General features: G+C 74.5%; 13 protein-coding genes (2 of these 13 only partly in view). 9 read left to right on the top strand and 4 right to left on the bottom strand.

Annotation, left to right across the window (positions count from 1 at the left end):
• The 4 genes from lspA to PV796_RS00490 form a co-directional block, all read left to right on the top strand.
• Window positions 1–292, top strand: the 3' portion of a protein-coding gene (gene lspA / locus PV796_RS00505; protein ID WP_274910705.1) for a signal peptidase II. The gene continues 278 nt to the left of window position 1, outside the view; 292 of the gene's 570 nt are visible here — the last part of the coding sequence; the start codon falls outside the window, past its left edge; it ends in the stop codon at window positions 290–292.
• A gap of 104 nt (window positions 293–396) precedes the next feature.
• The gene (locus tag PV796_RS00500) at window positions 397–1,260 is read left to right on the top strand and encodes a dienelactone hydrolase family protein (RefSeq protein ID WP_274910704.1); all 864 of its coding nucleotides are present in this window, start codon (window positions 397–399) and stop codon (window positions 1,258–1,260) included.
• A 334-nt stretch (window positions 1,261–1,594) separates the two neighbouring features.
• Window positions 1,595–1,903, top strand: a complete 309-nt coding sequence (locus tag PV796_RS00495; protein WP_274910703.1) for a DUF4190 domain-containing protein — start codon at window positions 1,595–1,597, stop codon at window positions 1,901–1,903.
• Between the two features lie 116 nt (window positions 1,904–2,019).
• Window positions 2,020–2,478, top strand: a complete 459-nt coding sequence (locus PV796_RS00490; RefSeq protein ID WP_274910702.1) for a hypothetical protein — start codon at window positions 2,020–2,022, stop codon at window positions 2,476–2,478.
• A 277-nt stretch (window positions 2,479–2,755) separates the two neighbouring features.
• Here PV796_RS00490 and PV796_RS00485 read toward each other — a convergent pair whose 3' ends face one another.
• From PV796_RS00485 to PV796_RS00470, 4 genes are all read right to left on the bottom strand, one after another.
• On the bottom strand, window positions 2,756–3,046 hold the full coding sequence (locus PV796_RS00485; RefSeq protein WP_274910701.1) for a DUF6207 family protein: 291 nt from the start codon (window positions 3,044–3,046) through the stop codon (window positions 2,756–2,758).
• A 150-nt stretch (window positions 3,047–3,196) separates the two neighbouring features.
• Complete coding sequence (locus PV796_RS00480) at window positions 3,197–3,877, bottom strand: 4'-phosphopantetheinyl transferase family protein (protein WP_274910700.1); 681 nt, start codon at window positions 3,875–3,877, stop codon at window positions 3,197–3,199.
• Window positions 3,874–5,691, bottom strand: coding sequence for an ABC transporter ATP-binding protein (locus PV796_RS00475; protein WP_274910698.1), 1,818 nt, complete (start codon window positions 5,689–5,691; stop codon window positions 3,874–3,876). Before PV796_RS00475 ends, PV796_RS00480 begins: the two co-directional genes overlap by 4 nt.
• Window positions 5,669–7,423: an ABC transporter ATP-binding protein gene (locus tag PV796_RS00470; protein WP_274910696.1), complete on the bottom strand. Its 1,755-nt coding sequence runs from the start codon at window positions 7,421–7,423 to the stop codon at window positions 5,669–5,671. The genes PV796_RS00475 and PV796_RS00470 overlap by 23 nt, the downstream gene beginning before the upstream one ends.
• Before the next feature lie 309 nt (window positions 7,424–7,732).
• Between PV796_RS00470 and PV796_RS00465 the strand changes: the two genes are divergently transcribed.
• The 5 genes from PV796_RS00465 to PV796_RS00445 form a co-directional block, all read left to right on the top strand.
• A complete protein-coding gene (locus PV796_RS00465) occupies window positions 7,733–8,767 on the top strand; it encodes a GDP-mannose 4,6-dehydratase (RefSeq protein ID WP_274910695.1) in 1,035 nt (344 codons plus the stop codon).
• A 179-nt stretch (window positions 8,768–8,946) separates the two neighbouring features.
• Window positions 8,947–37,365 carry a type I polyketide synthase gene (locus PV796_RS00460; protein WP_274910694.1) on the top strand — a complete coding sequence of 9,473 codons (28,419 nt, stop codon included), beginning with the start codon at window positions 8,947–8,949 and terminating at the stop codon, window positions 37,363–37,365.
• A 20-nt stretch (window positions 37,366–37,385) separates the two neighbouring features.
• On the top strand, window positions 37,386–50,333 hold the full coding sequence (locus PV796_RS00455; RefSeq protein WP_274910693.1) for a type I polyketide synthase: 12,948 nt from the start codon (window positions 37,386–37,388) through the stop codon (window positions 50,331–50,333).
• Window positions 50,334–50,423: 90 nt separating this feature from the next.
• Window positions 50,424–53,678, top strand: coding sequence for an SDR family NAD(P)-dependent oxidoreductase (locus PV796_RS00450; protein ID WP_274910692.1), 3,255 nt, complete (start codon window positions 50,424–50,426; stop codon window positions 53,676–53,678).
• A gap of 55 nt (window positions 53,679–53,733) precedes the next feature.
• Window positions 53,734–57,671 carry the 5' portion of a type I polyketide synthase gene (locus tag PV796_RS00445; protein WP_274910691.1) on the top strand. Its footprint extends 2,251 nt past the window's final position, so only the first 3,938 of its 6,189 coding nucleotides appear in the window; it begins with the start codon at window positions 53,734–53,736; its stop codon lies off the right edge, out of view.

Raw genomic sequence — 57,671 nt, 5'->3', positions numbered from 1 at the left:
CGCCGTCGTCATCGTCCGGCTGGCGCGCAGGCTCTACAGCGTTCCCTGGGCGATCGCCCTGGGCCTGTTGCTCGGCGGCGCACTGGGCAACCTCACGGACCGGGTCTTCCGCGCCCCGGGCGGCCTGCAAGGCGCGGTCGTGGACTTCCTCTCCGTCCGCGGGTTCAGCGTGATGAACTTCGCCGACTGGGCCATTGTCTGTGGGGGAGTGCTGATCGTGTTCTTCTCCTTCCGGGGTTGGGAGTTGGGCCAGGGACGGGCCGGTGTCGCCGCCAGGACAACCGGTGGGTAATGTCGCGGTGCAGCACACCGGGCCGGAGACGCCGGGCGCCCTCGGGCGGACGGCGCCCGCCGGCCCGCCCCGAGCCGTCATCGATCACAAAACGGTGGTGTTCCATGGCAGATCATGACCTGACCGGCTTCGACCGTGAGACCTTCACCCACGACGGCGTGCGGCGCCGGATCCTTCGACGCGGTACGGGACCCGCGGTGATCGTGATGGCGGAGGTCCCGGGCATCACGCCCAAGGTGCTTCAGTTCGCGCAGCGGGTGGCCGACATCGGCTGCACCGTCGTGCTGCCGGTGCTGTTCGGCACGCCGGGCCGCGACGCCGACCCCCACCACGTCGGTCGGTTGAACGCCGCGCGGTATGCGGGCTCGACGATGCGGAAGGTCTGTGTGCGCAAGGAGTTCACCGCGCTGGCCATCGGGAAGTCCTCTCCCGTGGTGACCTGGTTGCGGGCCCTGGCCGCGCACGAACACGAGCGCTGCGGAGGGCCGGGGGTGGGGGCCGTCGGCATGTGCTTCACCGGCGGGTTCGCGCTGGCCATGGCCGTGGACGACCGGTTGCTGGCCCCGGTGCTGTCCCAGCCGTCGCTGCCACTGCCGATCACCAAGCGCCGGGCCGCCAGCATCGACATCTCGGCCGACGAACTCGCCGTCGTGCGGGGCCGTTGCGAACGGGACGGGCTTCAGGTGATGGGGTTGCGGTTCCGCAGCGACCGGCTGGTGCCGGACGACCGGTTCGCCTTCCTCCGCCGGGAGTTGGGCGACGCGTTCACCGCCGTCGAACTGTCGGACGAGGACGCCAACCCCCAGGCCGCGATGGCGCCGCACTCCGTGCTGACCGAGCACCTGATCGACGAGCCCGGCCAGCCGACGCGCGCGGCGCTGGACGAGGTGCTGGACCTGTTCCGCCGGCGCCTGCTCGTGGGAGACCAGGCAACGGGACAGGCGACGGTCCAGGCAGCGGACGCGTAGGCGGCATCGGCCTCGCACGGCGGGAGCGAACAACGGGGCGGGGCGCGGGTGCGCCCCGCCCCGTTGGGCATCTGCCCCCATCCGTATTCCTCGTGCTAACGGCCCTTACCTGGTGGGTTGTTGGGGCGGGCCGCGCCAAGCCCGGTCACGACAGGGCGCTGACGTGCGGTAACGTCGGCTGCGGCGTGGGGCGCGCCCGATGCCTGATCGGCCGGAGCCGCCTGACTGGCACCATTCGGCCGGGAACGAGCGCCTGACCATGGACTCCGGATCCCGAACCCAGGAATTCCGGACGCCCTGGAAGAGGAAACGCAGGAATGACGGAGAGAAACACATGACCCAGGCACCGCCCCCCAACACCCCGCCGTACGGCCCCGGTTACGCCATGCCGGCTCCGCTGCCCAGCGGCCAGGCAACGGCCTCGATGGTGCTCGGCATCCTCGGGCTGCTGATGATTCCCATCGTGCTGCCGATCACCGCGCTGTGCCTGGGCATATCCGCACGGCGCAAGGCCGACCGCGGTGAGGCCGGCGGTCGCAACATGGCGGTCGCCGGCATCGTGCTGGGCAGCGTCGGCTGTGGCCTCGCCGCGCTCGGCGTCATCGTCGCGGTGGTGCAGTTCGCGAGCTCCGGCAGCCTCTGAGCCGCAGACCGGGCCGAAGCCGGCCCGATGACGGAGGTGGACCCGCGTCGAGCACGGCGCGGGTCCACTTATGTGCGATGAACTGGGGATCACTGGCAAGTACGGTACTGGGGGCCGTGGTTGGTATCGCCTCGACGTTGCTGGCCGATCGGGCCAGGGCGCGGCGCAGCCGGGAGGAGGGCGACCAGGCGGCGCGGCGGCAGGTGTACGGCGACTACCTCGCCGCGTTGGCCCGGACGCGGAACCAACTGCGGATCGCCGCCCGGTCCGCGGACACGCCCACCGAGGAACGGGCGCGCACGGCGCTGGAGGCGTTCCGGGACGGGAACGCCTACGAGTTGCGCTATCAGGTGGCCATCGTGGCGCCGGAGGCGGTTGTCGGCGCCTCCACCGCCGCGTTCCGTGCGCTGCGGGACCTCCGCGACCTGGTAGAGGGCGGTGCGGTGCACACCGAGGAGGGTTACCTGGAGCTGCGGGACCGCTGGGAGGACGCGTTCGCGGAACTCCGCGCCGCGATGCGCAGCGATGTGGAGCGCTGGCGGGAGAGGGGGCGCGGACCGGTGGTTCGCGGGTGACGATCCGATTGCGGTGGGCCGCGGCGCCGGTTCCTCACCGGAAGTGCCCTCGTTGGCCGGGCATGGGGTCATTCGTCTCCGGACCGGAGAGCGCCGGTACACCGCGGCTACGCGGGGCCTATTGGCTGGATCAGCCGCGTATCAGGGCGGACCGCTGTTGTTCGTGGTGCGTGCCGCGGGAGGTGCCGTCGGTGCCGTGCGTGAATCGCGGGGTGATCGCGGTCGCGGCCACGGTGGTGGCCGGCCTGCTCGTGCTGACCGTCGTGGTGGCGATGGCCTACTTGCCGTGAGTGCGGTATTTCCGTCGCGGACCGGGCAGGGGATACACGTCGTCGGCCGCGGTGACCGGCCGCTGACGCAGGTCCAGGTAGGCCCGGACGGAGACGCCCGGGCGGCCCGGCGTGTGCCAAGGGGCGGACGGTCCGCTGGAACGCCACAGGCGCCCCAGCTCGGCGGCGGCAAGGGTGGCGGTGGCTTCGTCGGCGGCGGTGACGTCGATGACGATCATGCCGGGCTCGCTGACATGTTCCTCGTGGATATGCACAGTTCTGTATGACCCATTTCGCATCGCGAGGTGGGAAGAAGTCGGCGAGTTTCATCCGAACGTGGCTTGTTCTGGGTGGGAGTTGACGGGTGAGTGTGGCCCCGTGCTTGACCTTGGCCCGAGGTGGCGGGCGGGATTCTCGGGGGAGCAGGGGCGAGGCGCTTCCCGGGGAGCTCATGTGGTGGGTGCGGTCGGGGACGGGAGGTGGACGGCCGTGGTGAGAAGGGGATGGGTGGAGTGCCAGCGGCCGGTGAGGGTGGTGAGGCGATGGCCGGCCCAATCGGGGCCGGGGACCAGGAGGCGGGCGGCGAACGTGCCGTCGGACGGGTCGATGGTGATCTCGGCCTCGGTGAAGCCGAGTTCGCGGCGACTGAGCAGGTGCCACGCCTTGAAGACGCTCTCCTTGGCGCTGAACAGCAGCCGGTCCCAGTGGACATCGGGGCGGTGGGCCGCGAGGGCCACCAGGTGAGGGCGTTCGGAGGGGAGGCTGACGGCGTCCAGGATGCCGTCGGGGAGGGCCGCGTTCGGCTCCGCGTCGATGCCGACGGCGGCCGAGAGGCAGGTCGGGGAGACCGCCGCGGCGCGGTAGCCCGCGCAGTGCGTCAGGCTCCCGACGCTGCCGGGCGGCCACTGCGGGACGCCGCGCCGGTTGGGGAGGAGGGGCGCATCGGGGTGGCCGAGCCGGCGCAGGGCGCGGCGGGCCAGATGGCGGACGGTGGTGAACTCGCGCTGCCGCGGCGCGACGGCGGTGGCGATGACCTCGCGTTCCGGCGGCAGGAGCCGGTCTCCGGGACGGGGCCGGTCGTCGTAGGCCGCCTCGGTGGTGACCACGGAGGGCAGGATCAGTTCGATCAACGGATGCCTCCGGCCGCCGCGGGGCTGTGGGAGCGGGCCGCGTGGAGGCGGGCGTAGAGGCCCCGGGCGCGCAGCAGTTCATCGTGTGTGCCCCGCTCGACGATGCGGCCGGCGTCCATCACCACGATCAGGTCCGCATCGCGGATGGTGGTCAGGCGGTGCGCGATCACGAAGCTGGTGCGGCCCGCCCGCAGGGAGTTCATGGCGCGTTGGATGAGCACCTCGGTGCGGGTGTCGACCGAACTGGTGGCCTCGTCCAGGACGAGGACGGCCGGTTTGGCGAGGAACGCCCGGGCCACGGTGAGCAGTTGCTTCTCCCCGGCGCTCACGGCGGCGGACTCGTCGTCCAGGACGGTGTCGTAGCCCTGCGGCAGGGTGCGGATGAAGCGGTCGGCGCAGGTCGCCCGGGCCGCGGCCACCACGTCCGCGCGGGACGCGTCGGGCGTGCCGTACGCGATGTTCTCGGCGATCGTGCCGCCGAACAGCCAGGTGTCCTGGAGCACCAGCCCGAAGCGGGACCGCAGGTCGTCGCGGGTCATCGCGGCGGTGTCGGTGCCGTCCAGGAGGATGCGGCCGGAGTCGGGTTCGTAGAAGCGCAGCAGCAGATTGCCCAGGGTGGTCTTGCCGGCGCCGGTGGGGCCGACGATCGCGACCGTGCTGCCCGGCTCCACGGCGAGCGAGAGGTCCTCGATGAGAGGGGTGTCGGGGGCGTAGCGGAAGGAGACGTTCTCGAACACGACCCGGCCCTCGGCGCGGGCGGGGGTGCGCGCGGGGTGCGGGTCGGGGGCCTGCTCGGGGGCGTCGAGGAGGGTGAAGACGCGTTGGGCGGAGGCGACACCGGACTGCAACCGGCCCGCGACGGACGCGATCTCCACGATCGGCTGGCCGAATTGGCGGGCGTAGAGGATGAACGCCTGGACGTCGCCGAGGGTCAGGGAGCCGCTGACGATCTTCCAGGCGCCGACCACGGCGACCAGGACGTACCCGAGGTTCGCCACGAACATCATCACGGGCTCCATGGCGCCGGAGGCGAACTGCGCCTTGGCGGCGGCCCGGTAGACCGCGTCGTTGCGGGCGTCGAAGCGCTCCTCGGCCGCCGCCCGCCGGTCGAACGCCTTGATCAGCGCATGGCCGGTGCACACCTCCTCCACATGGGCGTTGAGGGAGCCGCTGGCCGACCACTGCGCGGCGTAGTGGGGTTGGGCGCGCTTGCTGATCCGGGCCGCGAGCAGTGCGGACACCGGCACGCTCAACAGCATCACCGCGGCCAGCGACGGCGAGAGCACCAGCATCAGCACCAGCATGGTCAGCAGCGAGAAGACCGCGGTGATCAGCTCGGCGAGGGTCTGCTGGAGGGTCTGCTGGAGGTTGTCGATGTCGTTGGTGGTCCGGCCGAGCACCTCACCGGCCGGGTGCCGGTCGAAGTACCGCACCGGCAGCCGGGTCAGCTTCTCCCGGGCGCTGCGCCGCAGTTCGTGGATGGTGCGCCACACCGCGGACGCCACCAGCCGCCCCTGCGCCAGCAGGAACAGCGATCCCACGACGTAGAGCGCCAGCAGCACCACCAGCAGCCGGCCGACCGCGGCGAAGTCGACACCGGGCGCGGGCGCAGAGCCACGGCCGAGCACACCGTCGGCGATCAGATCGGTGATCCGGCCCAGCAGCAGCGGCCCGAACGCGTTGAGCACGATGCCGCCGACGCCCATCAGCACCGCGAGCGCCACGGTGCGACGGTGCGGCCGCAGCAGGCCGACGAGTCGGCGGGCCGGCCGGGGCGCGGCCCGCTCCTCCTCAGGGACGTCCGGCGAGGCCATCGGCGGCTTCCTCCTCGGTGAGCTGCGAGAGGGCGATCTCGCGGTAGGTCGGGCTGCTGCGCAGCAGCGCCCCATGGCTGCCCTGGGCGACGACGCGGCCGCCGTCCAGGACGACGATCCGGTCCGCGTCGCGGGCGGCGGAGACCCGCTGCGCGACGGTGATCACCGTCGCGCCCGCGGTGTGAGGCACCAGCGCCGCCCGCAGCGCGGCCTCGGTCGCCTGGTCGAGCGCCGAGAAGCAGTCGTCGAAGAGATAGACGGCCGGGCGGCGCAGCAACGCCCGGGCGAGGGACAGCCGTTGCCGCTGCCCGCCGGAGACGTTGCCGCCGCCCTGGGTGAGCTCCGCGTCCAGGCCGCCCGGCATCCGCTCGACGAAGTCGGCCGCCTGGGCGACCCGCAGCGCCTCCCACAGCTCCTCGTCGGTGGCGTCCGGCCGCCCGAACCGCAGATTGCTCGCCACGGTGCCGGAGAACAGGTACGGCCGCTGGGGCACGAACCCGATGGCGGCGGCGAGCACGTCCGTGGCCAGCGCCCGGACGTCCGTGCCGCCGACCCGGACGGTGCCGTCGGTCGCGTCGGAGAGCCGCAGCACCAGGTTGAGCAGGGTCGTCTTGCCGCTGCCGGTGCTGCCGAGCACCGCGATCCGCTCGCCCGGCTCGACCGTCAGATCGACATCCCGCAGGACCGCTTCCTCGGCGCCCGGGTAACGGAACCCGGCGCCGCACAGCTCGACGCGGCCGGCGGGTCCGCGCATCGCTTGGGGCGCGGCCGGCGGCGCCACGCTCGTCCCGGTGTCGAGGACCTCCGCGATCCGGCCGGCGCAGACCCGGGCGCGCGGCACCGACAGGAACACGAAGGCGAGCATCACCACGGACATCAGGATCAGCGAGAGGTAACTCAGGAAGGCGCTCAGCGAGCCGATCGGCATCCGGCCCGCGTCGATCCGCCGGGAGCCGGCCCACAGCAGGGCGACGGTGAAACCGTTCATGATCAGCAGGACGACCGGCAACATGGTCGCGATCAGTCGGCCCACCCGCTGCGACAGGTCCAAGAACGCGTCGTTGGTGTGCGCGAAACGCTGCCGCTCGTGGCCGTCGCGGACGAAGGACCGCACCACCCGCACCCCGGTGATCGCCTCCCGCAACAGCCGCCCCAAACGGTCCAACGTCACCTGCATCCGCGCGTACAGGGTCCCCATCCGGGCCAGCAGCAGGCCGAAGCAGACCGCCACCACCAGCACCAGACCCACCAACAGCAGGGCCAGCGGCACGTCTTGACGCAGCGCCAGTACCACGCTGCCCAGACACATCAGGGGCGCGCAGACCACGATGCCGAAGCCGGACTGGGCGAGGTTCTGCACCTGTTGCACGTCGTTCACCGACCGGGTCAGCAACGACGGGGTGCCGAACTGCCCGACCTCGCGGGCGGAGAAGTCCAGTATCCGGCGGAAGACCGCGGACCGCAGATCGCGACCCATCGCCGTCGAGGTCCGGGCGGCCAGCGCCGCCGCCCCGAGCGCCGCCGCGATCTGCACCAGGGCCACCGCCACCATCACCGCGCCCAACTCCGTGATGCGGCCGCGGTCGGCGCGCACCACGCCCTCGTCGATCAGCGCGGCACCCAACGTGGGCAACAGCAACGTGCCCAGAATTTGCACGAGTTGGAGCGCGACGAGGGCGCCGGTGGCCCAGGAATAGGGGCGCAACTGTGCCCGCAGGAGTCTCAACAGCACGCAGGAACACCCCGGTTGACCGCGGCACCAGGGCCGCGCGGTGGACGGAGTCGGCCGGCCTGCCGACGTGGCCATTGCAGCGCAGTCGACACCTGAATTTCACTAGTCCTGGGTGCCCCAACGCATTTTTGACGGCCCGCGCCCGGCCCGGCACTTGGGAATTCCCTAGAAAGCCCGGGATGCGTTGACAGCGTCTTCCGCGGCTTGCGAGCGTGCGGGTGTCCAACGTCCGGACTGCGTATTCGACGCCAGGTGGTGGCCGAGCCCAAGCGTTTGGACGGTCTCTTTCGTGATCGAGAAGGGTCTGCCATGTCCAAGCGAGCGCTGATCACCGGAATCACCGGTCAGGACGGCTCCTACCTGGCCGAGCACCTGCTGTCCCAGGGCTATCAGGTGTGGGGCCTGATCCGCGGCCAGGCCAACCCCCGCAAGTCCCGGGTCAGCCGCCTGGCCAGCGAACTGAACTTCGTCGACGGCGACCTGATGGACCAGGCCAGCCTGGTCTCCGCGGTCGACACCGTGCAGCCCGACGAGGTCTACAACCTCGGCGCCATCTCCTTCGTGCCGATGTCCTGGCAACAGGCGGAACTGGTCACCGAGGTCAACGGCATGGGCGTGCTGCGCATGCTGGAGGCCATCCGCATCGTCAGCGGCTTCAGCACCTCCCGCACCGCCAACCCGCACGGTCAGATCCGCTTCTACCAGGCGTCCTCCTCCGAGATGTTCGGCAAGGCCGCCGAGACCCCGCAGCGCGAGACCACGCTCTTCCACCCGCGCAGCCCCTACGGCGCGGCCAAGGCATACGGCCACTACATCACCCGCAACTACCGCGAGTCCTTCGGCATGTACGCGGTCTCCGGAATGCTGTTCAACCACGAATCGCCGCGCCGCGGGCAGGAGTTCGTCACCCGCAAGATCACCCTCGCGGTCGCCCGCATCAAGCACGGCCTCCAGGACAAGCTGGCGCTCGGCAACCTCGACGCGGTCCGCGACTGGGGCTACGCCGGCGACTACGTCCGCGCCATGCACCTGATGCTCCAACAGGACGCCGGCGACGACTACGTCATCGGCACCGGCCGGATGCACTCGGTGCGCGACGCGGTCCGCATCGCCTTCGAACACATCGGCCTGGACTGGCAGGACCACGTCGTCATCGACTCCGCCCTGGTGCGGCCCGCCGAGGTCGAGGTGCTGTGCGCCGACAGCTCGAAGGCCCAGGACCGCCTCGGCTGGAAGCCGGACGTCGACTTCGCCGGCCTCATGCGGATGATGGTCGATTCCGACCTGGCGCAGGTTTCCCGTGAAAACCAATACGGGGACCTGCTGTTGGCCGCCAACTGGTAGCGGCCCCGCGCTTTCGAACACTAGGGAATTCCCGCCGGAATTCCGACGACACTCGCCACATGGATTCCGCCGGTGAGTGGCGAATCCAGGTGGCGATCCGAACGTACCGCCCGCGCGGCGTGGAGAAGTCGGACGCCATTCACGTGCGGCCGTCGGCTGTCGAGATGGGTTGAGTTGAGATGGACAACGAACAAAAACTCCGGGATTACCTCAAGCTGGCGACGACCGACCTCCGACGCACCCGGCGACGGGTCAGCGAGCTCGAATCGGCGGCCCAGGAGCCGGTGGCCATCGTCGGCATGACCTGTCGCTACCCCGGAGGCGTTCGGAGCCCCGAGGACCTCTGGCGGAGGGTCGAGGCCGGCGAACACGGCGTCAGCCCGTTCCCCACCGACCGCGGCTGGGACCCGGAGGCACTGTCCACCACGTCGACCGCGTCCGGCGGATTCCTGCACGACGCCCCCGACTTCGACGCCGACTTCTTCGGCATCTCGCCGCGCGAGGCGGTCGCCATGGACCCGCAGCAGCGCGTGGTCCTGGAATCCGCCTGGGAGGCGTTCGAACGCGCCGGCATCGACCCGACGTCCGTGAAGGGCAGCCGCACCGGCGTCTTCATCGGCGCCATGGCCCAGGACTACCGCGTCGGCCCCGCCGACGGCGCGGAGGGCTTCCAACTCACCGGCAACACCGGCAGCGTGCTGTCCGGCCGCATCTCCTACACCTTCGGCACGGTCGGCCCCGCCGTCACCGTGGACACCGCCTGCTCCTCCTCCCTCGTCGCCATCCACCTCGCCACCCAGGCACTGCGGTCCGGCGAGTGCACCCTCGCCCTCGCCGGCGGCGTCACCATCATGTCCGGGCCCGGCACCTTCATCGAGATGGGCCGCCAGGGCGGGCTCTCCGCCGACGGCCGCTGCCGCTCCTTCGGCGACACCGCCGACGGCACCGGCTGGGCCGAGGGCGTCGGCATCCTCGTCCTGGAACGCCTCTCCGACGCCGTCCGCAACGGCCACGACATCCTCGCCGTGGTGCGCGGCTCCGCCGTCAACCAGGACGGCGCCTCCAACGGCCTGACCGCCCCCAACGGCCCGTCCCAACAACAGGTCATCCAGCAGGCCCTGGTCAACGCCCGACTGTCGGCCGGCGACATCGACGCCGTCGAGGCGCACGGCACCGGCACGACGCTCGGCGACCCCGTCGAGGCCCAGGCGCTGCTCGCCACCTACGGCCAACACCGCCCGGACGACCGGCCGTTGCTGCTCGGCTCGGTCAAGTCCAACCTCAGCCACACCCAGGCCGCCGCCGGCGTCGCGGGCGTCATCAAGATGGTCATGGCGATGCGGCACGGCGTCCTGCCCCGCACCCTCCTCGCCGAGGAACCCACCCAGCACGTCGACTGGACACAGGGCGCCGTACGGCTGCTCACCGACACCACCGACTGGCCGACCACCGGGGCACCCCGCCGCGCCGCCGTCTCCTCCTTCGGCATCAGCGGCACCAACGCCCACACCATCCTCGAACAGGCCCCGGAACCCCAGCCCGAGGACCTCGACGACGCCCCGGAGGCCGCCCCCGCCGCGGCACCCGGCGTCGTCCCCGTCCTGCTTTCCGGTCGCACCCCGGACGCCCTCCGCGGCCAGGCCGCCGCCCTGCGCGCCGCCCTCACCACCCAGCCCCACCCCACCCCGCTGGACCTCGGCCACTCCCTCGCCACCACCCGCGCCGGCCTCGAACACCGCGCGGTCCTGCTCGCCACCGACCCCTCGGAACTGGCCGACGGCCTCACCGCACTCGCCGACGCCGACGACCCGGCGGCCACCGCCCCCGCCTGGATCACCGGCACCGCACGCCCCGAGACCCGGATCGCCGTCCTCCTCACCGGCCAGGGCGCCCAACGCCTCGGCGCCGGACGCGAACTCGCCGTCCGCTTCCCGGCGTTCGCCGCCGCCCTCGACGCGGCACTGGACGCCTTCGCCCCGCACCTCGACCGCCCCCTGCGCGAGGTGCTGTGGGGCACCGACGCGGCCCTCCTCGACCGCACCGAGTACGCCCAACCAGCCCTCTTCGCCATCGAAGTGGCGCTCTACCGGCTCATCGAGTCCCTCGGCGTCCGCCCCGACCACCTCGCCGGCCACTCCGTCGGCGAGATCGCCGCCGCCCACCTCGCCGGCGTCCTCTCCCTCGCCGACGCCGCCACCCTCGTCGCCGCCCGCGGCCGTCTGATGCAGGCCCTGCCCGAAGGCGGCGCGATGATCGCCGTCCAGGCACCGGAGGCCACCGTCGCCCCGCTGCTCGCCGGCCACGAGGATCGCGTCTCGCTCGCCGCCGTCAACGGCCCCACCGCCGTCGTCCTCTCCGGCGACGAGGCCACCGTCACCGCACTCGCCGAACGGCTCGCCGCCGACGGCCACAAGACCAGCCGGCTGCGCGTCTCGCACGCCTTCCACTCCCCGCTGATGGCACCGATGCTCGACGCCTTCCGCGCCGTCGTCGCCGGCCTCACCCTCCACCCCCCGCTGCTGCCGGTCGTCTCGAACCTCACCGGCAAGCCCGCCACCGTCGCCCAACTCACCTCCCCCGACTACTGGGTCGACCACGTCCGGCACGCCGTCCGCTTCGCCGACGCCCTCGACTGGCTCACCCAGCACGGCACCACCGCCTTCCTCGAACTCGGCCCCGACGCCGTGCTGACCGCCATGGCCCGCACCTGCCTGGACGCCACCGACGCGGACGCCGTCGCCCTGCCCACGCTGCGCGCCGACCGGCCGGAGGAACACACCCTCGCCACCGCCCTCGCCGGCCTGCACGTCCACGGCGCCCCAGTCGACTGGTCCGCCTACTTCGCCGGCACCGGCGCCCGCCGCACCGACCTGCCCACCTACGCCTTCCAACGCCGCCGCTACTGGCCCAAGTCCCCCCAGGGCAGCGCCGCCGACCTGCGCTCCGCCGGCCTCGGCGCCGCCCACCACCCGCTGCTCTCCGCCGCCGTCTCCCTCGCCGACGCGGGCGGCGCCCTCCTCACCGGCCGCCTCTCCCGGCACACCCACCCCTGGCTCGCCGACCACACCGTCCGCGGCACCACCCTGCTGCCCGGCACCGCCTTCCTCGAACTCGCCGTCCGCGCCGGCGACGAGGTGGGCTGCGACCGCGTCGAGGAGCTCACCCTCGCCGCGCCCCTGCTCCTGCCCGAACAGGGCGGCGTCCAGGTCCAGTTGTGGATCGGCAGCCCCGACGCCGCCGGCCGCCGCACCCTCACCCTGCACGCCCGCCCCGACACCGGCGACGACACCCCCTGGACCGCCCACGCCACCGGCGTCCTCGCCACCACCGACCCGACCCCCGCCACCGAGCCGCACACCGCCCTCGACGCGACCGCCTGGCCCCCGGCCGGCGCCGAACCGCTGCCCCTGGACGGCCACTACGACCGGCTCGCCGACGCCGGCTTCGCCTACGGCCCCCTCTTCCAGGGCCTACGCGCCGCCTGGCGGCACGCCGACGCGGTCTACGCCGAGGTCGCCCTGCCGGAGGCCGGCCGGTCCGACGCCGAGGCGTTCGGCATCCACCCCGCCCTGCTCGACGCCGTGTTGCACGCCGCGCCCCTGACCGCCCTCGGCGAACGCGGCCGCGGCGGCCTCCCGTTCTCCTGGGAAGGCGTCACCCTCCACGCCACCGGCGCCACCACCCTCCGCGTCCGCCTGACCCCGGTCGCCGACGACACCCTCGCCCTCACCGTCGCCGACGGCACCGGCGAACCCGTGCTCACCGTCGACTCGCTCGTGCTGCGCTCGATGGACTCCCACCGGCTCGACACCGCGGCCGCGTTCGCCCGCGACGCCCTCTTCCGCCTCGACTGGATCCCCGTGGACCCGGCCGCCGCCGACGCCGGCACCGTGGCGCTCGTCGGTACCGACGCGTTCGGGCTCGCGACCCACCCCGGCCTCGCTGCCACCACCCACCCGGACCTCGCCGCCCTCGCCGCCGCGGACGGCCCGGCCCCGAGCACCGTTCTGCTGCCGCTCGCCGTCTCCGACGAACTCGTGTCCGACGAGTCCGTACCCAAGGAGCGCGGGTCCGATGACTCGACCGATGTCCCGGCGGCGGTGCACGAGCTGACCCGGCGGGCCCTGGCACTGGTGCGGGCCCGGTTGGAGCAACCGGCCTTCGCGGACGCCAGGTTCGTGTTCGTGACCCGAGGCGCGACGACCGGCGAGGACGTGGCCGCGGCCGCGGTGTGGGGTCTGGTGCGCTCGGCGCAGTCGGAGAACCCCGGCTGCTTCGCCCTGCTCGACCTCGACCCCGAGACCGACCCCGCCGCCCTCCCGCCGACCGCCCTCACCTCCGACGAGCCGCAGCTCGCCGTGCGCGGCGACGCACTGCGGGCGGCCCGCCTGGTCCGCCGGCCCTCGGAGGGCGACCGCGAGGCCGGTGTGACGTTCAGCGGCGCGGGCTCGGTTCTGATCACTGGTGGTACGGGCGGTCTGGGTGCGGTGGTGGCGCGGCATGTGGTGGCTGAGCACGGGGTGCGGGATGTGCTGTTGGTCAGTCGTCGTGGTGAACGGGCCGAGGGTGCGCTTGAGTTGGTGGCCGAGTTGGCGGAGGTGGGTGCGCGGGCGGAGGTGGTCGCGTGTGATGTGACCGACCGGGCCGCCGTCGCGGAGCTGGTCGCGGCGCATGCGGTGTCGTCGGTGATCCATGCGGCGGGTGTGCTGGACGACGGGATGGTCGGCGCGCTGACCCCGGAGCGGCTGGCCGCGGTGCTGCGGCCGAAGGTGGATGCCGTCTGGTATCTGCACGAGGCCACCCGGGATCTCGCCCTGGACGTGTTCATCGTCTTCTCGTCCGTCGCGGGCGTCTTCGGCAGCCCCGGTCAGGCCAACTACGCGGCCGGCAACGCCTTCCTGGACGGGCTCATGGTCCGGCGGCGGGCCGAGGGCCTGCCCGCGCTGTCGCTGGCCTGGGGCCCGTGGGAGCAGACCGGCGGCATGACCGGCACCCTGACGGATGCCGAGACCGACCGGCTCACCCGCTCCGGCGTCCCGCCGCTCTCCGTACAGCAGGGCCTCGCCCTCTTCGACGCGGCCCTGACCGGCGCCGACGCCACCTGCGTGCCCGTCCGCCTGGACCTGCCCGCCCTCCGCGCGCAGGGCGAAATCCCGCCGCTGCTGCGGTCGTTGATCCGGGTCCGCGCGCGTCGCGCCGCCGTCGCCGGCTCCGCCACCGCCGGCAACCTCGCCCAGCGCCTCGGCCGACTCGACCGGGCCGGCCGCGACGAACTGCTCCTGGACCTCGTGCGCGGCCAGGTCGCGCTGGTCCTCGGCCATGCGACCGGCGGCGACGTCGACGCCGGCCGCGCCTTCCGCGACCTCGGCTTCGACTCGCTGACCGCCGTCGAACTGCGCAACCGCCTGAACACCGTCACCGGCCTGCGGCTGCCCGCCACCCTGGTCTTCGACTACCCGACCGTCCGCCACCTCGCCGCCTACGTCCTGGACGAACTGCTGGGCACGGAAGCCGAGATGACGACGGTGGCGCGGGTCGCCACGGCGGTCGCGGACGATCCGATCGTGATCGTCGGCATGGCCTGCCGCTACCCCGGCGGCGTCACCTCGCCCGAGGACCTGTGGCGCCTGCTCACCGAGGGCAGCGACGCCGTCTCCGGATTCCCCACCAACCGCGGTTGGGACGTCGAGTCGCTCTACCACCCGGACCCCGACCACCCCGGCACGTCCTACACCCGTTCCGGTGGGTTTCTGCATGAGGCGGGGGAGTTCGATCCGGGTTTCTTCGGGATGAGTCCGCGGGAGGCGTTGGCGACGGATTCGCAGCAGCGTCTGTTGTTGGAGTCGTCGTGGGAGGCGGTTGAGCGGGCTGGTATTGATCCGGTGTCGTTGCGCGGTAGTCAGACGGGTGTGTTTGCCGGTGTGATGTACAGCGATTACAGCGCGATGTTGGCGAGTCCGGAGTTCGAGGGTTTTCAGGGCAGTGGGAGTTCGCCGAGTCTGGCGTCGGGTCGGGTGGCCTACACGCTGGGCTTGGAGGGTCCGGCGGTGACGGTGGATACGGCGTGTTCGTCGTCGTTGGTGGCGATGCACTGGGCGATGCAGGCGTTGCGCAGTGGTGAGTGCTCGTTGGCGTTGGCCGGTGGTGTGACGGTGATGTCGACGCCGGCGGTGTTCGTGGACTTCGCCCGGCAGCGGGGACTGTCGCCCGATGGGCGGTGCAAGGCGTTCGCGGACGCGGCTGACGGGGTCGGCTGGGCCGAGGGCGTGGGCATGCTGGTGCTGGAGCGCCAGTCCGACGCGGTCCGTAACGGTCATCAGATCCTGGCTGTGGTGTGTGGTTCGGCGGTTAATCAGGACGGTGCGTCCAACGGTCTGACGGCTCCCAACGGTCCGTCCCAACAGCGCGTGATTCGCCAGGCGTTGGCGAGTGGTGGCTTGTCTGTGGGTGAGGTGGATGTGGTCGAGGCGCATGGGACGGGCACGACGCTGGGCGACCCGATCGAGGCCCAGGCCGTGATCGCCACCTACGGTCGTGACCGCGATCCTGAGAACCCGCTGCTGCTGGGCTCGATCAAGTCCAACATCGGGCACACGCAGGCGGCGGCTGGTGTCGCCGGCGTGATCAAGATGGTGTTGGCGATGCGGCACGGTGTGGTGCCGCGGACCCTGCATGTCGACGCGCCGTCCTCGCACGTGGAGTGGTCCGAGGGCGCGTTGGAGCTGCTGACCGAGCAGACCGCCTGGCCGGAGACGGGGAGGGCCCGGCGCGCCGGTGTCTCCTCGTTCGGCATCAGCGGCACCAACGTCCATGTCATCGTCGAGCAGGCGCCGCAGGCGACGGCGCCCGCGACGACGGCGCCGCAACGCACGCCCGGCGCCGTACCGTTGCTGCTCTCCGGGCGCAGCCGGGACGCCCTGCGGGGCCAGGCCGCGCGCCTGCTGGCGCACCTCCAGGGGCAGCCGGAGACGGCGCTCGTCGACCTGGCCCTCTCCCTCGCGACCACCCGGTCCCGTTTCGAGCAGCGGGCCGCCGTCGTGGCGCAGGACCGTGCGCAGTTGCTCGCCTCGTTGGGCGCGCTCGCCACCGGCCGGCCCGATCCGGCCGTCGTCGAGGGTGAGGCCGCCGGGCGCGGCCGGACCGCGGTGCTGTTCACCGGACAGGGCAGCCAGCGCGCCGCCATGGGCCGTGAACTCCACGACGCCCAGCCGGAGTTCGCGGCGGCGTTCGACGCGGTGTGCGCCGTGCTCGACCCGCTGCTCGACCGGCCGCTGCGCGAGGTGGTGTTCGCCGCCGCGGGCAGCGACGAGGCCGCGCTGTTGGACCAGACCGGTTGGACGCAGCCGGCCCTGTTCGCGATCGAGGTCGCACTGTACCGGTTGGTGGAACGCTGGGGCGTCCGCGTTGACTTCGTGGCCGGGCACTCCATCGGCGAGATCGCCGCGGCGCACGTCGCCGGGGTGTTGACGCTTCAGGACGCCTGCCGTTTGGTGGCGGCGCGCGCGTCGTTGATGCAGGCGCTGCCGACCGGCGGCGCGATGGTCGCCGTCCAGGCCACCGAGGACGAGGTCCGCCCGCACCTCACCGACGCGGTGGCGATCGCCGCCGTCAACGGGCCCGCTTCGGTGGTCGTCTCCGGCGACCGGGACGCGGTCGAGGAGATCGCCGCGGACTTCACCGCGCGCGGGCGGAAGACCAAGCGGCTGCGGGTGAGCCATGCCTTCCACTCGCCGCACATGGACGGCATGGTGGACGGCTTCCGAGCCGTCGCCGAGGGGCTGACGTACCGGGCCCCGCGGATTCCGCTGGTGTCCGACCTCACCGGTGAACGGGCCGACGAGACGCTGCTGTGCACCGCGGAATACTGGGTGCGGCACGTCCGCGAGCCGGTGCGGTTCGCCGACTGCGTGCGGACCCTGCGGGACGCCGGGGTCACCACCTTCCTGGAGCTGGGCCCCGACGGGCTGCTCACCGCGATGGCCCAGGACACCCTCGGCGACGACACGGACGCCGAGTTGGTGCCGTTCCTGCGCGCCGACCGCTCCGAGGAGTCGGCCGCGGCCACCGCTGCGGCCCGCCTCCAGGTGCACGGCGTGGACGTGGACTGGGCCGCGTACTTCGCCGGGACCGGCGCCCGCCGTACCGACCTGCCGACCTACGCTTTCCAACACGCCCACTACTGGCCGCAGTTGCCGGCCCCGACCGCGGCCGGCCCCGTCGACCCCGCCGACCAGGAGCTCTGGGCCGCCGTGGAGCGCGGCGACGCCCGCGAACTGGCCGACATCCTCGGGCTGGGCGAGGGCGACCTCACCCCGCTGGACTCCCTGCTGCCCGCGCTCACTTCGTGGCGCCGCGGCAACCAGGAGAAGCACCTGCTCGACACCCTCCGCTACCGGGTGGAGTGGACCCGGCTGAGCAAGCCGACCGCCCCCGTCCTCGACGGCACCTGGCTGCTGGTCGCCTCCGATGCCACCGCCGCCGACGAGACCGCCCTGCTGGACGGCCTGGCCGACGCGCTCGGCACGCACGGCGCGCGGGTCAAGCGCCTGGTCCTGGACGCGGCCTGCACGGACCGCGCGGTACTGGCCGAACGGCTGGCCCAGGCCGAAGGGGTGGACGCGGGCACCCACCTGCTGTCCGTGCTACCGCTCGACGAACGGGCCGCCGACGGCCACCCGTCGCTCACCCGGGGACTGGCACTGACCCTGGCACTGGTCCAGACCCTCGTCGACACCGGCGCACAGGGCCGACTGTGGACCGCGACCCGCGGCGCCGTCTCCACCGGCCCCGCCGACCCCGTGACCCGCCCGCTCCAGGCCGCCGCCTGGGGACTCGGCCGGGGAGTGGCCCTGGAACACCCGCGGTTGTGGGGCGGCTTGGTGGACCTGCCGGACGCCTTCGACCAACGGGCCGGACAGCGCCTCGCCGGGATCCTCGCCGTCAAGGACGCCCCCGACGGCGAGGACCAGGTGGCGCTGCGGGCGACCGGAGTGGCCGGCCGCCGACTGGTCCGTCACACCGTCGAGACGCTTCCCGCGGCCGCGGAGTTCACCGCCTCCGGCACCGTCCTGATCACCGGCGGCACCGGCGGCCTGGGCGCCGAGGTCGCCCGATGGCTGGCCCGCGCCGGCGTCCAGCACCTCGTCCTGACCAGCCGCCGCGGGCCGCAGGCGCCCGGCGCCGCCGAACTCCGCGCCGAACTCGCGGAGTTCGGGCCGACGGTCACCGTCGTCGGCTGCGACGCCGCCGACCGCGACGCGCTCGCCGCGGTCCTCGCCGGCCTGCCCGAGGACCTGCCGCTGACCGGCGTGGTGCACACCGCCGGCGTCGGCCACTACGGGCCCGTCGACGCCCTGACCACCGCCGACCTCGCCGACCTCACCGCCGCGAAGCTCGCCGGCGCCGCCCACCTCGACGCCCTGCTCGGCGACCACGCACTGGACTTCTTCGTCCTCTTCGGCTCCATCGCCGGCGTCTGGGGCAGCGGCAACCAGAGCGCCTACGGCGCCGCCAATGCCTACCTCGACGCCCTCGCCCTGCGCCGCCGCGCCCGCGGCCTGGCCGCCACCTCCGTCGCCTGGGGCCCGTGGGCCGAGGCCGGCATGGCCGCCGACGACACCGTCTCGGCGACCCTGCGCCGCCAGGGCCTCGGCCTCCTCGATGCGGCCCCCGCCCTGGCCGAGCTGCGCCGGGCCGTGCTGCAGCAGGACGTCACGGTCACCGTCGCCGACGTGGAATGGCAGCGCTACGCACCGCTGTTCACCTCCGCCCGGCCCAGCGCCCTGCTCTCCGACCTGCCCGAGGTGCGGGCGCTCGGCGCCGACGCACCCACCGGCCCGGAGACCGCCGACGCCTCCGAACTCGTCACCCGCGTCCGCGCCCTCGACGAACCCGCCCAACTCCGCCTGCTCACCGACCTGGTCCGCACCGAGTCCGCCACGGTCCTCGGGCACGCCTCCGCCGACGCCGTCGCCGAGGGCCGCGCCTTCCGCGACCTCGGCTTCGACTCGCTGACCGCCGTCGAGCTCCGCAAGCGCCTGGCCGCCGCGACCGGCCTGGCCCTGCCCAGCACCATGGTGTTCGACTACCCGACGCCCCTCGAACTCGCCCAGTACCTGCGCGCGGAGACCCTCGGCGCGGTCCTGGACGTCGCCGGCCCCGTCGCCACCGGCACCGCCGACGACGAGCCGATCGCCATCATCGGCATGGCCTGCCGCTTCCCCGGCGGCGTCAGCTCCCCCGAACACCTGTGGGACCTGGTCGCCTCCGGCACCGACGCGATCAGCGGCTTCCCCGCCAACCGCGGCTGGCGCACCGAGCACCTCTACGACCCCGACCCCGACCGGCCCGGCACCACCTACTCCACCCAGGGCGGCTTCCTCCACGACGCCGACGCCTTCGACCCCACCTTCTTCGGCATCTCGCCCCGCGAGGCCCTGGTCATGGACCCGCAGCAACGCCTGCTGCTGGAGACCACCTGGGAGTCCTTCGAGCGCGCCGGCATCCGCCCGGAGTCCGTCCGCGCCAGCCTGACGGGCACGTTCGTCGGCTCCAGCTACCAGGAGTACGGCCTCGGCGCGGGCGACGGAGCCGAGGGCCACATGGTCACCGGCAGCAGCCCCAGCGTGCTGTCCGGCCGCCTGGCGTACGTCTTCGGCCTCGAAGGCCCGGCGGTCACCGTCGACACCGCCTGCTCCTCCTCCCTCGTCGCCCTGCACCTGGCCTGCCAGTCCCTGCGCAACGGCGAGTCCACGCTCGCCATCGCCGGCGGCGCCACGGTCATGACCACACCCAACCCGTTCATCGCCTTCAGCCGGCAGCGCGCCCTCGCCAAGGACGGCCGCTGCAAGGCGTTCTCCGACGACGCCGACGGCATGACCCTCGCCGAAGGCGTCGGCGTCGTCCTCGTCGAACGGCTCTCCGACGCCCGCCGCAACGGGCACCCGGTCCTCGCCGTCATCCGCGGCTCCGCCATCAACCAGGACGGCGCCTCCAACGGCCTGACCGCCCCCAACGGCCCCTCCCAGCAACGCGTCATCCGCCAGGCACTCGCCAACGCCCGCCTGGCCCCCGGCGACATCGACGCCCTGGAGGCCCACGGCACCGGCACCCCGCTCGGCGACCCCATCGAGGCCCAAGCACTCCAGGCCACCTACGGCCGCGGCCGCGACCCCGAACACGCCCTGCTGCTCGGCTCGGTCAAGTCCAACATCGGCCACACCCAGTCGGCCGCCGGCATCGCGAGCGTCATCAAGATGGTGATGGCGCTGCGCCACGGTCGGCTGCCGGGGACGTTGCATGCCGATGAGCCGTCCTCGCATGTGGACTGGTCGGCGGGGACGGTGCGGTTGCTCGCCGAGGCTCGGGAGTGGCCGGTGACCGGTCGTCCGCGGCGGGCCGCGGTCTCGTCGTTCGGCATCAGCGGTACCAACGCCCATGCCCTGCTGGAGCAGGCACCGGAACCCATCGACGCCGCGGCCGTCGCCGCACCGGTGTCGCCCGTCGGCGGCGCCATCCCGTGGGTGGTCACCGCCCGCACCGCCGCCGCCCTGCGCGGCCAGGCCGACCGCCTCCTCTCCCACACCGAGACGGCCCAACCGGCCGCCCGCCCGCTCGACATCGGCCACTCCCTGGTCGCCGCACGCGCCCGCTTCCCCCACCGGGCCGTGATCGTCCCGGCCGCGCACACCGACCCGTTGACGGCCCTGCGCGCCGTCGCCACCGACGGGCCCTCGCCCGTGGTCGCCCGCGGCGTGGCGGACGTCGAGGGTCGTACGGTGTTCGTCTTCCCCGGTCAGGGTTCGCAGTGGGTGGGGATGGGGGCGCGGTTGTTGGATGAGGCGCCGGTGTTCGCGGAGCGGATCGCCGAGTGTGCGGCGGCGTTGGCGGAGTTCACTGACTGGTCGCTGCTCGATGTGTTGCGGGGGGTTGAGGGTGCGCCGTCGTTGGAGCGGGTGGATGTGGTGCAGCCGGCTTCGTTTGCGGTGATGGTGTCGTTGGCGGCGTTGTGGCGGGCGCATGGTGTGGTGCCGGATGCGGTGGTGGGGCACTCGCAGGGGGAGATTGCTGCGGCTGTGGTGTCGGGTGGGTTGTCGTTGCGGGATGGTGCTCGTGTTGTTGCGTTGCGGAGTCAGGCGATCGGTCGGTCGTTGGCGGGGCGGGGCGGGATGATGTCCGTCGCGCTGCCGGTGGCGGAGTTGGAGCCGCGCCTGGAGCCGTTCCAGGGGCGGGTGTCGGTAGCCGCGGTCAACGGGCCGCGCTCCGCCGTGGTCGCCGGCGAACCCGAGGCGCTGGACGAGTTGCAGGCCAGGCTGACCGCCGAGGAGGTCCGCGCCCGGCGGATCGCGGTGGACTACGCCTCGCACTCGCACCAGGTCGAGGACCTGCGCGACGAACTGCTGGAAACCCTGGCGGAGTTGACGCCGCGGCCGGCTGAGGTGCCGTTCTTCTCCACGGTCAGTGGTGACTGGCTGGACACGACCGGGATGGACGCCGATTACTGGTTCCGGAATCTGCGGGGGCGGGTGCGGTTCGCGGATGCGGTGGGGGAGTTGTTGGCGGGGGAGTACCGGGCGTTCGTGGAGGTGAGTTCGCATCCGGTGTTGTCGATGGCGGTGCAGGAGGCCATGGACGAGGTCGGGGTGGCGGCGGTCGCTGTGGGGACGTTGCGGCGTGAGCAGGGTGGGTTGGACCGCTTCCTGCTGTCGGTGGGTGAGGCGTTCGTCCGGGGCGTGGAGGTCGACTGGTCGCAGGTGTTCGAGGGGACCGGTGCGTCCCTGGTGGACCTGCCCACCTACGCCTTCCAGCGTGAACACCTCTGGGCCGTGCCGCCCGCCCCGGAGGCCGGCGCCGGCACCGACCCGGAGGACGCCCAATTCTGGGCCGCCGTCGAGCAGTCGGACCTCTCCGCGCTGACCGCCGCGCTCGGCACCGACGAGGACTCCGTCGCCGCCGTGCTCCCGGCGCTGTCCTCCTGGCGCCGGGCCCGCCGCGACCGGTCCACGGTGGACTCCTGGCGCTACCGCGTCGTCTGGCAGCCGCTCGGCGGCACCCTGCCGCGCCCGTCGCTGACCGGCACCTGGCTGCTGGTCACCGCCGACGGCGTCGATGACGCCGAGGTCGTCGGGGCGTTGACGGAGCACGGGGCCGAGGTGCGGCGCCTGGTCCTGGACGAGGCGTGCACCGACCGGGCCGTGCTCGCCGCGCGACTCGCCGGCGCGGAGGAGGCGACGGGGATCGTCTCCGTCCTCGCCGAAGCCGAGCGGACCGGCGCGGTGCCGGGCACCTCGCTGACGCTCGGCGTCGCCCTGACCATCGCGCTGCTCCAGGCGCTCGGCGACACCGGAATCGACGCCCCCGTATGGGCGTTGACCCGCGGCGCGGTCTCCACCGGGCGCGCCGACCGGCTCACCGCGCCCGTCCAGGCCCAGGTGGCCGGCGTCGGCTGGACCGCCGCGCTGGAACACCCGCAGCGCTGGGGCGGCACCGTCGACCTGCCCGCCGCCCTCGACGCCCGGGCCGCCCAGCGGCTCGCCGCCGTCCTGTCCGGCGCCCTCGGCAGCGACGACCAACTGGCCATCCGGGCCTCCGGCGTCTTCACCCGCCGCATCGTCCGGGCCGAGGCCACCACCGGGCGGCCCGCCGGCCGGTGGGCGCCGCGCGGGACGACGCTGATCACCGGCGGCTCCGGCACCCTCGCCCCGCACCTCGCGCGGTGGCTGGCCGCGCAGGGCGCCGAGCACCTGGTACTCGTCAGCCGGCGCGGCACGGACGCCCCCGGCGCACCCGAACTCCTCGCCGAACTGGCCGAGTCGGGCACCGAAGCGACCGTCGCCGCCTGCGACATCACCGACCGCGCCGCCGTCGCCGCCCTCCTGGACGGCCTCAAGGCCGACGGCCGCACCGTCCGCACCGTCGTCCACACCGCCGCCACCATCGAGCTGCACACCCTGGACGCCACCACCCCGGCCGATTTCGACCGGGTGCTGCACGCCAAGGTCACCGGCGCCCAGATCCTCGACGAACTGCTCGACGACGCCGAGTTGGACGCCTTCGTCCTGTACTCCTCCACCGCCGGCATGTGGGGCAGCGGCGCACACGCCGCCTACGTCGCCGGCAACGCCTACCTCGCCGCCCTCGCCGAACACCGCCGGTCCCGCGGACTGCCCGCCCTGTCGCTGTCCTGGGGCATCTGGGCCGACGACCTCAAACTCGGCCGGGTCGACCCGCAGTTGATCCGGCGCAGCGGCCTGGAGTTCATGGACCCGCAGCTCGCGCTCGGCGGACTCCAGCGGGCGCTGGACGACGACGACAGCGTCATCGCCGTGGCCGACGTGGACTGGGAGACCTACCACCCCGTCTACACCTCCGGCCGCCCCACCCCGCTCTTCGACGAGGTGCCGGAGGTCCGGGCGCTCACCGCGGCCGCCGAACAGGGCTCCGGGGCCGCCGCCGAGGGCGAGTTCGCCGCCGCGCTGCGCGCCCTGCCCGAAACCGAGCGGCAGCGCACCCTGCTGGAGACCGTCCGCACCGAGGCCGCGGCCGTCCTCGGACTGTCCTCCCCGGAGGACCTCACCGACCAACGGTCCTTCCGCGACGTCGGCTTCGACTCGCTGACCGCCGTGGCCCTGCGCAACCGGCTCGCCTCCGTCACCGGGCTGACGCTGCCGTCGACGATGGTCTTCGACTACCCCAACCCGGCCGCCCTCGCCGCCTTCCTGCACGGCGAGTTGGCCGGTACGCAAACCGCCGGCGCCGCCGTCACGGTGAGCGCACCCGCCGCCGACGACCCGATCGCCATCGTCGGCATGAGCTGCCGCTACCCCGGCGGGGTCGGCTCCGCCGAGGACCTCTGGCGGATCGCCCTGGACGAGGTCGACGCGATCTCCGGCTTCCCCGCCGACCGCGGCTGGGACGCCGCGGGCCTCTACGACCCCGACCCCGACCGGGCCGGCCGCACCTACTCCGTCCAGGGCGGGTTCCTGCGCGACGTCGCCGAGTTCGACCCCGGCTTCTTCGGCATCTCGCCGCGCGAGGCCCTGTCGATGGACCCGCAACAACGGCTGCTGCTGGAGACCGCCTGGGAGGCGTTCGAGCACGCCGGGATCGACCCGGTCGCCCAGCGCGGCAGCCGCACCGGCACCTTCGTCGGCGCCAGCTACCAGGACTACGCCTCCAGCGTGCCCACCAGCGAGGGCTCCGAAGGCCACATGATCACCGGCACGCTCTCCAGCGTGCTGTCCGGCCGGGTGTCCTACCTCTTCGGCTTCGAGGGCCCGGCCGTCACCCTCGACACCGCCTGCTCCTCCTCGCTCGTCGCCATGCACCTCGCCTGCCAGTCCCTGCACAACGGCGAGAGCTCCCTCGCCCTGGCCGGCGGCGTCAGCATCATGTCCACCCCGATGTCGTTCGTCGGCTTCAGCCGGCAGCGAGCCCTCGCCGAGGACGGCCGCTGCAAGGCGTACGCGGACGGCGCCGACGGGATGACGCTGGCCGAGGGCGTCGGACTGGTCCTGCTGGAGCGGCTCTCCGACGCCCGCGCCAACGGGCACCAGGTGCTGGCCGTCATCCGCGGCTCGGCCGTCAACCAGGACGGCGCCTCCAACGGACTGACCGCCCCCAACGGCCCCTCCCAACAACGCGTCATCCGCCAGGCGCTGGCCAACTCCGGCGTCGCGCCCGGCGACATCGACGTCCTGGAGGGACACGGCACCGGCACCGCCCTCGGCGACCCGATCGAGGCCCGCGCCCTGCTCACCACCTACGGCACGGACCGCGACCCCCAACGGCCGCTGCTGCTCGGCTCGATCAAGTCCAACATCGGCCACACCCAGATGGCGTCCGGCGTCGCCAGCGTCATCAAGCTGGTCCGCGCCCTCCAAGAGGGCGTGGTGCCCAAGTCCCTGCACATCGACCGGCCCTCCACGCACGTCGACTGGTCCTCCGGCGCCATCGGACTGCTCACCGAACGCACCCCGTGGCCCGAGACCGGCCGGCCGCGCCGCGCCGCCGTCTCCTCCTTCGGCATCAGCGGCACCAACGTCCACACCGTCCTCGAACAAGCCTCCGCCGACAACACCCCCGCGCCCGCCGCCGCTGCGCGCGAGGGCCTGGTCCCGGTCCTGGTCTCCGGCCGCGGCGAGGCCGCGCTGCGCGCCCAGGCCGCCCGTCTGCTCGCCTTCGTCGAGGAGCGGCCCGACCTCCACCCCACCGACCTCGCCCACTCCCTCGCCACCTCCCGCGCCGCGCTGGAGCGCCGCGCCGCCGTCGTCGCCGCCGACCGCGACGGGCTGACCCGCGGCCTGCGCGCACTGCGCGACGCGACGCCCGACGCCGGACTCGTCCAGGGCACCGCCGGCCGCGGCCGCACCGCCTTCCTGTTCACCGGACAGGGCAGCCAACGGGCCGGGATGGGCCGCGAACTCTACGACCGCTACCCGGCGTTCGCCGATGCGCTGGACGAGGTCCTGGCCCGTCTCGACGGCGGCCCGGAACGGCCGCTGCGCGAGGTGCTGTTCGCCGCCTCCGGCTCCGCCGACGCCGCCCTGCTCGACCGGACCGGCTACGCCCAGCCCGCGCTGTTCGCCGTCGAGGTCGCGCTGTTCCGCCTGTTGGAGTCCTGGGGCATCACCCCCGACTACCTGGCCGGCCACTCCGTCGGCGAGCTCGCCGCCGCCCATGTCGCCGGGGTCCTCTCCCTGGACGACGCCTGCACCCTGGTCGCCGCCCGCGGCCGACTGATGCAGGCGCTCCCCGAGGGCGGCGCGATGGTCGCCCTGGAGGCGGCGGAGGACGAGGTCCTGCCGCACCTCGCCGACCTGGCCGACCGGGTGTCGGTGGCCGCCGTCAACGGGCCCCGCTCCGTGGTCATCGCCGGCGCCGAGGACGCCGTGCTGGCCCTCGCCGAGACCCTCGCCGCCGACGGGCGGCGGACCAAACGGCTGCGGGTGAGCCATGCCTTCCACTCGCCGCTGATGGACGCCATGCTCGACGCGTTCTCCGCCGTCGCCCGCGGGTTGACCTACCACCCGCCGACCATCCCGTTCGTGTCGAACGTCAGCGGCGGCCCGGCCACCGCCGAGCAGGTCTGCACGCCCGCGTACTGGGTCGACCACGTCCGCGCCGCGGTCCGCTTCGCCGACGGCATCGACTGGCTCGCCACCCAGGGCGACGTCCGCACCTTCCTGGAACTCGGCCCGGACGGCGTGCTCAGCGGCATGGCCAGGGAAAGCCTCACCGACGCCGCCCGCACGGCACTGCTGCCGACCCTGCGCGGCGACCGGCCGGAGGAGCCGGCCCTGATCACCGCCGTCGCCGCGGCCCATGCGCACGGCACCGCCGTCGACTGGACCGCCTACTTCGCCGACCACGGCGCGCGGCGGGTGCCGCTGCCGACCTACGCGTTCCAACGCGAGCGGTACTGGCCCGACACCACCGCCGCGCCGACCGCCGCACCCGGGGCCGCCCTGGACGCCGAGTTCTGGGCCGCCGTGGAGCGCGACGATGTCGCCGCCCTCGCCGCCTCCCTGGACCTCGACGACGCGACCGTCACCGCGATGGTCCCCGCACTCACCGCCTGGCGCCGCCGCCGCGGCGAGCAGACCGAACTCGACTCCTGGCGCTACCGCGTCATCTGGAAGCCGCGCGGCGGCACCACCGCGCCGACCACGCCCACCGGCCGCTGGCTCGTCCTCGTCCCGCACGACCACCAGGAGGACGAGGCGGGGGCGGCCTGGGCCACCGACGTCGAACGCGCCCTGGCCACCGCCACCGTCCGACTGTCCGTCACCACCACCGACCGGGCCGAGCTGGCCGCCCGGATCGCCGAAGCGGCCGGCGACCAGGGCCCGTTCATCGGTGTGCTGTCCCTGCTGCCGCTCGCCACCGGCCACGCCGGCCACCCCGACGCACCCGCCGCGCTCACCCTGACCACCACCGCCCTCCAGGCCCTCGGCGACGCCGGGATCGACGCGCCGCTGTGGAACGTCACCCGCGGCGCCGTCGCCGTCGGCCGCGCCGAGCGGATCACCGCCCCCGAGCAGGCCGCCGTCTGGGGCCTGGGTCGCGCCGTCGCCCTCGAACTGCCCGACCGGTTCGGCGGCACCGTCGACCTGCCCGCCACCCTGGACGACCAGGCCGCGCGCCGCCTGCGCGCCGTGCTGGCGGCCACCGAGGGCGAGGACGCGGTGGCCATCCGCCCCTCCGGCGTCTTCCTGCGCCGCCTCGCACACGCCCCCACCGAACCCGACACCGCCCGCGCCGCCTTCGACCCGGCGGCCGGCACCGTCCTGATCACCGGCGGCACCGGCGGCATCGGCGGCCACCTCGCCCGCCGCCTCGCCCGCGACGGCGCCACCCACCTGCTGCTCCTCAGCCGCCGCGGCCCCGACGCCCCCGGCGCCGCCGAACTCCGCGCCGAACTGGAGGCGTTGGGCGCCCGCGTCACCCTCGCCGCCTGCGACGCCGCCGACCGCGACGCGCTGGCCGCCCTCCTCGCCGCCCTCCCCGACGACGCCCCGCTGACCGCGGTGTTCCACACCGCCGGCGTCGTCGACGACCACGTCGTGGACGCCCTCACCCCGGACAGCTTCGCCGCCGTGCTGCGCGCCAAGACCGTCGCCGCCCGGCACCTGCACGAACTCACCGCCGACCTGGACCTCGGCGCGTTCGTCCTGTTCTCCTCCACCGCCGGCGCCCTCGGCGCCGCCGGACAGGGCAACTACGCCGCGGCCAACGCCCAGTTGGACGCGCTCGCCGAGCACCGCCGCGCCCACGGCCGGACCGCGCTGTCCGTGGCCTGGGGCCCGTGGGCCGGCGCCGGCATGGTCGCCGACGACCCCGAACTCACCGACCGCGTCCGGCGCGGCGGCTTCGAACCCCTCGCGCCCGAACCGGCCGTGCGCGCCCTGCTGCGCGCCGTCACGCACGACGACACCACCGTCACCGTCGCCGACATCGACTGGGAGCGGTTCCAACGCGCCTTCGCCGCGCTCCGCCCGCTGCCGCTCGTCGCCGACCTCCCCGAGACAGCCGGGGCCACCCCGCAGGCCACCACCGGCACCGCGACCGGCCTGCGGCAGCAACTGGCCGAACTGCCGGAGCCCGAACGGCCCGCGGCCGTTCTGGACCTGCTGCGCGCCCAGGTCGCCGCGGTACTCGGCCACGCCGACCCGCGCACCGTGGAGGACGACCGCGCCTTCCGCGACCTCGGCTTCGACTCACTGACCATCCTGGAACTGCGCAACGCCCTCAACGCCGCCACCGGCCTGAACCTGCCCGCCACCCTCGTCTACGACCTGCCCACGCCCCGCGAGCTGGCGGACTTCCTGCTCGCCGAACTCCTCGGCACCCTGCCCGCGCACGCCACAACGGCCGTCGCCACCAGGGCCGTTGACGACGAGCCGATCGCCGTCATCGGCATCGGCTGCCGTTTCCCCGGCGGCGTCAGCACGCCCGAGGAGCTCTGGCACCTCCTCGACGAGGGCCGCGACGGCATCAGCCGCTTCCCCGGCGACCGCGGCTGGGACCTCGCCGCCCTCGGCGCCGGCGCCTCCGACACCCTGGAGGGCGGATTCCTCACCGGCGTCGCCGACTTCGACGCCCAGTTCTTCGGCATCTCGCCCCGCGAGGCACTGGCCATGGACCCCCAACAGCGACTGCTGCTGGAGACCACCTGGGAGGCGCTGGAGCGGGCCGGCATCGACCCCGCCGGCCTGCGCGGCTCCAGCACCGGCGTCTTCGTCGGCACCAACGGCCAGGACTACCCGACGCTGCTGCGCCGCTCCGCCTCCGACGTCGCCGGCTACGTCGCCACCGGCAACACCGCCAGCGTGATGTCCGGCCGACTGTCCTACGCGCTCGGCCTCGAAGGGCCGGCCGTCACCGTCGACACCGCCTGCTCCTCCTCGCTCGTCGCCCTGCACTGGGCCGGCCGGGCGCTGCGCAGCGGCGAATGCGACCTCGTCGTGGCCGGCGGCGTCTCGGTCATGGCCAGCCCCGACTCGTTCGTCGAGTTCTCCACCCAGGGCGGCCTGGCCCCCGACGGCCGCTGCAAGCCGTTCTCCGACGCCGCCAACGGCACCGCCTGGTCCGAGGGCGCCGGCATCCTCGTCCTGGAACGCCTCTGTGACGCCCGCCGCAACGGCCACCAGGTCCTCGGCCTGATCCGCGGCACCGCCGTCAACCAGGACGGCGCCTCCAACGGCCTGACCGCCCCCAACGGCCAGTCCCAACAACGCGTCATCGCCCAGGCGCTCGCCGACGCCCACCTCGCCCCCGCCGACATCGACGCCGTCGAGGCACACGGCACCGGCACCACCCTCGGCGACCCCATCGAGGCCCGCGCCCTGATCGCCGCCTACGGCCGGGACCGGGACGCCCAACAGCCGCTGCTGCTCGGCACCGTCAAGTCCAACCTCGGCCACACCCAGGCCGCCGCCGGCGCCGCCGGCGTCATCAAGATGCTGCTGGCCATGCGGCACGGCACCCTGCCCAAGACCCTGCACGTGGGCACCCCGACCAGCCACGTCGACTGGAGCGCCGGCACCGTCGCGCTGCTCGACGACGCCCGGCCCTGGCCCGAGACCGGCCGGCCCCGGCGCGCCGGCGTCTCCGCCTTCGGCGTCAGCGGCACCAACGCCCACGTCGTCGTCGAACAGGCCCCCACCGCCCCGGAACCGGCCGACGCCCCCACCTCGGAGCCGGCCCCCGCCGTCGTGCCGTGGATCCTCTCCGGCCGCACTCGCGAGGCGCTCCAGGCCCAACTCGACCGCCTCACCGCCCACTTCACCGCCCACCCCGAGCTCGCCCGCCAGGACGTCGGCCGCACCCTGGCCACCGACCGCACCCTCTTCCCGCACCGTGCCGTGCTGCTCGCCGGACCGGACGGCGTGCGCGAGGCGGCCCGCGCCACCGCGCCCCGCACCCCCGGCCGCACCGCGTTCCTGTTCTCCGGACAGGGCGCCCAACACGCCCTGATGGGCCACGACCTCTACCGGCACCACCCGGTCTACGCCGACGCCCTGGACACCGTCCTCGCCCAGTTCGACACCGTGCTGGACGTCCCGCTGCGCCCCGCGCTGTTCGCCGCGCCCGGCACCGCCGAGGCCGCGCTGCTGGACGAGACCGGCCACACCCAGCCCGCGCTGTTCGCCGTTGAGGTCGCGCTGTACCGGCTGCTGGAATCCTGGGGCGTTCGGCCCGGCTTCGTCGCCGGCCACTCCATCGGTGAAATCGCCGCCGCCCACGTCGCCGGGGTGTTCTCCCTGGAGGACGCCTGCACGCTCGTCGCCGCCCGCGCCGGGCTGATGCAGCAACTCCCGGCGGGCGGTGCCATGGTGGCCGTTGAGGCCACCGAGGACGAGGTCACCCCGCTCCTCACCGACGGCGTCGCGATCGCCGCCGTCAACGGGCCCCGGTCGGTGGTCGTCGCCGGCACCGCGGACGCCGTCCGCGCCGTCGCCGACCGCCTCGCCGCCGACGGCCGCCGCACCCGGCAGTTGCGCGTCAGCCACGCCTTCCACTCGCCGCTGATGGACCCGATGCTGGCCGGCTTCGCCCGGGTCGCCCAGACCCTCACCTACCACGAGCCGCGCATCCCGGTCGTCTCCACGCTCCTCGGCGCCCCCACCGCGGCCGAACTGCGCACCCCCGACCACTGGGTGCGGCACGTCCGCGAGACCGTGCGGTTCGCCGACGGCGTGCGCGCCCTGCACGACGCCGGCGTCACCACCTTCGTCGAGATCGGCCCGGACGGCGTGCTGTCCGCCCTCACCGAGCAGACCCTCGACGGCCTCGACACCACCGGGACGGGCACACCGACCGTGGTCGTGCCACTCCAACGCCCCGACCGGGCCGGGGACTTGGCCCTCCTGGAGGCCCTGGCCACCCTGCACACCCACGGCTCCGGCCCGTCCTGGGCCGCCTACTTCGCCGCCACCGGAGGCCACCGGACCGACCTGCCCACCTACGCCTTCCAACGCGAACGGTTCTGGCCCGAACCCGGCGCCCCCGACGCCCCGAACGACCCCGTCGACGCCGCCTTCTGGACCGCCGTCGAGCGCGCGGACCTGCCGGGCCTGGCCGCCTCGCTCGGCCTGGACGACGACACCGTCACCGCGATGGTGCCGGCGCTGTCCGCCTGGCGGCGCCGGCAGGGCGCCCGGTCCGCCGCCGCGACCTGGCGCTACCACGAGACCTGGACCCCGCTGCCCACCCCTAACGCCGCCGCACCGACCGGCCCCGCCCTGCTGCTCGCCCCGCCCGGACACACCGGCGCCGCCTGGGTGACCGCCGTCGCCGACGCCCTCGGCACCGACACCGTCACCGCCGAACCGGCCACTCTCGAAGAGCAGTTGACGACACCGCACGCCGACGCCTGGCGCATCGTCGTCTCCCTGCTCGCCGCCACCGCCGACGCCCTGCCTGACGACGCGGCCCGGCCCGCCGCCCTCCTGGCCACGCTGGACCAGGCCGGCGTCGACGCGCCCCTGTGGTGCGTCACCCGCGGCGCCGCCGCGGTCGCGGGGGAGACCCCGACCGCCGTCGGCCAGGCCGCCCTGTGGGGCCTGGGCCGGGTCGCCGCGCTGGACCACCCCGACCGCTTCGGCGGCCTGGTCGACCTGCCCGCCGACCCCGACGCGCACACCGCCGCACTGCTCGCCGCCCACCTCGCCGCGCCCGACCCGGAGACCGAGATCGCCGTCCGCGCCACCGGAGTCCACGGCCGCCGCCTGGTCCGCACGCCGGCCGACCCCGACGGCGCCCCCTGGCGCCCCACCGGCACCGTGCTCGTCATCGGCGGCACCGGCACCATGGGCGGCCACGCCGCCCGCTGGCTGGCCCGCGAAGGCGCCGCCCACCTCGTCCTGACCGCCCCCGACACCACCGACCACGCCGAACAGACCCGGGCACTGACCGCCGAACTGGCCGCGCTCGGCGCCCAGGTGACCGTCGTGCCCCACGACGCCACCGCACCGAACGGCTGCACCGCGCTCCTCGACGCCCTGCCCGACGACGCCCCCCTCACGGCCGTCGTCCACGCCGCGGAGACCGGCGCCACCACCGACACCGCGGCCGACCTGACCGCCGCCCTCGCCCCCGTCACCGCCCTCGCCGCCGCGCTCACCGACCGCCCCCTGGACGCCTTCGTCCTCTTCGGCTCCCTCGCCGGCGTCTGGGGCGTCCGCGGCCGAGCCGCCGAGGCCGCGTCCGCCGCCTACCTCGACGCCCTCGCCCGCGCCTGCCGCGGCCGCGGCACCCCGGCCCTGACCGTCTCCTGGGCCGCCTGGTCCGACCTGGCCGCGCCCCCGCTCGCCAGCCACCTGCGGCTCAACGGCCTGCCGGTGCTGGACGCCGACACCGCACTGACGGCCCTCGGCCGGGCCGTCGCCGACGGCACCGCGGCGGAGACCGTCGCCGACGTCCGCTGGGAGACCTTCGCGCCGCTGCACCACGAGGCCCGCCGCACCGCCCTGTTCGACGCCCTGCCCGAGGCCCGCACCGCGTTCGCCGAGGCCGCCCGCGACCGCGCCGACCGGCGGGCCGCGGCCGGCGACTACGGCCGCTGGCTCGCCGAGCAGCCCGCCGCCGACCGCGACGGCATCCTGCTGGACCTCGTCACCGACAAGGCCGCCACCGTCCTCGGCCACGCCGACCACGCCCTCCTCGAACCCGACCTGCCCTTCCGCGACCTGGGCTTCGACTCCCTGACCGCGGTGGACCTGCGCAACCAACTCACCGCCGCCACCGGCCTCGCCCTGCCCGCCACGCTCGTCTTCGACCACCCCAACCCCACCGCCCTCGCCACCCACCTGCGCGCCCAACTCCTCGGCGAGGAAACCGACTCCGCCGCCCCGGTGGCCGCCCCGACCGCCACCGGCGACGACCCGATCGTCATCGTCGGCATGGCCTGCCGCTACCCCGGCGGCGTCACCTCCCCCGAGGACCTGTGGCGGCTGGTCACCGACGAGATCGACGCGGTCGGCGACTTCCCGACCGACCGCGGCTGGGACCTGACCGCCCTCGCCGGCGACGGCCCGGGCCGCAGCGCCACCGCCCAGGGCGGATTCCTCTACGACGCCACCGACTTCGACCCCGGCCTGTTCGGCATCTCGCCGCGCGAGGCGATGGTCATGGACCCGCAGCAGCGGATCCTGCTGGAGACGTCCTGGGAAGCCCTGGAGCGCGCCGGCATCGACCCGGCGACGCTGCGCGGCAGCGGCACCACCGGCGTCTTCGTCGGCGGCGGCTCCGGCGACTACCGGCCGCCGGCGGAGGCCGGACAGTGGCAGACCGCCCAGTCCGCCAGCCTGCTCTCCGGCCGCCTCGCCTACACCTTCGGCATCCAGGGCCCCACCGTCTCCGTCGACACCGCCTGCTCCTCGTCGCTGGTCGCCCTGCACCTCGCCGCGCAGGCCCTGCGCGCCGGCGAATGCACCATCGCCCTGGCCGGCGGCGTCACCGTGATGGCCACCCCGGTGGGCTTCGTCGAGTTCAGCGCCCAAGGCGCCCTGTCGCCCGACGGCCGCTGCCGCGCCTTCTCCGACGACGCCAACGGCACCGGCTGGTCCGAAGGCGTCGGCATGCTCGTCGTCGAACGACTCTCCGACGCCCGCCGCAACGGCCACCGCGTCCTCGCCGTGCTGCGCGGCTCCGCCATCAACCAGGACGGCGCCTCCAACGGCCTGACCGCCCCCAGCGGCCCCGCCCAGCAGCGCGTCATCCGCCAGGCCCTCGCCAACGCCCGCCTGACACCCACCGACATCGACGCCGTCGAGGCGCACGGCACCGGCACCACCCTCGGCGACCCCATCGAGGCCCAGGCCCTGCTCGCCACGTACGGACAGGACCGACAAACCCCCGTACTGCTCGGCTCGTTGAAGACCAACATCGGCCACGCCCAGGCCGCCTCCGGCGTCGGCGGCGTCATCAAGATGGTCCTCGCCCTGCACCACGGCGAACTGCCGCGCTCCCTCTACGCCGAGAACCCCTCGTCCCACGTCGACTGGACCGCCGGCCACGCCCGACTGCTCACCGAACGCACCCCCTGGCCCACCGTCGACCGCCCGCGCCGCGCCGCCGTCTCCTCCTTCGGCGCCAGCGGCACCAACGCCCACGCCATCCTCGAACAACCGCCCCACCAGGAGCCCCCGGCCCGGCCCGCCGACGACGGCGCACCCCTGCCGTTCCTGCTCTCCGGTCGCTCGCCCAACGCCCTGCGCGCCCAGGCCCGCCGCCTGCTGGCCCACCTCGCCGCGCACCCCGACACCCGCCCCACCGACCTGGCCCACGCGCTGGCCACCACCCGCGCCGCCTTCGAGCACCGCGCCGCCGTCACCGCCACCGACCCCCACGACCTGCGCACCGGCCTCACCGCCCTCGCCGAGGGCGCCACCGCACCGCACACCACCGCGCACCACCTCCAGCGCACCGGCAAGAGCGCCGTGCTCTTCTCCGGCCAGGGCTCCCAACGGCTGGGCATGGGCCGCGAACTGTACGAGCGGCACCCGGTGTTCGCCGAAGCCTTCGACGCCGTCCTGGCCCGCCTGGACAACCGGACCGACACCCCCCTGCGGGACGTCGTCTGGGGCACCGACGAGGACGCGCTGCACGCCACCGGCCACACCCAGCCCGCCCTCTTCGCCCTGGAGGTCGCGCTGTACCGGCTGCTGGAATCCTGGGGCGTCCGGCCCGACTTCGTCGCCGGCCACTCCATCGGCGAGCTCGCCGCCGCCCACGTCGCCGGCGTCCTCTCCCTGGACGACGCCTGCCGCCTGGTCGCCGCCCGCGCCGCCCTGATGCAGGAACTCCCGGCCGGCGGCGCCATGATCGCCGTCGAGACCACCGAGGACGAGGTCACCGCGCTGCTCACCGACGGCGTCCGGATCGCCGCGGTCAACGGCCCCACCGCAGTGGTCCTCTCCGGCACCGACGACGCCGTGACCGCGCTCGCCGCCACCCTCGCCGAACGGGGCCGCCGCACCACCCGCCTGCGCGTCAGCCACGCCTTCCACTCCGCCCTGATGGACCCGATGCTGGCGGACTTCCGCACCGTCGCCGAGGGCCTGGAGTACCACCCGCCGCGCCTCCCCGTGGTGTCCAACCTCACCGGCGACGTGGCCACCACCGAGGACCTGTGCTCCGCCGACTACTGGGTGCGCCACGTCAGCGGCACCGTCCGCTTCGCCGACGGCGTGCGCACCCTGGCCGACCGGGGCGTGCACCTCTTCCTCGAACTCGGCCCGGACGCCGTGCTGTCCGCCATGGCCCGGCAGAGCGCGCCGGACGCGGTCGTCGTCCCCGCCCTGCGCCGCACCCGCGACGAGCAGGAGACCCTGACCGCCGCCCTCGCCGAACTGCACGTCCACGGCGCCGGGCCGCGCTGGGACGCGTACTTCGCCGACCGCGGCGCCCAGTGGCTCGACCTGCCGACGTACCCCTTCCAACGCGGCCGCTTCTGGCCGGAGGCCATCCCCGGGACGGCCCCCGCCGCCCCGACAGCCGGAGCGCCCGCCGAGACCGACGCCGCCTTCTGGGACGCCGTCGCACAGGAGGACTTCAGCGCCTTGGAATCCGTACTCGACGTGGAGAGCGACGCCCTGTCCAAGGTGCTGCCGGCCCTGATGGACTGGCGCAGCCGGCAGGCCGACGAGACCCAACTCGCAAGCTGGCGCCACCGGATCGTCTGGAAGCGCCTCACCGGCGCCGCCGTCGCGCACCGCAAGGCGCTCAGCGGCACCTGGCTGGCGGTGATCCCCGAGGGCCTGGCCGACGACCCGTGGGTGACCACCACCCTCGACGGGCTCGGCACCCACCTCGTGCACGTCGAGGCCGCCACCGCCGACCGGGCCGCGCTGGCCGACGCGATCCGCGCCCGCACGGCCGACGGCACCCGCCTCGGCGGCGTGGTCTCCCTGCTGGCCCTGCGCGACACCCTCACCGGCGCCGTCCCCGAAGGCACCGCCCTGACCGCCGCGTTGCTCCAGGCCCTCGGCGACGCCGGCATCGACGCGCCGCTGTGGTGCGTCACCCGCAGCGCCGTCTCCGCCGGCCGCAGCGACCGCCCGCACCGTCCGTTGCAGGCCGCCGTCTGGGGCCTGGGCCGGGTCGCCGCGCTGGAGTACCCGCAGCGCTGGGGCGGCCTGGTGGACCTGCCCGAAGAGCCCGACGAGCGGTCAGCGGCCGGCCTCGCCGCCGTCCTGGCCGGCCTCGACGGCGAGGACCAGGTCGCGGTCCGCGGCACCGCGCTGCTCGGCCGCCGCCTGCTCCCGACCCCCGCCCGCAAACCGTCCGAGCCCTGGCACCCGTCCGGCACCGTCCTGCTCACCGGCGGCACCGGCGCCCTCGGCGCGCACGTCGCCCGCCGCCTGGCCAAGGACGGCGCCGCGCACCTCGTCCTGCTCAGCCGCCGCGGCCCCGAGGCCCCCGGCGCCGCCGAACTCCGCGCCGAACTGGAGGCGTTGGGCACCGCCGTCACCCTCACCGCCGGCGACGCCGCCGACCGCGACCACCTCACCGCCGTCCTGGACGCCCTCCCCGCCGACCAACCACTGACCGGCGTGGTGCACGCCGCCGGCGTCCTCGACGACGGCGTCCTGGACCGGCTCACCCCCGAACGGTTCCAGGAGGTCTTCCGCGCCAAGGTCACCTCCGCCCTCCTGCTGGACGAACTGACCCGCGACCACGACCTGGCCGCGTTCGTCCTGTTCTCCTCCGCCTCCGCCGCCGTCGGCAACCCCGGACAGGCCAACTACGCCGCCGCCAACGCCGTCCTGGACGCCCTCGCCGAACAGCGCCGGGTGCTGGGCCGGCCCGCCACCTCCGTCTCCTGGGGCGCCTGGGGAGGCGGCGGCATGGCCGACACCGGCGGCGCCGACGAGGCCGCCCGCCGCGCCGGCGTCGGCGCCATGGACCCGCACCTCGCCGTCGAGACCCTGCTGCGCCTGGTCACCGAGAAGGAGCCGACCGCGGTCGTCGCCGAGGTGGCCCTGGACCGGTTCGCCGGCGCCTTCGCCGGCACCCGACCCAGCGCGCTGCTGCGGGAGTTCCCCGGCTACCGCGAGACCCTCGCCGCCCAGGCGGAGGCGGAGACCGCGGACCGCGGCGACCTGGCCGACCGGCTCGCCGCACTGCCGCCCGCCCGCCGCCAGGACGCCGTCGTCGACCTGGTGCGCACCCGCGCGGCCCAGGTGCTCGGCTACCCCGACACCGACGCGGTCGCCGCCGAACGGACCTTCCGCGACCTCGGCATCGACTCGCTCGGCGCGGTCGAACTGCGCAACCAACTGGGCGCCGCGACCGGCCTGAACCTCCCGGCGACCCTGGTGTTCGACCACCCCACCCCGGCGGCCCTGGGCGGCTACCTCCTCGACCGGCTCCTCCCCGACGAGCCGGCCGGACCCGACGACGAAACGGAGATCAGGGCCCTCCTGGCCTCCGTGCCGCTCGCCCAACTGCGGGAGATCGGCGTGCTGGAACCGCTGCTCCAACTCGCCGGCCACGGTGGCCGGTCCGCGGCGGACGACGACGGCGAATCCGTCGACTCGATGACAGTGGCAGACCTGGTGCGGGCCGCGCTCAACGGCCAGTCCGACCTGTAGCGCGATTGATGGAGCAGACGATGAACGCCCCCGAGAACCCCGACAACACCGTAGTCGCCGCCCTCCGCGCCGCGGTCAAGGAAACCGACCGGCTCCGGCGGCAGAACCGGCTGCTGGTCGCCGCGGCCAAGGAACCCATCGCCGTGGTCGGCATGGCCTGCCGGTTCCCCGGCGCCGTCAACTCCCCCGAAGCGCTCTGGGAGATGGTCGCCAGCGGCACCGACGTGATCTCCGGATTCCCCGAGGACCGCGGCTGGGACCTGGACGCGCTGCGCAACAGCGCCACCGACGCCCGCGACACCTCCGTCAGCCAGCGCGGCGGATTCCTCGACTGCATCGCCGACTTCGACCCCGGCTTCTTCGGGATCTCCCCGCGCGAGGCGGTCACCATGGACCCCCAGCAGCGGCTGCTGCTGACCACCGCCTGGGAGGCCGTCGAACGCGCCGGCATCGACGCCAGCACGCTGCGCGCCACCCGCACCGGCGCGTTCATCGGCACCAACGGACAGGACTACGCCTACCTCCTCGTCCGCTCCCTGGACGACGCCACCGGCGACGTCGGCACCGGCATCGCAGCCAGCGCCGCCTCCGGCCGGCTCTCCTACACCCTCGGCCTCGAAGGCCCCGCCCTCACCGTCGACACCGCCTGCTCCTCGTCGCTGGTCGCCCTGCACCTGGCCGTGCAGGCGCTGCGCAACGGCGAATGCGGCATGGCGCTGGCCGGCGGAGTCAACGTCATGTCCACACCGGGCTCGTTGATCGAGTTCAGCCGCCAGGGCGGACTGGCCCGGGACGGCCGCTGCAAGGCGTTCGCGGACGCCGCCGACGGCACCGGATGGTCCGAGGGCGCCGGTGTGCTGCTCTTGGAGCGGCTCTCCGACGCCCACCGCAACGGCCACCCGGTGCTCGCCGTGGTCCGCGGCTCCGCCGTCAACCAGGACGGCGCCTCCAACGGCTTCACCGCCCCCAACGGCCCCGCGCAGCAACGCGTCATCCGCCAGGCCCTCGCCAACGCCGGCCTCACCACCGGCGACATCGACGCCGTCGAGGCACACGGCACCGGCACCCCGCTCGGCGACCCCATCGAGGCCCAGAGCATCCTCGCCACCTACGGCCAGGACCGCACCGCACCGGTGCTGCTCGGCTCGATCAAGTCCAACATGGGCCACGCCCAGGCCGCTTCCGGCGTCGCCGGCGTGATCAAGATGATCATGGCGATGCGGCACGGCACCCTCCCGCAGACCCTGCACATCGACCGGCCCTCCACCCACGTCGACTGGACCGCCGGCGCCGTCGAACTCCTCACCGCCGCCCGCCCCTGGCCGGCCACCGAACGACCGCGCCGCACCGGCGTCTCCTCCTTCGGCGTCAGCGGCACCAACGCCCACGTCATCCTCGAACAGGCCCCCGACACCCCCGCCCCCACCATCGACGACACCCCGCCCCGCACCCCGCGGACGCTGCCCTGGGTGCTCTCCGCCCGCACCGGCGCCGCGCTCCGCGACCAGGCCGCCGCCCTGCTCGACCACCTCACCACCGAGGCCACACCCCGCGCCCTGGATACCGCGCTCTCCCTCGCCACCACCCGCGCACCCCTGGAACACCGACTCGCCCTCGTCACCGACCCCGACGGCACCTCCGGACGACACGCCCTGACCGCCTGGCTGGCCCACGGCACCGCCCCCGACACCCACGAGGGTCACGCCGTCGGACGCCCCCGCTGCGCCGCCCTCTTCTCCGGCCAGGGCGCCCAACGCCTGGGCATGGGCGCGGAGTTGCACGACGCCTTCCCGGTGTTCGCCCAGGCCCTCGACACCACCCTCGACCTGCTCGACGCCGAACTGGGCGGCTCCCTGCGCGAGGTGATCTGGGGCGCCGACGACGCACCCCTGAACGAGACCGGCCACACCCAGCCCGCGCTGTTCGCCGTCGAGGTCGCGCTGTACCGGCTGCTGGAATCCTGGGGCGTCCGGCCCGACTTCGTCGCCGGCCACTCCATCGGCGAAATCGCCGCCGCCCACGTCGCCGGGGTGTTCTCCCTGGAGGACGCCTGCACGCTCGTCGCCGCCCGCGCCGCACTGATGCAGGAACTCCCGGCTGGCGGCGCCATGGTCGCCGTCGAGGCCACCGAGGACGAGGTGACGCCGCTGCTCACCGACGGCGTCGCGATCGCCGCCGTCAACGGCCCGACCTCGCTCGTCGTCTCCGGCGAGGAGGCCGCCACCCTCGCCGTCGCCGCCCACCTCGCCGAACGGGGCCGCCGCACCACCCGACTACGGGTCAGCCACGCCTTCCACTCGCCGCTGATGGACCCGATGCTGCCCGAGTTCCGCACCGTCGCCGAGGGCCTGACCTACCACGAGCCGCAGATTCCGGTCGTCTCCCACCTCACCGGCACCCTGGCCGACAGCACCCCGCTCGGTACGCCCGACTACTGGGTCCGGCACGTCCGCGAGGCCGTCCGCTTCGCCGACGGCATCCGCACCCTCGCCGACGCCGGCGTCGACCTCTTCCTGGAAATCGGCCCGGACGGCACCCTCGCCGCCCTCGCCCAGCAGTCCGCGCCCGACGTGGCCGCCGTCCCGATCCTGCGCAAGGACCGCCCCGAGGAGCCGTCCGCGGTCGCCGCGCTGGCCCGACTCCACACCCTCGGCGTACCGGTGGACTGGTCCGCGTTCTACGCCGGCACCGGCGCCCGCCGCACCGAACTGCCCACCTACGCCTTCCAGTACGAGCGCTACTGGCCCAAGGCCACCTACCGGCCCGCCGACGCCACCGGCCTCGGCCTGACCGCCGCCGACCACCCGCTGCTCGGCGCCGCCATGTCCGTCGCCGGATCCGACGAACTCCTCCTCACCGGCACCCTGTCGCTGGCCACCCACCCCTGGCTCGCCGACCACGTCGTCGGCGGCATGGTCTTCTTCCCCGGCACCGGATTCCTCGAACTCGCCGTGCGCGCCGCCGACCAGGCCGGCTGCGACCGCGTCGAGGAACTGATGCTCGCCGCGCCGCTGATCCTGCCCACCACCGGCGCCGTCCAGATGCAGATCGCGATCGGCGCCGCCGACCAGGACGGCTCCCGCGAACTGCGCTTCTTCACCCGCCCCGGCACCGACCAGGACGCCGCCTGGACCCAGCACGCCACCGGCCGGATCACCGACGGCGCACACCTGCTCGCCCTCGACACCACCACCTGGCCACCCCGCGACGCCCAACCCCTCGACATCGACGGCCTCTACGACCGCTACCGCGCCAACGGGCTCGACTACGGCCCCGTCTTCCGCGGCCTGCGCGCCGTATGGCGCCGCGACACCGAGATCTACGCCGAGGTCGCCCTGCCGGAGGGCACCACCGACACCGACGCGTACGGCCTGCACCCCGCCCTCTTCGACGCCGTCCTGCACAGCACCCTCTTCGCCTCCGCCGACGGCGACGACCGCAGCCTCCTGCCGTTCGCCTGGAACGGGGTGTCCCTGCACGCCTCCGGCGCGACCGCGCTGCGCGTGCGGATCACCAACTGCGGCCCCGACGCCGTGCAGATCACCGCCGTCGACCCCCAGGGCCACCCGGTCGTCTCCGTCGAATCGCTGACCCTGCGCGCCGCCGGCCCCGACACCGGCGCCGACGCCCGCCGCGACGACGCCAACTCCCTCTTCCGCATGGACTGGACGCCCCGCACCGTCCACGCCCCCGCCGCCCCCGCCACCTGGGCCGTCCTCGGCGACGACCCGCTCGGTCTGACCGCCGCGCTCACCGCCGCCGGCACCGACACCGTCGCCGCACTCCACGCCCCCCTCGTCACCCTCGCCCAACTCACCGCCCACGACGACCGCCCCGTGCCCGACATCGTCGCGGTACCGCTACACGGCGCCACCGACCACGGACCGGCCGCCGCCCACGAACTGACCCGCACCGTCCTGGAACTGCTCCAACAGTGGCTCGCCGACGACCGCTGCGCGCGCTCCCGGCTCCTGCTCGTCACCCGCGGCGCGGTCGCCGACGGCACCCGCGCCCCCCTCGACCTGGCCGCCGCCCCCCTCTGGGGGCTGGTCCGCACCGCCCAGTCCGAGAACCCCGGCCGCCTGTTGCTCGTCGACCTCGACGACACCGCCGCGTCCGCCGCGCAACTCCCGCTGCTGCCCGCCCTCTTCGACGCCGACGAACCGCAGGCCGTGGTCCGCGCCGGCACCGTCCGGGTCGGCCGGCTCGCCCGCCTCGACTCCGGCACCGGCCTCGTTCCGCCGCCCGGCACGCCCTGGCGGCTGGGCAGCCGTGCCAAGGGCAGCCTCGACGGCCTCGCCCTGCTGCCACACCCCGAGGCCCAACGGCCGCTCACCGGCCACGAGGTCCGCGTCGAGGTCCGGGCGGCGGGCCTGAACTTCCGCGACGTCCTCAACGCGCTCGGCATGTACCCCGGCGACGCCGGCCTGTTCGGCTCCGAGGCCGCCGGCGTCGTGACCGAGGTCGGACTGGAGGTCACCGGCCTCGCCCCCGGCGACCGCGTCATGGGCATGCTCTTCGGCGGCTTCGGCCCGCTCGGCATCGCCGACGCCCGCCTCCTCACCCCCGTCCCCGAGGACTGGTCCTGGGAGACGGGTGCCTCGGTGCCGTTGGTGTTCCTGACCGCGTACTACGCCCTGCGGGAGTTGGGTGGACTGCGGGCGGGGGAGCGGGTGTTGGTGCATGCCGGTGCCGGTGGTGTGGGGATGGCGGCGATCCAGATCGCCCGTCATCTGGGTGCCGAGGTCTTCGCGACGGCCAGTGAGGGCAAGTGGGAGGTGCTGCGTTCCCTGGGGGTGGCCGATGACCACATCGCCTCCTCCCGGACCCTGGACTTCGCGGTGTCGTTCGCGGAGGTCGCCGGTGACGGCGGCCTGGACGTGGTGTTGAACGCGTTGTCCGGCGAGTTCGTGGACGCCTCGATGGGGTTGCTCGGTGCGGGCGGCCGGTTCCTGGAGATGGGCAAGACCGACATCCGGGAGGCCGACTCCGTCCCGGACCGCCTCGCCTACCACTCCTTCGACCTCGGCATGGTCGATCCCGACCACATCCAACGGATGCTGCGCGACCTCGTCGACCTCTTCGACCGCGGGGTGTTGACCCCGCTGCCGCTGCGCAGTTGGGACGTGCGTCGCGCCGGTGAGGCGTTCCGCTTCATGAGCCTGGCCCAGCACACCGGCAAGATCGTGCTGACCGTGCCGCGGTCCCTCGACCCCGACGGCACCGTCCTGATCACCGGCGGCACCGGCGGCCTGGCCGGCCTGCTCGCCCGCCACCTCGTCACCGCACACGGCGCCCGCCACCTGCTGCTCGCCGGCCGGCGCGGCCCCGACGCCCCGGGCGCCGTCGAACTCCGCGCCGAACTGGAGGAGTTGGGTGCCCGCGTCACCCTCGCGGCCTGCGACGCCGCCGACCGCACCGCCCTGACCGGGCTGCTCGCCACCGTGCCCGCCGACCACCCGCTCACCGCCGTCGTGCACACCGCCGGCGTGCTGGACGACGGCACCCTCACCGCCCTGACCCCCGACCGCCTCGCCACGGTCCTGCGCCCCAAGCTGGACGCCGCCTGGCACCTGCACGACCTCACCCGCGACCACGACCTGGCCGCGTTCGTGCTCTACTCCTCGACCGCCGGCGTCATGGGCGGCCCCGGCCAGGCCAACTACGCGGCCGGCAACGCCTTCCTCGACGCGCTCGCCGCCCACCGCCACGCCCTCGGCCTGCCCGCCACCTCGCTCGCCTGGGGCGCCTGGGAACAGGGCGCCGGCATGACCGGCGGACTGACCGACCACGACCTGAACCGCGTCAGCGAGGCCGGCGGCCTCCCGCTGCTCTCCGCCGCCCGCGGCCTCGCCCTCTACGACGCCGCCACCGCCGCCGACGAACCCCTGATCGTCCCGCTCGGCCTCACCGGCGGCGCACTGCCCGCCGCGGTCGGCGTCCCCGCCGTCCTGCGCGGCCTGGTCCGCGCCACCGGTCGCCGCGCCCGGGCCGGCTCCGCCGGCGTCTCCCGCGCCGGCCTCGCCGAGCGTCTGGCCACCCTCCCCGAGGACGAACGCACCCCGTTCCTCGTCGAGCTGGTCCGCACCGAGGCGGCCACCGTCCTCGGCCACGGCTCCACCGAACCCGTGGACGCCCGACGAGAGTTCCGCCAGCTCGGCTTCGACTCGCTCACCGCCATCGAACTGCGCAACCGGCTCGGCAAGGCCACCGGCCTCACCCTGCCCGCCACCCTCATCTTCGACTACCCGACCCCCGACCGGCTCGCCGACTACCTCCACGACGAACTCCTCGGCGCCGACGCCGCGGTGACCGTCACCGCCGCGGCACCGGCCCCCGCGGCCGACGACGACCCGGTCGTCATCGTCGGCATGGCCTGCCGCTTCCCCGGCGGCGTCGGTTCCCCGGAAGACCTGTGGGACCTGGTGGCCACCGGAACCGACGCGATCACCGGCTTCCCCGCCGACCGCGAGTGGGACCGCCACCCGGCGCTCGGCGGCGCCCAGGGAGCCCCCTCAGGACAGGGCGGATTCCTGCGCGACATCGCCGACTTCGACGCGGCGTTCTTCGGGATCTCCCCGCGCGAGGCCCTCGCCATGGACCCGCAGCAGCGCATCCTCCTGGAGGTCGCCTGGGAGGCCGCCGAACGCGCCGGCATCGACCCGCACTCCCTGCGCACCACCCCCACCGGCGTGTTCATGGGCGTCAGCGGCCAGGACTACGCCGGACTCGTGATGCGCTCCCGGGACGACATCGCCGGCCACGCGACCACCGGCCTCGCCGTCAGCGTCGTCTCCGGCCGCCTCGCCTACGCCCTCGGCCTGGAAGGCCCGGCACTCTCCGTCGACACCGCCTGCTCCTCCTCCCTGGTCTCCGTGCACTTGGCCGCCCAGGCACTGCGCGCCGGCGAGTGCACCATGGCGCTGGCCGGCGGCGTCACCGTCATGACCACCGCCGCCAACTTCACCGGCTTCTCCCGGATGGGCGGCCTCGCCCAGGACGGCCGCTGCAAGGCGTTCTCCGACGCCGCCGACGGCACCGGCTGGTCCGAGGGCGCCGCCGTCCTCGTCCTGGAACGGCTCTCCGCCGCCCGCCGCGCCGGCCACCGCGTCCTCGCCGTGGTGCGCGGCTCGGCCGTCAACCAGGACGGCGCCTCCAACGGCCTGACCGCACCCAACGGCCCGGCCCAACAGCGCGTCATCCGCCAGGCCCTCGCCAACGCCCACCTGACCCCGGCCGACGTCGACGCCGTCGAGGCGCACGGCACCGGCACCCCGCTCGGCGACCCCATCGAGGCCCAGGCGCTGATCGCCACCTACGGTGCCGACCGCGATCCCGAACGCCCGCTGCTGCTCGGCTCGGTGAAGTCCAACATCGGCCACACCCAGTCCGCCGCCGGCGCGGCCGGCCTGGTCAAGATGGTCATGGCCATGCGCCACGGCACCCTGCCGCGCACCCTGCACCTCACCGAACCGTCCTCGCACGTCGACTGGTCGGACGGCACCGTTCGCCTGCTCGCCGAAGAGACCCCCTGGCCGGAGACCGACCGACCGCGCCGGGCCGGCGTCTCCTCCTTCGGCATCAGCGGCACCAACGCCCACGTCATCCTGGAACAGCCGTCCGCCGAAGCCGAACCCGCGCCCGCGGACGACCGACCCGCCCCCACGGTGGTCGCCTGGCCCGTCTCCGCGCAGACCCCGGCCGCCCTCGACGCCCAACTCGACCGCCTGCGCACCGCCGCGACCACCCTGCCGCCGCTCGACACCGCACACACCCTGGCCACCGGCCGCTCCCTCTTCGAACACCGCGCCGTGCTGCTCGCCACCCACGGCGCCACGGAGACCGAAGGCGCCACCGACACCGACGTCACCGGCCTCACCGAGGTCGCCAGGGGGGCGGCAACCCCCCGTCGCACGGCCTTCCTCTTCTCGGGTCAGGGTGCGCAGCGGGTGGGTATGGGGCGTGAGTTGTATGCGGCTTTCCCGGTGTTTGCGGATGCTTTTGATGAGGTTGTGGGGTTGTTGGATGTGGAGTTGGGGTGGGGTGTTTCTTTGCGGGAGGTGATGTGGGGTGGTGAGGGTGTGTGTGGGTTGTTGGATCGGACGGGTTGGGCTCAGCCGGCGTTGTTTGCGGTGGAGGTGGCGTTGTTCCGGTTGGTGTCGGTGTGGGGTGTGCGGGTGGAGTTTGTGGCGGGGCATTCGGTGGGTGAGGTTGTGGCGGCGCAGGTTGCTGGGGTGTTGTCGTTGGGGGATGCGTGTCGGTTGGTTGCTGCTCGGGCGCGGTTGATGGATGGGTTGCCGGAGGGTGGCGTGATGGTGGCGGTGGAGGCGGGGGAGGAGGATGTCGTTCCGTTGTTGGGTGGTGGGGCGGTGGCCGTTGCGGCGGTCAACGGGCCTGCTTCGGTGGTGGTTTCAGGTGCTGAGGGTGACGTTGGGCGGGTTGTGGAGCAACTGTCCCGGCGGGGGGTGCGGACGCGTCGCTTGTCTGTCAGTCATGCTTTTCATTCTCCGTTGATGGATCCGATGCTTGATGAGTTCCGGGTGGTTGCGGAGGGTCTTGAGTATCGCGAGCCGCGGATTGCGGTGGTGTCGAATGTGACGGGTGAGGTGGCTGCGGCGGGGGAGTTGGGTTGCGCTGATTATTGGGTGCGGCATGTGCGGGCGACCGTCCGGTTCGCCGATGGTGTGCGGGCGTTGGCGGAGCGTGGCGCGAACGCCTTCCTGGAGATCGGCCCCGACGGCGTCCTCTCCGCGCTCGCCCGCACCGTGCTGCCCGCCGATGCGCTCGTGACACCCACCCTGCGCAAGGACCGCGGCGAGGAGAGCGCCCTGCTCACCGGATTGGCGCGGCTGCACGTCGCCGGCGAGACCGTCGACTGGGGCGCCGCCCTGGCCGGTACCGGGGCGCGGGGCGTCGACCTCCCGACGTACGCCTTCCAACGCGAGCGGTTCTGGCCGGAGCTGGCGACCGCGTCCGATGGCGTTGGTGCGGACGCCGCCGATGCGGAGTTCTGGGCCGCTGTGGAACGCGCGGACGTGTCGGCGCTCGCCGCCCGCCTGGACATCGACGGCGAACAACTCGGCCCCGTACTGCCCGCACTGTCCGCCTGGCGCACCCGGCACCGCGCCGACTCGGCCGTCAACGCCCTGCGCTACCGGGAGGGTTGGGAACCGCTCACGCTCGACGGAGCGCCGCGCGGCGGCGGCATTCTGGCCGTCGTCCCCGCCGCCGTGGCCGACGACCCGTGGATCGCCGACGTGCTCGCCGCCCTCGGCCCGGACGCCCACCGGGTGGACGTGGCCGGCGACGGCACCGGCCGGGCCGCGTTCGCCGCACTGCTCGCGGCGGCGCAGGACCCCGACCGCGGTGAACTCGCCGCCGTCGTCTCACTGTTGGCACTGGACGAGACCACCGGTGACGACGCGGTACCCGCCGGCGTCACCGCCACCGCGGCCCTCGTCCAAGCCCTCGCCGACACCGGCTGCCCGGCCCCGCTCTGGGCCCTGACCCGGGGCGCGGCCGCCGCGCTCCCCGGCGAGCAGCCGGCGGCGCCCGCGCAGGCCGCCGTCTGGGGACTGGGCCGGGTCGCGGCGCTGGAACTCCCGCGCCACTGGGGCGGGTTGATCGACCTGCCCGTCGCACTCGACGAGCGCACCGCGCGCCGGCTGCCCGCCGCACTCGTGGGCGCCGGCGACGAGGACCAGCTCGCCCTGCGCGCCACCGGCACCTACGGCCGACGCCTCACCGCGGCGCCCGCCCCCGACCACGCCCCCGACGCCGCATGGCGGCCCACCGGCACCGTGCTGATCACCGGCGGCACCGGCGCCCTCGGCCGGCATACCGCCCGCTGGCTCGCCGCCCACGGTGCGGAGCACCTGTTGCTGCTCAGCCGCCGCGGCCCCGACGCACCCGGTGCCGAGGACCTGGCCGCCGAACTGACCGCCCTGGGCGCCCGCGTCACCCTCGCGGCGTGCGACGCCGCCGACCGGCAGCAACTCACCTGGGTCCTCGCCGAGATCCCCGCCGACCGCCCGCTGACCGCCGTGGTGCACGCCGCGGGCGTCCTGGACGACGGCGTGCTGACCGGCCTCACCCCGGACCGGTTCGCCGCGGTCTTCCGCGCCAAGGTCGCCCCCGCCCTCCTCCTGGACGAACTGACCCGGGACGCCGGGCCCACGGTCTTCGTGCTGTTCTCCTCCGTCGCCGGCGCCGTCGGCAACCCCGGCCAGGCCGGCTACGCCGCGGCCAACGCCGTCCTCGACGCCCTCGCCGAGCGGCGCCGCGCACAGGGCCTCGCGGCCACCTCGATCGCCTGGGGGGCCTGGGCCGGCGACGGCATGGCCGCCCGCCACACCCGCCCCGGCGCCGACCCCGTCGGGCTGCTCGCCCCGGACCTCGCCGTACCGGCCCTGGCCCGCGCGGTGACCGAGCCGCACCCCACCCTGATCATCGCCGACCTACAACAACCCCGGCTGCTGGAATCGTTGCTGGCCCTGCGGCCCAGCCCGCTGCTCGGCCGACTGCCCGCGGCCCGCGCCGCGGCCCGCGCGGTCCAGGAGGCGCACCGCCAACAGGCCGGCGCCGCCGCCGAACTGCGCGACCAACTGGCCGCCACCGCACCCGCCGACCGCACCGGCGTCCTCCTCCGCGCGGTCCGCACCACCGCCGCCGCGGTGCTCGGCCACCGCGGCGCCGACGCCATCCGGACCGACAAGCCCTTCCGTGACCTCGGCTTCGACTCGCTGACCGCCGTGGAACTGAGCAACGCCCTCGCCGCCACCACCGCCCTGCCCCTCCCGCCCAGCCTGGTCTTCGACCACCCCACACCGCGCGCCCTCGCCACCCACCTCCTCGCCGAACTCACCGGCGACCGGCCGGACTCCGCCCCGGCGACCCCACCGGCGCCGGCCGCCCCGGTCGACGACGACCCGGTCGTCATCGTCGGCATGGCCTGCCGCTTCCCCGGCGGCGTCACCACCCCCGAGGCGCTCTGGCAACTGCTGAGCGAGGGCCGTGACGGCATTGACGCGTTCCCCACCGACCGCGGCTGGGACCTCGACCTGCTCGCCGGCGACGGGCAGGGGCGCAGCGCCACCCACGTCGGCGGATTCCTCTACGACGCGGCCGACTTCGACCCGGGCTTCTTCGACATCTCCCCGCGCGAGGCCCTCGCCATGGACCCCCAGCAGCGGCTGCTGTTGGAGACCGCCTGGGAGGCCGTCGAGCGCACCGGCACCGACCCGACCCGGCTCCGCGGCTCCCGCACCGGCGTCTTCATCGGCACCAACGGCCAGGACTACGCGAGCCTCGTGCTCCGTGCCCAGGAGGACGTCGAAGGGCACGCCGGCACCGGACTGGCCGCCAGCGTCATCTCCGGCCGCCTCGCCTACGCCTTCGGCCTCGAAGGCCCCGCGGTCACCGTGGACACCGCCTGCTCCTCCTCCCTCGTCGCCCTGCACTGGGCCGCCCAGGCACTGCGCTCGGGCGAGTGCACCATGGCGCTGGCCGGCGGCGTCACCGTCATGACGACCGCCACCAGCTTCGCCGGTTTCACCCGCCAGGGCGGCCTGGCGCCGGACGGCCGCTGCAAGGCGTTCTCCGACGCCGCCGACGGCACCGGCTGGTCCGAGGGCGTGGGCGTCCTCGTCGTCGAACGCCGCTCCGACGCCCTCCGCAACGGCCATGACATCCTCGCCGTGGTGCGCGGCTCGGCCGTCAACCAGGACGGCGCCTCCAACGGCCTGACGGCGCCCAACGGCCCGTCCCAACAGCGCGTCATCCGCCAGGCGTTGACCGGCGCCGGCCTGACCCCGGCCGACGTGGACGCCGTCGAGGCGCACGGCACCGGCACCGTCCTCGGCGACCCCATCGAGGCCCAGGCGGTGCTGGCCACCTACGGCCAGGACCGCCCGCAGGACCGCCCGCTGCTGCTCGGCTCGGTGAAGTCCAACCTCGGCCACACCCAGGCCGCCGCCGGCGTCGCCGGCCTGATGAAGATGGTGCTGGCCCTCCAACACGGCTCCCTGCCGCGCACCTTGCACGTCACCGAACCCTCCACCCGGGTCGACTGGACCACCGGCGCCGTCCGAGTGCTCACCGAGCACACGGCCTGGCCGGAGACCGGCCGACCGCGCCGGGCCGGCGTCTCCTCGTTCGGCATCAGCGGCACCAACGCCCACGTCGTCCTGGAACAGGCCGCACCGGACGAGCCGGCCGTCGAGCCGGCCGCGGTGACCCGGACACCGGAGCTCATCCCGTGGGTGGTCTCGGCGCGTTCCGCCGCCGCCCTCGACGCCCAGATCGCCCGTCTGCGCGCCTTCGCCGCGGACCGGCCCGCCCTCCCGCCCGTCGACCTCGCCCACTCCCTCGTCACCAGCCGCGCCACCTTCGAGCACCGGGCCGTCCTGCTGGCCGCCACCGACGGCATCACCGAGACCGCCCGCGCGGAGGCCCGCGAACGCCGCACGGCCTTCCTCTTCTCGGGTCAGGGTGCGCAGCGGGTGGGTATGGGGCGTGAGTTGTATGCGGCTTTCCCGGTGTTTGCGGATGCTTTTGATGAGGTGGTGGGGTTGTTGGATGTGGAGTTGGGGTGGGGTGTTTCTTTGCGGGAGGTGATGTGGGGTGGTGAGTGTGGGTTGTTGGATCGGACGGGTTGGGCTCAGCCGGCGTTGTTTGCGGTGGAGGTGGCGTTGTTCCGGTTGGTGTCGGTGTGGGGTGTGCGGGTGGAGTTTGTGGCGGGGCATTCGGTGGGTGAGGTTGTGGCGGCGCAGGTTGCTGGGGTGTTGTCGTTTGGGGGATGCGTGTCGGTTGGTTGCTGCTCGGGCGCGGTTGATGGATGGGTTGCCGGAGGGTGGCGTGATGGTGGCGGTGGAGGCGGGGGAGGAGGATGTCGTTCCGTTGTTGGGTGGTGGGGCGGTGGCCGTTGCGGCGGTCAACGGGCCTGCTTCGGTGGTGGTTTCAGGTGCTGAGGGTGACGTTGGGCGGGTTGTGGAGCAACTGTCCCGCGGGGGGTGCGGACGCGTCGCTTGTCTGTCAGTCATGCTTTTCATTCTCCGTTGATGGATCCGATGCTTGATGAGTTCCGGGTGGTTGCGGAGGGTCTTGAGTATCGCGAGCCGCGGATTGCGGTGGTGTCGAATGTGACGGGTGAGGTGGCTGCGGCGGGGGAGTTGGGTTGCGCTGATTATTGGGTGCGGCATGTGCGGGCGACCGTCCGGTTCGCCGATGGTGTGCGGGCGTTGGCGGAGCGTGGCGCGAACGCCTTCCTGGAGATCGGCCCCGACGGCGTCCTCTCCGCGCTGGCCGGCGCCTGCCTGCCCGACGGTGGGGACGGCGTCGTGGTGCCCGTCCTGCGCAAGGACCGTCCGGAGGAGCGCGCCGCTCTCGGTGCCGTCGCCCGGCTGTACGCGGCCGGGGTCGATGTCGACTGGACCGGTGTCCTGGCCGGCACCGGCGGGCGGCGGATCGCGCTGCCGACCTACGCCTTCCAACGCGAGCGCTACTGGCCCTCGTTGGCGACCGGAACGCCCGGTGACGCCGGCGGGCTCGGCCTGGAGGCCGGCCGGCATCCGCTGCTCGGCGCCGCGACCACCGTCGCCGGATCCGGGGAGATCCTGCTCACCGGCCGCCTGTCGACCGCCAACCAACCCTGGCTCGCGGCCTACGAGGACGACGGCCGCACCGTCCTGCCGGCCGCGGTCCTCGCCGAACTGGCCGTCCGCGCCGGCGATCAGGCCGGCTGCCCGACCGTGGCCGAACTGACCGTCACCACACCGCTCGTCCTCACCGACGACCGGGCCCAGCGCCTCCAGGTGCGGGTGGCCGCCCCGGACGACACCGGCCGGCGCGCCCTGTCCGTGCACGCCCGGCCCGACGACGCCCTCGACGGCCCCTGGACGCTGCACGCCACCGCCGAGCTCACCACCGACACCGCGCCGCCCCCGGCCTCTTCGACCGTCTGGCCGCCGGAGCGCGCCGTGCCTCTCGACGCGCTGCCGACCCTCGACGGCCCGACCGGGATCACGGCCGCCTGGCAGCGGGACGGTGAGGTCTTCGTCGACCTCGAACTCCCCGAACCCGGCCCGGCCGAGCGGGCGTTCGCGCTCCACCCGGCACTCCTGGACACCGCGGCCCGCGCCGCCGACCTGCTGGACGGGGACGACGGCCGTGACGCCCTCGACTGGCAGGGCCTCACCCTGCACGCCGCTTCGGCCACCACCCTGCGCGTCCACCTGACCCCGCGCGGCGCGGACACCTGGTCCCTGGAGGCCGCCGACCCGCAGGGCGCCCCGGTCCTCTCCGTCAGCGGCCTCACGCTGCGCACGCCCACCGTCGACGCGCCGGATGCGGCCGGCGGCGGGGACGGCGCGGTCCTGCTCGACCTGGACTGGGTCCCCGCGCCGGAGGGCGGCGCGCACACCGGCGACCGTCCGCGGTGCGTCGTGCTGGGCGCGGAACTCCCGCAACTGGAAACGGTGTTGGGCTCCACCACCGCAGGCACCGAGCGCGTCGCGTCGCTGACCGCGCTGCTCGACGGTGAAGGGCCGCTGCCGCCGCTCGTCCTCGCGCCGGTGCTCGGGGCGCCGGTCCGGGGCGACGACCTGCCCGCCGCGGCCCGCGCCACCACCACGGCGGTGCTGGACCTGTTGCAGCGTTGGACCGCCGACGCACGCACGGCCGATGCCCACCTGGTGATCGTCACCCGCGGTGCCGTCGCCACCGGGGCGGAGGAGGTGCACGACCTGGCGGCGGCCGCGGTCTGGGGGCTGGTCCGCTCGGCGCAGTCGGAACACCCGGGCAGCTACCTGCTGTTGGACCTCGATCCCGCCGGGCCGGCGGCCGCCGGTGACACGGTCGCGCCGATGGACCTGGCGGCCCTGTTGGCCGCGGGGGAGACGCAGGTCGCGCTCCGCGGTGGCGCGCCGACCGTCGCCCGTTTGACCCGTGCCACCGCCGCACCCGCCACCGCCGCGCACCCGCTGCGCGCCTGGGACCGCGACGGAACCGTCCTGATCACCGGCGGCACCGGCGGCCTGGGCGGCCTCCTCGCCCGCCATCTGGTCACCGGACACGGCATCAAGCACCTGCTGCTGGCCGGCCGCCGCGGACCCGACGCGCCCGGCGCGACCGCCCTGCGCGACGAACTGGCCGCGCTCGGCGCCGAGGTCACCCTCGCCGCCTGCGACGTCGCCGACCGCACCGCCCTGGACCGGCTGCTGGCCCAACTCCCGCAGGAGCACCCGCTGACCGCCGTCGTGCACACCGCCGGCGTCCTCGAAGACGCCACCCTCGGCACGCTGACGCCCGCGCAACTGGACACCGTCCTGCGGCCCAAGGTCGATGCCGCCTGGCACCTGCACCGGGCCACCCGCGACCTCGACCTGGCCGGCTTCGTGCTGTACTCCTCGATCGCCGGCATCACCGGCGGCCCCGGCCAGGGCAACTACGCCGCCGGCAACGCCTTCCTCGACGCGCTCGCCGCTCATCGTGCCGCCCAGGGCCTGCCCGGGCTGTCGTTGGCCTGGGGGCCGTGGCGGAAGGACGTCGGCATGACCGGCACCCTCGGCGCCGCCGACCTGGCCCGCCTGGAGCGCTCGGGCCAGCCGCCGCTCGCACCGGAGCAGGGCCTGGCCCTGTTCGACGAGGCCGCCGCCCGGGGCGACGGACTCGCGCTGGCGGTGCGGGTGTCCTGGACCGCCGCGCCCACCGAGGGGCAGGTCCCCGCCGTGCTCCGTGCCCTGGTGCGCGGCCGGCGCCGTACCGCCGCGGCCGCATCCGCCGGCGGGACGGCCCGTCGGCTGGCCGCCCTGGACGCCGCGGCGCGGCACCAGGCCCTGCTCGACCTGGTCCGCGCCGAGACCGCCGCGGTGCTCGGCCACACCGGGACGGACGCCGTACCGGCCGAACGGGACTTCAACCGGCTGGGGTTCGACTCCCTGATGGCGGTCGAACTGCGCACCCGGCTGGCTGCCGCCACCGGTACCAGGCTGCCCGCCACCCTCGTCTTCGACCACCCCACCCCGGCCGCCGTCGCCCGGTACCTCGAACCGGCACTGTCCGGCGGCGACGCGACCGGCCCCGACCGCTCGCCGCTGGCCCAACTCGACAAGATCGCGTCGCAGTTGTCGCCGGACGGCGTGGACGACGCCACCCGCCAGGACGTCGCGGGACGCCTCCGGCAACTGCTGGCCCAGTGGGACGGCACCCAACAGGACGGCGGCCGACCGGCCGTCGACGCCCGCCTCGAAGCGGCCAGCGCCGACGAGGTCCTCGCCTTCATCGACCACGAGCTCGGCCGGCAGACGGACTCCTGAACCGCCCGACCCCCGTCGCTCGCTCCCACCACATCCCAGGAAGGTTCCACGGACGATGCCGGACGAAAAGAAACTCGTCGACTACCTGAAGTGGGTCACGGTGGACCTCCACCAAACCCGCCAGCGCCTCCAGGAGTTGGAGGCGGGCCGCCACGAACCCGTGGCGATCGTCGGCATGGCCTGTCGACTCCCCGGCGGCGTGCGTTCTCCGGAAGACCTGTGGGAGCTGCTGTCCGCCGGACGGGACGGCATCGGGCCGTTCCCCGCCGACCGGGGCTGGGACCTGGCGGCGCTGGCCGGCGACGGACCCAGCCACAGCGCCACTCAAGAGGGCGGATTCCTCGCCGACGCGGCCGACTTCGACCCGGGCTTCTTCGACATCTCCCCGCGCGAGGCCCTCGCCATGGACCCGCAACAGCGGCTCCTGCTGGAGACCGCCTGGGAGGCCGTCGAGCGCGCCGGCATCAACCCGGCCGGGCTGCGCGGTTCCCGCACCGGCGTGTTCGTCGGCACCAACGGTCAGGACTATGCACACCTGGTCCTCGCCGCGGAGGACGACCTGGGCGGCTACGCGGGCAACGGCCTGGCCGCCAGCGTGCTCTCCGGCCGCCTCGCCTTCGCCCTCGGCCTCGAAGGCCCCGCCGTCACCCTCGACACCGCCTGCTCGTCGTCCCTGGTGACCCTGCACCTGGCCGCGCAGGCCGTCCGCGCCGGCGAATGCGGCCTCGCCCTGGCCGGCGGCGCCACCGTGATGACGACCTCGGCCAGCTTCGCCGGCTTCAGCATGCAGGGCGGGCTGGCGTCCGACGGCCGCTGCAAACCGTTCGCCGAGGCCGCCGACGGCACCGCCTGGTCCGAGGGCGTCGGCATGCTGCTCGTCGAGAAGCTCTCCGACGCGCAGCGCAACGGCCACCCGGTGCTCGCCGTGCTGCGTGGCTCCGCCGTCAACCAGGACGGCGCCTCCAACGGCCTCAGCGCCCCCAACGGCCCGTCCCAACAGCGCGTGATCCGCCAGGCACTGGCCGGCGCCGGCCTCACCCCGGACGACGTGGACGCGGTCGAGGCGCACGGCACCGGCACCCGGCTCGGCGACCCCATCGAGGCCGGTGCGCTGCTCGCCACCTACGGCCAGGACCGGGACCCCGAACGCCCGCTGTGGCTCGGCTCGGTGAAGTCCAACCTCGGCCACTCCCAGGCCGCCGCCGGCGTCACCGGAGTGATCAAGACGGTGCTGTCCCTGCGTCACGACCTGCTCCCGCGCACGCTGCACGTCGACGCGCCGTCCTCGCACATCGACTGGGACGCCGGCGCCGTACGGCTGCTCACCGAACCCGTCCCCTGGCCCGAGGGCGACCGGGTGCGCCGGGCCGCCGTCTCCTCCTTCGGCATCAGCGGAACCAATGCCCACATCATCCTCGAACAGGCCCCCGTTTCAGACGAGTTGACGGCCGGGGAGGCGGCTCCCGCAGTGCCGGGTGGCGCCGCCGACGAGCCGACCGCCGCCGCCCCCCGCACCCCGAACGCCGTACCGTGGCCGGTCGCCGCCCGCACCGCCGGCGCCCTCGACGCCCAGGTGGCACGGGTCCGCGAGCTGACCACCGCGCCCGGCCGCACCGCCGCCGACCTCGGTCACGCGCTCGCCACCACCCGCGCCGCCTTCGAACACCGGGCGCTGCTGGTCCACACGGGCGACACCCTCACCGAGGTGGCCCGCGGCGCCGTCCCCACCGGCGACCGGGGCGGGCTGGCCGTACTCTTCTCCGGCCAGGGCTCGCAGCGCCTGGGCATGGGACGCGAACTCCACGCCCGCCACCCGGTCTTCGCCGCCGCCTTCGACGAGGCGGTGGACCTGCTGGACGCCCGGCTCGGCACGTCGCTGCGCGACGTGATCTGGGGCCCGGACCGCGCACAGTTGGACCACACCCGCCACACCCAGCCCGCGCTGTTCGCCGTCGAGGTCGCGCTCTACCGCCTGCTGGCCTCCTGGGGCATCCGCCCCGACTACGTCACCGGACACTCCATCGGCGAGATCACCGCCGCGCACGTCGCCGGCGTGCTGTCACTCGCGGACGCCTGCACCCTGGTGGCCGCCCGCGCCACCGCCATGGGCGAACTCCCGCCCGGCGGCGCCATGGTGGCGCTGGAGGCCACCGAGGACGAGGTGCGCCCGCTGCTGACCGACGACCTCGCGATCGCCGCGGTCAACGCCCCCCGCTCCGTCGTCGTCTCCGGCGCCGAGGACACCGCCCTCGCCGTCCGCCGACACTTCGACGACCTGGGCCGCCGCACCACCCGCCTCCCGGTCAGCCACGCCTTCCACTCGCCGCTGATGGACCCCGTGCTCGACGCCTTCCGCACCGCCCTGGCGCCGCTGACCTTCGCCGAGCCGGCGATCCCGGTCGTGTCCAACCTCACCGGACTGCCCGCCACCGCCGAGGAGTTGGCCACCCCGCACTACTGGGTCTGCCACGTCCGGCAGGCCGTCCGCTTCGGCGACGGGCTGCGCGCCCTCGCCGCCCGCGGCGTGCGGACCTTCCTCGAACTCGGCCCGGACGGCGTGCTGTCCGCCCTGGCCCGGGAGAACCTCCCCGAGCCGGGACTGGTCGCCGTGCCGGCGCTGCGTAAGGAACGGCCGGAGGAGACCACCGTGTTGGCCGCCCTGGGCACCCTGTGGGCGCACGGCGCGGAGGTGGACTGGGACGCGGTGTTCGCCGGCACCCGCACCCCGCAGGCCGCCCCCGTCGCGCTGCCGACCTACGCCTTCCAGCGCGAGCGCTACTGGCCCACCCTGCGCGCCCGTTCCGGCGACCCGGCCGACCTCGGACAGAGCGCCGCCGCCCACCCCCTGTTGGGCGCCGCCGTCACCCTCGCCGACGCCGACGAGACCGTGCTCACCGGCCGCCTCGCGCTCCCCGCCCACCCCTGGCTCGGCGACCACCGCAGCCACGGCCGGATCACCGTCCCCGGCGCCGCCTTCGCCGAACTCGCCGTTCGCGCCGGCGACCTGAGCGGCACCCCGCACCTGGCGCGGCTCGACCTGCCGGCGCCGCTCACCCTCGCGGACGGCGACGTCGTCACCCTCCAGGCCCGGGTCGGCGCCCCCGACGCCGCGGGCCACCGGCCGCTGACCGTCCACGCCCGCCCCGCGACCACCGAGGGCGACGCCCCCTGGACCACCTGCGCGACCGGCCTGCTCGCCCCCGACGCTCCCGACGCCCCCACGGACTCCGTCGCCCCGGTCGACGCCGAGTGGCCGCCGCGGGACGCCCGCCCGGTGCCCGTCGCCGACCTCGACGCGGCGGCCGGCTCCTTTGGCCACCAGTACGGCCCGCACTTCCAGGGCCTCACCGGGGTGTGGCGGCGCGACGGCGAGGTCCTCGCCGAACTGGCCCTGCCCGCCGCCACCGCGGCCGACCGCGGCTTCGGCATCCACCCCGCGCTGCTGGCCACCGCGCTCCGCGCCGCCGCCGCGCTCGACGCGGACCACACCGCCGAACCCACCGGCATCACCGGACTCACCCTGCACGCCACCGGAGCCACCGCGCTGCGGGTCCGACTCACCGCGACCGGGCCCGACACCGTGGCCCTCGCGGCCGTGGACGCCGCGGGCGGCGCGGTGTTGACCGCCGACGGCGTCACCCTCGCCTGCTCACAGGACGGCCCGGCGCCCGCGACGGTCGGCCACAGCGGCCGGGGCGAGCTGTTCCACCTGGACTGGGTGCCGGTCGACCCCGGCGCCCGCGCCGTCGGCACCCGTTGGGCCGTCGTCGGCGACGACGAACTCGACCTCGGCTACGCGCTGCACCGCGCCGACGAGACCGTCAGCGCCTACGCCGCGTCCCTCAGCGGCGCCCTCGGCGACGGCGGGCCGGCCCCCGACGTCTTCCTCATCCCGGTCGTCGGCGGCCCGGACGCCGGACCCGAGGCGGTACGCGCCCTCACCACCCGGGTCCTCGGGCTGATCCACGAGTGGCTGGCCGAACCCCGACTGGC

This window comes from Streptomyces sp. WZ-12 (genome assembly GCF_028898845.1).
In the GTDB taxonomy this organism is placed as follows: Bacteria; Actinomycetota; Actinomycetes; order Streptomycetales; family Streptomycetaceae; genus Streptomyces.
Note: the sequence above shows the minus strand (reverse complement) of the source record. Positions and strands in the feature narration are given on the sequence as shown.

Excerpts from the sequence above, each read along its gene's own strand:
- PV796_RS00500 (WP_274910704.1), top strand. The coding sequence starts at position 397 with ATGGCAGATCATGACCTGACCGGCTTCGACCGTGAGACCTTCACCCAC.
- PV796_RS00485 (WP_274910701.1), bottom strand. The coding sequence starts at position 3,046 with ATGCGAAATGGGTCATACAGAACTGTGCATATCCACGAGGAACATGTC.
- PV796_RS00450 (WP_274910692.1), top strand. The coding sequence starts at position 50,424 with ATGGATCCGATGCTTGATGAGTTCCGGGTGGTTGCGGAGGGTCTTGAG.
- PV796_RS00495 (WP_274910703.1), top strand. The coding sequence starts at position 1,595 with ATGACCCAGGCACCGCCCCCCAACACCCCGCCGTACGGCCCCGGTTAC.
- PV796_RS00460 (WP_274910694.1), top strand. The coding sequence starts at position 8,947 with ATGGACAACGAACAAAAACTCCGGGATTACCTCAAGCTGGCGACGACC.
- PV796_RS00465 (WP_274910695.1), top strand. The coding sequence starts at position 7,733 with ATGTCCAAGCGAGCGCTGATCACCGGAATCACCGGTCAGGACGGCTCC.
- PV796_RS00455 (WP_274910693.1), top strand. The coding sequence starts at position 37,386 with ATGAACGCCCCCGAGAACCCCGACAACACCGTAGTCGCCGCCCTCCGC.
- PV796_RS00475 (WP_274910698.1), bottom strand. The coding sequence starts at position 5,691 with ATGGCCTCGCCGGACGTCCCTGAGGAGGAGCGGGCCGCGCCCCGGCCG.